The sequence below is a fragment of the Rhizobium moroccans genome, assembly GCF_057559155.1.
Window position 1 is genome coordinate 1 of sequence record NZ_JBHFJG010000005.1, and the last position, 51,538, is coordinate 51,538.

At 63.1% G+C, this 51,538-nt stretch carries 51 protein-coding genes and 1 pseudogene; 29 read left to right on the top strand and 23 right to left on the bottom strand.

The features are described from left to right. Nucleotides 1-46 precede the first annotated feature (46 nt). Nucleotides 47-757 carry an RlmE family RNA methyltransferase gene (locus tag ACE04I_RS03795; protein WP_046797396.1) on the top strand — a complete coding sequence of 237 codons (711 nt, stop codon included), beginning with the start codon at nucleotides 47-49 and terminating at the stop codon, nucleotides 755-757. A 6-nt stretch (nucleotides 758-763) separates the two neighbouring features. Here ACE04I_RS03795 and ACE04I_RS03800 read toward each other — a convergent pair whose 3' ends face one another. Further along, nucleotides 764-2,173 carry an MFS transporter gene (locus tag ACE04I_RS03800; RefSeq protein WP_046797450.1) on the bottom strand — a complete coding sequence of 470 codons (1,410 nt, stop codon included), beginning with the start codon at nucleotides 2,171-2,173 and terminating at the stop codon, nucleotides 764-766. Nucleotides 2,174-2,349: 176 nt separating this feature from the next. On the opposite strand from ACE04I_RS03800, the gene ACE04I_RS03805 reads away from it, so the two are divergent. The 4 genes from ACE04I_RS03805 to ACE04I_RS03820 all read left to right on the top strand — a co-directional run bounded on the left by ACE04I_RS03805 (nucleotide 2,350) and on the right by ACE04I_RS03820 (nucleotide 6,471). Beyond that, complete coding sequence (locus tag ACE04I_RS03805) at nucleotides 2,350-3,342, top strand: MBL fold metallo-hydrolase (RefSeq protein ID WP_046797397.1); 993 nt, start codon at nucleotides 2,350-2,352, stop codon at nucleotides 3,340-3,342. Nucleotides 3,343-3,530: 188 nt separating this feature from the next. Beyond that, complete coding sequence (gene guaB, locus ACE04I_RS03810) at nucleotides 3,531-5,033, top strand: IMP dehydrogenase (RefSeq protein WP_046797398.1); 1,503 nt, start codon at nucleotides 3,531-3,533, stop codon at nucleotides 5,031-5,033. Nucleotides 5,034-5,068: 35 nt separating this feature from the next. After that, nucleotides 5,069-5,479 carry an MAPEG family protein gene (locus ACE04I_RS03815; RefSeq protein ID WP_046797399.1) on the top strand — a complete coding sequence of 137 codons (411 nt, stop codon included), beginning with the start codon at nucleotides 5,069-5,071 and terminating at the stop codon, nucleotides 5,477-5,479. A gap of 107 nt (nucleotides 5,480-5,586) precedes the next feature. Beyond that, the gene (locus ACE04I_RS03820; protein ID WP_046797400.1) at nucleotides 5,587-6,471 is read left to right on the top strand and encodes a dienelactone hydrolase family protein; all 885 of its coding nucleotides are present in this window, start codon (nucleotides 5,587-5,589) and stop codon (nucleotides 6,469-6,471) included. Nucleotides 6,472-6,642: 171 nt separating this feature from the next. On the opposite strand, the gene ACE04I_RS03825 is transcribed toward ACE04I_RS03820, so the two are convergent. Further along, complete coding sequence (locus ACE04I_RS03825) at nucleotides 6,643-7,593, bottom strand: LysR substrate-binding domain-containing protein (RefSeq protein WP_046797451.1); 951 nt, start codon at nucleotides 7,591-7,593, stop codon at nucleotides 6,643-6,645. Between the two features lie 193 nt (nucleotides 7,594-7,786). Here ACE04I_RS03825 and ACE04I_RS03830 point away from each other — a divergent pair, with 193 nt between their 5' ends. Beyond that, on the top strand, nucleotides 7,787-8,086 hold the full coding sequence (locus ACE04I_RS03830) for a hypothetical protein (protein ID WP_046797401.1): 300 nt from the start codon (nucleotides 7,787-7,789) through the stop codon (nucleotides 8,084-8,086). Nucleotides 8,087-8,176: 90 nt separating this feature from the next. Here the strand turns inward: ACE04I_RS03830 and ACE04I_RS03835 are convergent, their stop codons facing one another. The 6 genes from ACE04I_RS03835 to ACE04I_RS03860 all read right to left on the bottom strand — a co-directional run bounded on the left by ACE04I_RS03835 (nucleotide 8,177) and on the right by ACE04I_RS03860 (nucleotide 14,462). Then, nucleotides 8,177-9,037 carry a DUF937 domain-containing protein gene (locus tag ACE04I_RS03835; protein ID WP_046797402.1) on the bottom strand — a complete coding sequence of 287 codons (861 nt, stop codon included), beginning with the start codon at nucleotides 9,035-9,037 and terminating at the stop codon, nucleotides 8,177-8,179. Nucleotides 9,038-9,125: 88 nt separating this feature from the next. After that, complete coding sequence (locus ACE04I_RS03840) at nucleotides 9,126-10,499, bottom strand: glutamate--cysteine ligase (RefSeq protein ID WP_046797403.1); 1,374 nt, start codon at nucleotides 10,497-10,499, stop codon at nucleotides 9,126-9,128. Nucleotides 10,500-10,636: 137 nt separating this feature from the next. Continuing rightward, the gene (locus tag ACE04I_RS03845; protein ID WP_046797404.1) at nucleotides 10,637-11,374 is read right to left on the bottom strand and encodes a 16S rRNA (uracil(1498)-N(3))-methyltransferase; all 738 of its coding nucleotides are present in this window, start codon (nucleotides 11,372-11,374) and stop codon (nucleotides 10,637-10,639) included. A gap of 16 nt (nucleotides 11,375-11,390) precedes the next feature. Continuing rightward, complete coding sequence (locus ACE04I_RS03850) at nucleotides 11,391-12,893, bottom strand: inorganic phosphate transporter (protein WP_487206647.1); 1,503 nt, start codon at nucleotides 12,891-12,893, stop codon at nucleotides 11,391-11,393. A 105-nt stretch (nucleotides 12,894-12,998) separates the two neighbouring features. Continuing rightward, complete coding sequence (locus ACE04I_RS03855; protein ID WP_170986374.1) at nucleotides 12,999-13,505, bottom strand: NUDIX hydrolase; 507 nt, start codon at nucleotides 13,503-13,505, stop codon at nucleotides 12,999-13,001. A gap of 183 nt (nucleotides 13,506-13,688) precedes the next feature. Next, on the bottom strand, nucleotides 13,689-14,462 hold the full coding sequence (locus tag ACE04I_RS03860) for a FadR/GntR family transcriptional regulator (RefSeq protein ID WP_137326882.1): 774 nt from the start codon (nucleotides 14,460-14,462) through the stop codon (nucleotides 13,689-13,691). A gap of 92 nt (nucleotides 14,463-14,554) precedes the next feature. On the opposite strand from ACE04I_RS03860, the gene ACE04I_RS03865 reads away from it, so the two are divergent. From ACE04I_RS03865 to glcF, 3 genes are read left to right on the top strand one after another with little or no spacing between them, the layout of a single operon-like run. Next, nucleotides 14,555-15,994, top strand: a complete 1,440-nt coding sequence (locus ACE04I_RS03865; RefSeq protein ID WP_046797407.1) for an FAD-linked oxidase C-terminal domain-containing protein — start codon at nucleotides 14,555-14,557, stop codon at nucleotides 15,992-15,994. Then, nucleotides 15,991-17,196 carry an FAD-binding protein gene (locus ACE04I_RS03870; RefSeq protein WP_046797408.1) on the top strand — a complete coding sequence of 402 codons (1,206 nt, stop codon included), beginning with the start codon at nucleotides 15,991-15,993 and terminating at the stop codon, nucleotides 17,194-17,196. The genes ACE04I_RS03865 and ACE04I_RS03870 overlap by 4 nt, the downstream gene beginning before the upstream one ends. Further along, nucleotides 17,196-18,494 carry a glycolate oxidase subunit GlcF gene (gene glcF, locus ACE04I_RS03875; RefSeq protein ID WP_046797409.1) on the top strand — a complete coding sequence of 433 codons (1,299 nt, stop codon included), beginning with the start codon at nucleotides 17,196-17,198 and terminating at the stop codon, nucleotides 18,492-18,494. Before ACE04I_RS03870 ends, glcF begins: the two co-directional genes overlap by 1 nt. 143 nt (nucleotides 18,495-18,637) lie before the next feature. Here the strand turns inward: glcF and ACE04I_RS03880 are convergent, their stop codons facing one another. Further along, a complete protein-coding gene (locus ACE04I_RS03880) occupies nucleotides 18,638-19,324 on the bottom strand; it encodes a L,D-transpeptidase (RefSeq protein WP_046797410.1) in 687 nt (228 codons plus the stop codon). A gap of 195 nt (nucleotides 19,325-19,519) precedes the next feature. After that, a complete protein-coding gene (locus tag ACE04I_RS03885) occupies nucleotides 19,520-20,296 on the bottom strand; it encodes a L,D-transpeptidase (protein ID WP_137326880.1) in 777 nt (258 codons plus the stop codon). A gap of 210 nt (nucleotides 20,297-20,506) precedes the next feature. Between ACE04I_RS03885 and ACE04I_RS03890 the strand changes: the two genes are divergently transcribed. After that, nucleotides 20,507-21,130: a DNA-3-methyladenine glycosylase I gene (locus ACE04I_RS03890; protein ID WP_046797412.1), complete on the top strand. Its 624-nt coding sequence runs from the start codon at nucleotides 20,507-20,509 to the stop codon at nucleotides 21,128-21,130. On the opposite strand, the gene ACE04I_RS03895 is transcribed toward ACE04I_RS03890, so the two are convergent. Both ACE04I_RS03895 and copM read right to left on the bottom strand, forming a co-directional pair. Continuing rightward, complete coding sequence (locus ACE04I_RS03895; protein ID WP_046797413.1) at nucleotides 21,117-21,821, bottom strand: HAD family hydrolase; 705 nt, start codon at nucleotides 21,819-21,821, stop codon at nucleotides 21,117-21,119. The genes ACE04I_RS03890 and ACE04I_RS03895 overlap by 14 nt on opposite strands. Nucleotides 21,822-21,902: 81 nt before the next feature. After that, nucleotides 21,903-22,283, bottom strand: coding sequence for a CopM family metallochaperone (copM, locus tag ACE04I_RS03900; protein ID WP_046797414.1), 381 nt, complete (start codon nucleotides 22,281-22,283; stop codon nucleotides 21,903-21,905). Between the two features lie 142 nt (nucleotides 22,284-22,425). Between copM and ACE04I_RS03905 the strand changes: the two genes are divergently transcribed. Next, on the top strand, nucleotides 22,426-22,779 hold the full coding sequence (locus ACE04I_RS03905) for a hypothetical protein (RefSeq protein WP_137326879.1): 354 nt from the start codon (nucleotides 22,426-22,428) through the stop codon (nucleotides 22,777-22,779). A gap of 10 nt (nucleotides 22,780-22,789) precedes the next feature. On the opposite strand, the gene ACE04I_RS03910 is transcribed toward ACE04I_RS03905, so the two are convergent. Continuing rightward, nucleotides 22,790-23,020 (bottom strand): type II toxin-antitoxin system RelE family toxin, encoded by a 231-nt coding sequence (locus ACE04I_RS03910; RefSeq protein WP_487206659.1) that lies wholly within the window; start codon nucleotides 23,018-23,020, stop codon nucleotides 22,790-22,792. Between the two features lie 21 nt (nucleotides 23,021-23,041). Further along, entirely contained in the window at nucleotides 23,042-23,269 is a 228-nt protein-coding gene (relB, locus tag ACE04I_RS03915) for a type II toxin-antitoxin system RelB family antitoxin (protein WP_046797416.1), read from the bottom strand. Between the two features lie 148 nt (nucleotides 23,270-23,417). Between relB and hisS the strand changes: the two genes are divergently transcribed. From hisS to hisG, 3 genes are all read left to right on the top strand, one after another. Next, nucleotides 23,418-24,938: a histidine--tRNA ligase gene (gene hisS, locus ACE04I_RS03920; protein WP_046797417.1), complete on the top strand. Its 1,521-nt coding sequence runs from the start codon at nucleotides 23,418-23,420 to the stop codon at nucleotides 24,936-24,938. Nucleotides 24,939-25,106: 168 nt separating this feature from the next. Then, nucleotides 25,107-26,228 carry an ATP phosphoribosyltransferase regulatory subunit gene (locus ACE04I_RS03925; RefSeq protein ID WP_046797418.1) on the top strand — a complete coding sequence of 374 codons (1,122 nt, stop codon included), beginning with the start codon at nucleotides 25,107-25,109 and terminating at the stop codon, nucleotides 26,226-26,228. After that, nucleotides 26,225-26,923 (top strand): ATP phosphoribosyltransferase, encoded by a 699-nt coding sequence (gene hisG, locus ACE04I_RS03930; RefSeq protein ID WP_046797419.1) that lies wholly within the window; start codon nucleotides 26,225-26,227, stop codon nucleotides 26,921-26,923. The genes ACE04I_RS03925 and hisG overlap by 4 nt, the downstream gene beginning before the upstream one ends. Nucleotides 26,924-26,988: 65 nt before the next feature. Here hisG and ACE04I_RS03935 read toward each other — a convergent pair whose 3' ends face one another. Next, nucleotides 26,989-27,438, bottom strand: a complete 450-nt coding sequence (locus tag ACE04I_RS03935; protein WP_046797420.1) for a DoxX family protein — start codon at nucleotides 27,436-27,438, stop codon at nucleotides 26,989-26,991. 300 nt (nucleotides 27,439-27,738) lie between these two features. Here ACE04I_RS03935 and ACE04I_RS03940 point away from each other — a divergent pair, with 300 nt between their 5' ends. Beyond that, complete coding sequence (locus ACE04I_RS03940) at nucleotides 27,739-28,434, top strand: hypothetical protein (protein ID WP_487206648.1); 696 nt, start codon at nucleotides 27,739-27,741, stop codon at nucleotides 28,432-28,434. A 25-nt stretch (nucleotides 28,435-28,459) separates the two neighbouring features. Here ACE04I_RS03940 and ACE04I_RS03945 read toward each other — a convergent pair whose 3' ends face one another. After that, nucleotides 28,460-29,353, bottom strand: a complete 894-nt coding sequence (locus ACE04I_RS03945; protein WP_046797421.1) for a LysR family transcriptional regulator — start codon at nucleotides 29,351-29,353, stop codon at nucleotides 28,460-28,462. A 102-nt stretch (nucleotides 29,354-29,455) separates the two neighbouring features. On the opposite strand from ACE04I_RS03945, the gene ACE04I_RS03950 reads away from it, so the two are divergent. Together ACE04I_RS03950 and ACE04I_RS03955 are read left to right on the top strand one after the other, a co-directional pair. Further along, nucleotides 29,456-30,043: a GNAT family N-acetyltransferase gene (locus ACE04I_RS03950; protein ID WP_046797455.1), complete on the top strand. Its 588-nt coding sequence runs from the start codon at nucleotides 29,456-29,458 to the stop codon at nucleotides 30,041-30,043. Nucleotides 30,044-30,126: 83 nt separating this feature from the next. Next, nucleotides 30,127-31,227, top strand: a complete 1,101-nt coding sequence (locus ACE04I_RS03955) for an MFS transporter (protein WP_487206649.1) — start codon at nucleotides 30,127-30,129, stop codon at nucleotides 31,225-31,227. Nucleotides 31,228-31,375: 148 nt separating this feature from the next. On the opposite strand, the gene groL is transcribed toward ACE04I_RS03955, so the two are convergent. Together groL and groES are read right to left on the bottom strand one after the other, a co-directional pair. Further along, nucleotides 31,376-33,010 carry a chaperonin GroEL gene (gene groL, locus ACE04I_RS03960; RefSeq protein ID WP_046797422.1) on the bottom strand — a complete coding sequence of 545 codons (1,635 nt, stop codon included), beginning with the start codon at nucleotides 33,008-33,010 and terminating at the stop codon, nucleotides 31,376-31,378. A 53-nt stretch (nucleotides 33,011-33,063) separates the two neighbouring features. After that, entirely contained in the window at nucleotides 33,064-33,360 is a 297-nt protein-coding gene (groES, locus tag ACE04I_RS03965; RefSeq protein WP_046797423.1) for a co-chaperone GroES, read from the bottom strand. Between the two features lie 271 nt (nucleotides 33,361-33,631). Here groES and ACE04I_RS03970 point away from each other — a divergent pair, with 271 nt between their 5' ends. The 4 genes from ACE04I_RS03970 to ACE04I_RS03985 all read left to right on the top strand — a co-directional run bounded on the left by ACE04I_RS03970 (nucleotide 33,632) and on the right by ACE04I_RS03985 (nucleotide 37,750). After that, entirely contained in the window at nucleotides 33,632-34,450 is an 819-nt protein-coding gene (locus ACE04I_RS03970; protein ID WP_487206650.1) for a chromate resistance protein ChrB domain-containing protein, read from the top strand. Between the two features lie 7 nt (nucleotides 34,451-34,457). After that, the gene (gene chrA, locus ACE04I_RS03975) at nucleotides 34,458-35,810 is read left to right on the top strand and encodes a chromate efflux transporter (RefSeq protein WP_137326905.1); all 1,353 of its coding nucleotides are present in this window, start codon (nucleotides 34,458-34,460) and stop codon (nucleotides 35,808-35,810) included. A 91-nt stretch (nucleotides 35,811-35,901) separates the two neighbouring features. After that, entirely contained in the window at nucleotides 35,902-36,753 is an 852-nt protein-coding gene (locus ACE04I_RS03980; protein WP_046797426.1) for a TIGR01459 family HAD-type hydrolase, read from the top strand. A gap of 16 nt (nucleotides 36,754-36,769) precedes the next feature. Continuing rightward, nucleotides 36,770-37,750 carry a bifunctional riboflavin kinase/FAD synthetase gene (locus ACE04I_RS03985; protein ID WP_046797427.1) on the top strand — a complete coding sequence of 327 codons (981 nt, stop codon included), beginning with the start codon at nucleotides 36,770-36,772 and terminating at the stop codon, nucleotides 37,748-37,750. 5 nt (nucleotides 37,751-37,755) lie between these two features. Here the strand turns inward: ACE04I_RS03985 and ACE04I_RS03990 are convergent, their stop codons facing one another. Together ACE04I_RS03990 and ACE04I_RS03995 are read right to left on the bottom strand one after the other, a co-directional pair. Beyond that, nucleotides 37,756-38,040, bottom strand: a complete 285-nt coding sequence (locus tag ACE04I_RS03990; RefSeq protein ID WP_046797428.1) for a type II toxin-antitoxin system RelE/ParE family toxin — start codon at nucleotides 38,038-38,040, stop codon at nucleotides 37,756-37,758. 5 nt (nucleotides 38,041-38,045) lie between these two features. Beyond that, the gene (locus tag ACE04I_RS03995) at nucleotides 38,046-38,321 is read right to left on the bottom strand and encodes an antitoxin (RefSeq protein ID WP_046797456.1); all 276 of its coding nucleotides are present in this window, start codon (nucleotides 38,319-38,321) and stop codon (nucleotides 38,046-38,048) included. A gap of 281 nt (nucleotides 38,322-38,602) precedes the next feature. Between ACE04I_RS03995 and ileS the strand changes: the two genes are divergently transcribed. Both ileS and ACE04I_RS04005 read left to right on the top strand, forming a co-directional pair. Next, nucleotides 38,603-41,515: an isoleucine--tRNA ligase gene (ileS, locus tag ACE04I_RS04000; protein WP_046797429.1), complete on the top strand. Its 2,913-nt coding sequence runs from the start codon at nucleotides 38,603-38,605 to the stop codon at nucleotides 41,513-41,515. Between the two features lie 143 nt (nucleotides 41,516-41,658). Then, a complete protein-coding gene (locus ACE04I_RS04005; RefSeq protein WP_046797430.1) occupies nucleotides 41,659-42,294 on the top strand; it encodes a hypothetical protein in 636 nt (211 codons plus the stop codon). A gap of 13 nt (nucleotides 42,295-42,307) precedes the next feature. Here ACE04I_RS04005 and ACE04I_RS04010 read toward each other — a convergent pair whose 3' ends face one another. Next, nucleotides 42,308-42,757, bottom strand: coding sequence for a nucleoside deaminase (locus ACE04I_RS04010; protein WP_046797431.1), 450 nt, complete (start codon nucleotides 42,755-42,757; stop codon nucleotides 42,308-42,310). A gap of 185 nt (nucleotides 42,758-42,942) precedes the next feature. Here ACE04I_RS04010 and ACE04I_RS04015 point away from each other — a divergent pair. From ACE04I_RS04015 to ACE04I_RS04025, 3 genes and pseudogenes are all read left to right on the top strand, one after another. Next, nucleotides 42,943-44,840 (top strand): annotated as a pseudogene (locus tag ACE04I_RS04015) (pseudouridine synthase). After that, the gene (rsmD, locus tag ACE04I_RS04020; RefSeq protein ID WP_046797433.1) at nucleotides 44,821-45,381 is read left to right on the top strand and encodes a 16S rRNA (guanine(966)-N(2))-methyltransferase RsmD; all 561 of its coding nucleotides are present in this window, start codon (nucleotides 44,821-44,823) and stop codon (nucleotides 45,379-45,381) included. Before ACE04I_RS04015 ends, rsmD begins: the two are co-directional and overlap by 20 nt. 12 nt (nucleotides 45,382-45,393) lie before the next feature. After that, nucleotides 45,394-46,272: a patatin-like phospholipase family protein gene (locus ACE04I_RS04025; RefSeq protein ID WP_046797434.1), complete on the top strand. Its 879-nt coding sequence runs from the start codon at nucleotides 45,394-45,396 to the stop codon at nucleotides 46,270-46,272. Nucleotides 46,273-46,284: 12 nt separating this feature from the next. On the opposite strand, the gene ACE04I_RS04030 is transcribed toward ACE04I_RS04025, so the two are convergent. Next, nucleotides 46,285-46,884 carry an NAD(P)H-dependent oxidoreductase gene (locus ACE04I_RS04030; RefSeq protein WP_046797435.1) on the bottom strand — a complete coding sequence of 200 codons (600 nt, stop codon included), beginning with the start codon at nucleotides 46,882-46,884 and terminating at the stop codon, nucleotides 46,285-46,287. A 78-nt stretch (nucleotides 46,885-46,962) separates the two neighbouring features. Between ACE04I_RS04030 and ACE04I_RS04035 the strand changes: the two genes are divergently transcribed. Then, entirely contained in the window at nucleotides 46,963-47,592 is a 630-nt protein-coding gene (locus tag ACE04I_RS04035) for a TetR/AcrR family transcriptional regulator (protein ID WP_046797436.1), read from the top strand. On the opposite strand, the gene ACE04I_RS04040 is transcribed toward ACE04I_RS04035, so the two are convergent. Then, a complete protein-coding gene (locus ACE04I_RS04040; protein ID WP_046797437.1) occupies nucleotides 47,589-49,397 on the bottom strand; it encodes a monovalent cation:proton antiporter-2 (CPA2) family protein in 1,809 nt (602 codons plus the stop codon). The genes ACE04I_RS04035 and ACE04I_RS04040 overlap by 4 nt on opposite strands. A 113-nt stretch (nucleotides 49,398-49,510) precedes the next feature. Here ACE04I_RS04040 and ACE04I_RS04045 point away from each other — a divergent pair, with 113 nt between their 5' ends. Beyond that, a complete protein-coding gene (locus ACE04I_RS04045; protein WP_046797457.1) occupies nucleotides 49,511-50,857 on the top strand; it encodes a TldD/PmbA family protein in 1,347 nt (448 codons plus the stop codon). Beyond that, nucleotides 50,854-51,538, top strand: a 685-nt coding sequence (locus tag ACE04I_RS04050; RefSeq protein ID WP_487206660.1) for a 3'(2'),5'-bisphosphate nucleotidase CysQ, incomplete at its 3' end; no start/stop codon positions are given. The genes ACE04I_RS04045 and ACE04I_RS04050, both read left to right, overlap by 4 nt.

Here is a 51,538-nt window from a genome sequence, read left to right on the forward strand (position 1 = left end):
GGGCGCGGCCGCGCCGCGCCTCGAACGAGGAGGCGCAGGTAAGGGGATGACGAAACCGCCGGTCGGCCGCAAACTCGGCCAGAAAGTCAAGAAGGGGAAGCTCAAGGCCTCCTCCCGCCGCTGGATCGAGCGGCATATCAACGATCCCTATGTGCAGCGGGCGAAGCTCGAGGGCTATCGCGCCCGTGCCGCCTTCAAGCTGCTGGAGATCGACGAGAAGCATCATATCCTGAAGGGCGCCCGCCGCATCATCGACCTTGGGGCGGCACCGGGAAGCTGGTCGCAGATCGCTGCGAAGGTCACGGGCTCGACGGAGGAGGATATCCGCGTCGCGGCCATCGATTTCCTCGAAATGGCGCCAATCCCGGGGGTGAAGATCCTCCATCTCGATTTTCTCGATCCGGATGCTCCCCGCCAGTTGGTGGAAGCGATCGGCGGCGCGCCGGACCTCGTCGTTTCCGACATGGCGGCGCCCACGACCGGCCACCAGAAGACCGACCATCTGCGCACGATGCATCTGTGCGAGGTCGCCGCGCACTTCGCTGTCGAGGTGCTGGCGGAGGGCGGCCATTTCCTGGCGAAGACCTTCCAGGGCGGCACGGAGCGCGAGCTCCTGAACATGCTGAAGCAGAATTTCAAGCAGGTCATCCACGTCAAGCCGGGCGCTTCACGTGCGGAGTCGGTGGAGATGTTCCTGCTCGCCAAGCACTTCAAGGGCCGCAAGCCGCAGGCCTCCGAAGAAGATACCGCCGCTTAAGCTCAGCTACTCCCCCGCCTCCGGTGTCATTTCGGTCTGCCTGCGCCCGTGGCCGGAAACGGCGGCGCCCGCATTGCGGTCGAGGCCAAGAAGCGGGCCGATCGCCAGCAGAGAGAAACCGGCCACGATGAAGAAGGCCAGGTGGAAATCGGCAAGCTGCAGGTGCGAACCGGAAAGCACCGAGGCCGCTTCGAGGATGAAGGCCGCGAACGCGACGCCGAGCGCGAGGCTCACCTGTTGCAGCACCGAGGCGATCGAGGTCGCCTGGCTCGCCTGCGCATCGTCGATCTCCGAATAGCTCAGCGCATTGCCACCGGTGAAGAAGAAGGAACGGCAAAGCCCGGAGAACATGAGGAAGACGATAATCAGCACATGCGGTGTCTCGGGCGTGAAGAAGCCGTTGACAGCGGTTGTGGCAGCGCCGGCGACACAGGCGAAAAGCAGGGTCGTGCGGAAGCCGAGCGCTGCATAGACCCGCCGGGCGATGAATTTGACCATGAGCGCGCCGATCGCGCCGGCAAAGGTGATCATGCCGGACTGGAAGGCGTTGAGACCGAAGCCGAGCTGCAGCATCAGCGGCATCAGGAAGGGAATGGCGCCGGTCGAGATGCGGAAGATCGTGCCGCTCGTGGTCGCCGCCCGGAAGGCATCGTTGCTGAATATCGACAGGTTGAGGATCGGCGCCGGATGGCGCTTTGCATGCCGCACGTAGAGAATGCCGCAGGCGATGCCGAGCGCGGTCGTGCCTATCCCGACGGCGGGCGGAAGTGCCGGCAGGCTCACCACCGACAGGCCGAAGACGACGCCGGCCGCGGCCATCGAGGTGAGAAAGAAGCCGATCCAGTCGATCCGCGGCGGTCGCACGGCTTCGAGATCGGGTAGATGGATGCCGGAGAGCCAGATGCCGAGGAGCCCGATCGGCACGTTGATGATGAAGATCCAGTGCCAGGTGAAATAGGTGGTGATGAAGCCACCGATCGGCGGGCCGGTGAGCGGGCCGATCAGGGCGGGGATGGTGAGCAGCGCCATGGCCGAGACCAGTTCGCTGCGCTTGGTGGTCCGGAGCAGAACCAGGCGCCCGACCGGCGTCATCATCGCCCCGCCCATGCCCTGCAGGAAGCGTGAAAGCACGAATTCGAGAAGCGTGGAGGAGACTGCGCAGAAGATCGAGCCGATCACGAAGACCAGGATCGCCAGCCGGAAGATCTTCTTGGCCCCGAACCTGTCCGCCATCCAGCCGCTGATCGGAATGAAGACGGCAAGCGCGACCATGTAGGAGGTCAGTGCCAGCTTGAGCGTGATCGGGCCGACGCCGAGATCCAGGGCGATGGCCGGCAGGGCCGTGGAGATGACGGTGGAGTCCATCTGCTCCATGAAGAGAGCGACGGCGAGAATCAGCGGGACGATGCGATTCATGTAAAAGGCTGCCTGTATGCAGAGGTGAGCCGTCTCTACGCCTCGGCGGGCCGTCTGCCAATCGTAGATTTTCACCTTTTCGCGCTTTGGCTCACGTCTGCGTGAGAGCAGATTTCCGCAGGATACGGCTTGGTTATGTTGCGTCATCATCGCTGCAAACCGGAGGGAGTTCCATTATGACTGTGACATCGGGAATAGAACGGCGAGCCTTGCTGGGATCCGTCGGTCTCGGAGTTCTCGCGGCGCCCGCGGTTCTGGGCGGCGTCGCCCGCGCGCAGGAGAGCAACAAGTTGGAAATCGAGCGAGTCGTGCCGCCAGACAATCATCGTTTCAAGGTCGGCGATTTCGAAGTGCTGGTGGTCAAGGATGGCTCCCGGCCGTCGCCCAATCCCGCAGAGACCTTCGGCACCAACCAGACCCCGGAAGCGGTCGGAGCATTGCTTGAGCAGAACTTCCTGCCTGCTGACCAACTCGTCACCAGCTTTGCGCCGACGCTGGTCAGTACCGGCAGCGACGTCATCCTGTTCGATACCGGGCTTGGGCCTTCGGCGCGGGCGGAAGGTGGCGGCAGGCTGATCGAGGGGCTGGCCGCGGGCGGCTACATGCCGGAAGACATCACCATCGTTGTCCTCACCCATATGCACGGCGATCATATCGGCGGGCTGATGGAAGAGGGCAAGCCGGCCTTCCCGAATGCCCGCTATGTGACGGGACAGGCGGAATACGACTTCTGGACCGATACCGCGCGCGCCGGCACGCCTGCCGAAGGCGGCCACAAGGGCGTGCTCGCCAATGTGAAGCCGCTTGCCGAAAAGATGACTTTCATCGGCGAAGGCGGCGAGGTGGTTTCCGGCATCACCGGCATGATGGCCGCCGGTCACACGCCGGGCCACATGGTCTTCCATATCGAGTCCCAGGGGCGTCGGCTGCTTCTGACCGCGGATACCGCGAATCATTTCGTGCTTTCGCTGCAGAAGCCGGATTGGGAAGTCCGCTTCGATATGGACAAGGCGGCCGCCGCCGCGACCCGCAAAAAGATCTTCGACATGGTGGCGACCGATCGGATCGCCTTCCTCGGCTACCATATGCCGTTCCCGGCGGTCGGCTTCGTGGAAAAGCTCGATCAGGGCTATCGCTTCGTGCCGAAGAGCTATCAGTTCGACATCTGACCGGTTCGGGAGGTGGGCTTCGTGAGCTATGCAAACCCGGAGGGGCTCACCTCCGGGTTTTTCCTATTCCCTTCCTGTCATGAACGTGTTACCAGCCCTCGCCAACTTCCAAGTAACTCTTGCGAGACCGCCCGGGCGGACGATTCGTTCCGGCGCGTTATCCGCATTCCGGATCGAAGGAATTGGCCATGGCACGCATCATAGAAACCGCAACCGGCGCGGATGCGCTTACTTTCGACGATGTGCTGCTGCAGCCCGGCCATTCCGAGGTCATGCCGGGCCAGACGAACATCTCCACCACCATTGCCCGGGATATCGATCTCAACCTGCCGATCCTTTCCTCTGCGATGGATACGGTGACCGAAAGCCGGCTCGCCATCGCCATGGCTCAGGCCGGTGGCATCGGCGTCATCCACCGCAATCTTACGCCCATCGAGCAGGCCGAGGAGGTCCGCCAGGTCAAGAAGTTCGAAAGCGGCATGGTCGTCAATCCGGTCACGATCGGGCCGGATGCGACGCTTGCCGAAGCCCTGTCGCTCATGAAGGCGCATGGCATTTCGGGAATCCCTGTCGTGGAAAACGGTTCCGGCGGCCATAAGGCCGGCCGCCTCGTCGGCATTCTCACCAATCGCGACGTGCGCTTCGCCTCCGATCCGGCCCAGAAGATCCACGAACTGATGACGCATGAGAACCTGATCACGGTCAAAGAAAGCGTCGACCAGACCGAGGCCAAGCGGCTGCTGCACAAGCACCGCATCGAGAAGCTGCTGGTCGTGGATGGCGAGGGCCGCTGCGTCGGTCTCATTACCGTCAAGGATATCGAGAAGTCGCAGCTCAACCCGAATGCCTCGAAGGATATGCAGGGCCGCCTGCGCGCCGCTGCCGCCATCAGCGTCGGGGACGATGGTTACGAGCGCGCCGAAAGGCTGATCGAAGCGGGTGTTGACCTGCTGGTCGTCGATACCGCGCATGGCCATTCCCAGCGCGTTCTGGATGCGGTCACGCGGGTGAAGAGGCTTTCCAATTCGGTTCGCATCATGGCCGGCAATGTCGCGACCGCCGATGGCACCAGGGCGCTGATCGATGCCGGTGCGGATGCGGTCAAGGTCGGCATTGGTCCCGGCTCGATCTGCACCACGCGCATCGTCGCCGGCGTCGGCGTGCCGCAGCTTGCCGCGATCATGGCGGCCGTCGAGGCGGCGCGCGACCAGAATATCCCGGTGATCGCGGACGGCGGTATCAAGTTCTCCGGCGACCTCGCCAAGGCGATCGCCGCCGGTGCCTCGGCCGCCATGGTCGGCTCGCTGCTGGCCGGCACGGATGAAAGCCCGGGCGAGGTCTATCTCTACCAGGGCCGCTCCTTCAAGGCCTATCGCGGCATGGGTTCGGTCGGCGCCATGGCGCGCGGCTCGGCCGACCGCTACTTCCAGGCGGAAGTGCGCGACACGCTGAAGCTGGTTCCGGAAGGCATCGAGGGGCAGGTGCCTTACAAGGGGCCGGTCTCCGGCGTTCTGCATCAGCTCGGCGGCGGCCTGAAGGCGGCGATGGGCTATGTCGGCGGCGCGACCATCAAGGACTTCCAGGAGCGGGCCACCTTCGTGCGCATCTCCGGCGCGGGCCTGCGCGAAAGCCACGCCCATGACGTGACGATCACCCGCGAAAGCCCGAACTATCCGGGTGCCGGCGCCTGAGTCCACGCATAGGGGAGGGGGCGCAGTTGACTTATATGAACGCCATGCTCTGGCCGATGATCGCGCATGCCGCGCTGGTCTTCGGCCTCTATTATCTCCTGTCGAAACGGCGGTTCGCCGCCGTTCGTTCGGGTTCCGCAAAGGCCGAGCAGTTCAAGGAAAACCGGGAGGAGCCGCCGGAAAGCCTTCTGGTTCGCAACAATATCGCCAACCAGTTCGAGCTTCCGGTCCTCTTCCACGCCGGCTGCCTGGCGCTCTACGTGACGACGGCCGACAACATCGTCACCGTGGCCCTGGCATGGGTATTCGTCGCAAGCCGCTATGCGCATTCCTATGTGCACGTCACTTCCAATCGGCTTCGTTATCGCCGCCCGATCTGGATCGTGGGCTTCTTCTCGCTGATGGCCATGTGGATCTGGCTCGCCGTATGGCTGGCGCTGGAATAAGGCTTTCACGCAGAAGTGTTTCTTCGGCCCCTCGATCACCGGAACTTGCGTGGGCCGACCGCAAGCCTTGGGTTTAGTCTTTCCTTCCAGTGAAGGAGGACCATCCCATGGATACGGAAAAGCCGAAAATCACCCAGGCGATGATCAACGCCTATGATGAATACACTCATCTGACGCTCGATCGCCGCGCCTTCATGGAAAAGCTCACCCTGCTCGCCGGCTCCGGCGCGGCGGCGGCCGCGATCGCGCCGCTGCTGGCCGCCAACGGCGCGAAGGCGGAAATCGTGCCTGCCGACGACGACCGGCTGACGGCGGAGGATGTGACCTATCCGGGCGCCAGCGGCACGGAGATGAAGGGCTATCTGGTTCGACCGAAAAATGCTTCCGGTCCGCTCGGCGGCGTCATCGTCATCCACGAGAATCGCGGTCTCAACGCACATATCCGCGATGTCGCCCGCCGTATGGCTCTGGAAGGCTTCATTGCGCTGGCTCCGGATTTCCTTTCGCCGGAGGGCGGCACTCCGGCCGACGAGGATCAGGCCCGCCAGATGTTCTCGTCTCTCGACATGGATGCGACCGCGGCGAACGGCGAAGCGAGCCGTGTCTATCTCGCGGGCCTCGACGGCGCGAACGGCAAGGTCGGCGCGGTCGGCTTCTGCTGGGGCGGCGGCACGGTGAACCAATTGGCGACGAGGTCCCCCGAACTGAATGCCGGCGTCGCTTATTACGGCCAGCAGCCGCCGATCGCCGACGTTCCTGCGATCCGTGCGCCGTTGATGCTGCACTATGCGGGGCTGGACGAGCGCGTCAATGCCGGCATCGAGGCCTATAGGAAGGCGCTGGAGGAGAACGGCAAGACCTTCGAGATATTCGTCTACGAAGGCGCCAACCACGCCTTCAACAACGATACCTCCGCTGCCCGCTACGACAAGGCGGCGGCCGATCTTGCCTGGAGCCGAACGGTCGAGTTCTTCAAGAAGAATCTCGCCTGAGATATGCCGGCGTTAGCCAACCGACTGTTTCGGCGCGCTGACGATCACCGCGTCGCCGAGCGCCGCCATGTAAGGTCGATACGATCAGCGCCAGCCGACCGCCGCGGAATAATCCGTCAGGTCACCAAACGAGAAAAGCCGGGCAATGCCCGGCTTTTTTGTGGATCTGTTTTACCAGCTGAGCGCCTGGCCGCCGCGGGCACGCATCGCCGGCCGTTGATAGGCCTTCATGTCGCCCTCGAGCGTGTCGGAGACCGCGGTCGGCGAGATGTTGTCGAGGCAGGCGGCGATGTGGTCCGTGATGGCGTTCATCAGCGACGGCGAAAGGCCGGGCCGCTTCATGAGGCCGATCTGCACCGGCGGCAGCGGCGGAAAACCATCCGACGAGGACAGCACCTTCATGCCGGTTCGCAGAGCCGATTCCGGCAGTACCGATACCGCCATGCCCGCAAGCACCGCCGCAGCGACGACGGTCGACGACCAGCTCGTGAACAGCACCTGGTATTCGCGCCCGTCGGCGTCGAGCGCTGAACAGGCGAGCTGCCGCCACAGGCAGTCCCGCCGACCGACCGCGAGCGGCACCGGCGCGTCTTCCCGCAGCGGATGGTTGGCCGAGGCGACCCAGCAGAGCGGTTCGGTGCGCACCACGTCGGATATGCGCTGGCGTGGATTGTGGGTGACGAGTGCGATATCGAGTTCGCCGCGCGCCATTTTCTCCGCGAGGCTCACCGAAGGTTCGCAGACGATGTAGAGTTCGACATTCGGATGCGTCTTGGCGAAACGGCCGATGATCTCCGGCATGTAGCGGTCGGCATAATCGTCCGGCGTGCCGATCCTGAGCGTTCCTTCGAGCCGGTTGTCGTCGAAGGCGGCGATCGCTTCGTTGTTCAGCCGGATGATACGGCGGGCATAGTTCAGGAGTTTCTCACCCTCTGCCGTCAGCCGATTGCCGCGGCCGTCCTTTGCAAAGAGCTGCTTACCGATGCGTTCCTCGAGCCGCCGCATCTGCATGGAAACGGCCGATTGCGTCTTGAACACCCGATCGGCCGCCTTGGTGAAGCTGCCGGTATCCACGATCGAGATGAAAGTGTGGAGCTGGTCGATATCGAGAGGAGCGGACATGATGACCATCCATCAGTGAGTTTGATGCTAATCATTAGAAACATTCGTTGGACTGATCAATAGAATTTCCGCATACAGGTATCGTAATTCTCCACCGACCGGCGCTCCGTTGCGAGACGCCCCTTCAGGCAACCTTTTCGCATGTTCTGGCGAGAGGGCGGCCCTACTCGTGCCTAATGAAAGGGACAAACCGATGAGCACGACCGAATGCGGAATCGAACTCGACCTCGCTCATGAACGGCGTGGGGCAGAGAGCCGCCTTGCCGTCGTGCTGAAGCGAACGCAATCCCTCTGGCGCGCCTTTCGTAACCGTGTGGCTACCAATCGCATCTACGAACTCGATGACAATCAGCTCGACGATATCGGCCTGTCGCGTCACGATGTCGCCGAGGCGCTGAGAGACACCAGGCTTCTGGACGATCCACTCCTCCTGCTGACGCACTCCGCCAGACAGCGCGCCCGCACCCGGTTCCAGCGACCTCCCCGCCGCTGAACCGGACCTTTTCCCCGCAGGGTGATAGCCAATAGCCCTGCCTACTGCCCGGCCGGTCGATCCGTGCCGGGCTTTTTTTTATTAGAAGGCCTATTTTTCGGATGGCTTGTCCGGAGCGACCGATGCGCTTCGGAGGTAACCGTCGAAGATCGCTTCCATGTTCTTCTGATAGCTCTTCTGCACTTCCAACCCGCTGTCGAACATGCTGTTCAGCGTGTCGCGATAGAAATCCGCCGCCGCGGGCTTTTCCTTGCGTCCATCGGCAGCAGGCGATTGCGGGGAGGGGCCAGCCCACATTTCCTGGAAAACCTTGGCGAATGGATTGTCGGCGAATGGATTGCCGCTATCCGCTTCCGGCTGCCGCTCCTGCTCGATACCCCAGAATTTCTGGGCGGCCTGGATGAACGGATTGTCCAGGGGATCGGCCGCTTGCGGTTTTGCCTTCGGCTGCAGCCCCATGCTTTCCAGCCAGGGTTTCATCATTTGCCCCATAGGGCCTGCCGCGAAGACTGTGTCGCTGTCCGGCATCTGGCCGGCCATCTGCTTGAAGAGCCCGCCCATGATCGTGTCGGCCATGGCGGGCATCATCTTCTTGAGGATATCCCGGCCGATCCCGCTGAGCTGCTCGGCCTGTGCCGCGATCGCCCGCGAAACCTCCTTCGAGCCGAAGAGCTTTTCGAGCACGGCATTACCGTCGGCGATCCCCTCCGGAGTGAAGGCCTTGCTCATGTCCTCGAAATACTTGGCATAGCCGCCGGAAAACATGTCTCGCGCCAGCGCGGCGAAATTATAAGGATTGGCGCTGCTGCGCGTCAGGGCGAAGGAGAAGGCCGGCATCAGCGCCGCCAGCGCCTGCACCGCCTGTTCCTGGGCCAGGTTGAACTGCTTGGCCATGGCTTGTATGGCCGAACCGTCCTGCGCCCGAAGCATCATGTCGAACAGTGGCAGCATGGCGCACCCTTCCGGCTCCTTGTGGTGAGGAGACTATAAACGGAAAAGTGCTGGCGAAAACCGGTTTTTGAGACGCGCCGAGGACGGCTCAGTATTGGTATTCTTCGAAAACCGGCTCGACCGAGCCGTTCCAGCGACCGTTGTAGAGTGCCAGCATGTCCTCGGCGAGCGTCGTCTTCTTGGCCAGGATCTCGTCGAGTGGGTTGAGGAAGACGCTTTCGTCCACGCCCTCGTCGTTCACGTAGTTGCGGCTCTTGAGGCCCGTCTTCGATATGCCGACCACCTCGCGGGAGATGTCGATGAGGGAAGCGCCCTTGATCTCCGCCCGGAGACCCTGCGCCGGAACGGCATCGCGAAGTGCGCTCACGTCGGCAACGGTCCAGTCGGCGGTGAACCTTTCGGCCGCGTCGAGCGCCGCATCGTCATAGAGCAGTCCCACCCAGAAGGCCGGAAGCGCGCAGATGCGCCGCCAGGGACCGCCATCGGCCCCGCGCATTTCCAGGAAGCGCTTCAGCCGTACATCCGGAAAGAGAGTGGAGAGGTGGTTCGTCCAGTCGCCCATCGTGGGCTCCCAGGCCGTGATTTCGCCCTTCAACGCGCCTGCCATGAACTGGCGGAAGGTGATGTGGGTGCAATCGTGATACCTGCCGTCGCGCACCACGAAATACATCGGCACGTCGAGCGCCCATTCCACGTAATCGGCAAAGCCGAAATCCGCGTCGAACACGAAGGGCAGCAGGCCCGAGCGCCGGTTGTCCGTGTCGCGCCAGATCTCGCCGCGCCAGGAAAGCAGACCGTTCGGCTTGCCTTCGGTAAACGGCGAGGAAGCGAAAAGCGCGGTGGCGAGAGGCTGCAGCTTCATGGAGACGCGTATCTTGCGCGCCATGTCGGCCTCGGAGGAGAAGTCGAGGTTCACCTGGATCGTGCAGGTGCGGTACATCATGTCGAGACCGTGCGAGCCGACCTTTGGCATGTAGCGCGTCATGATCTCGTAGCGCGATTTCGGCATGCGCGGCGTTTCGGCGAGCGACCATTTCGGGCTGCCGCCGATGCCGAGGAAACGGATGCCCATTGGTTCGGCGATCTCACGCAGGACCGCGAGATGCTGGTTGGACTCGTGACAGGTCTGGTGGATGTTTTCGAGCGGCGCGCCGGAAAGCTCGAACTGGCCCCCGGGCTCGATCGAGATCGCGCCCATGCCTGAATGTTCCGCAAGGCCGATGATGTTCCCGCCGTCCATGATCGGCTCCCAGCCGAGCCTGGCTTCCATGCCCTTGAGCAGGGCCGAGATGCTGGCTTCCCCGAAATAGGGAACAGGGCTGTTGTCCTGACGGAAGAAGGCGAACTTCTCATGCTCGGTGCCGATGCGGAACTGCTCTTTCGGCCGCGGGCCCTTTTCCAGGTAGGCGGAAAGCTCGGACACCGAGGAAAGTGGTGTCTGGTCTGTGGTGTCGCGGGCCATGGGAACTACCTTGTTCGGCTGCCTGTCTTGCGGGACGGGTCCGGCTGATTGGACCGGATTGACGTGCCGCACAAGTGAATTTTCTTCAAGATGCTTTCAGAATTTCGCGGGCGCCCTGTCAAGTGTATCGAAGGGCTTTAGCGCCAGTCTCCGATCGCTGCCTGGATCACGGCGAGCGCCGCCACCGCGGCCGTGTCGGCGCGCAGGATGCGTGGCCCGAGCGGGATGGCGGTGACGAAGGGAAGTTCGCGCAAAAGCTTGCGCTCCTCCTCTGAAAAGCCGCCCTCCGGCCCGACCAGCAGCGCCAGATGGCGCTCCTTGATCGCCGAGAGGATCGGCAGCGGGTTTTGGCCTTCATCTCCCTCGTCGCAAAAGATGATGCGGCGTTCGGCCGGCCAGCCTTCGAGCAGATCCTTGAGCTTGACCGGCGCGGCAACCGTCGGGATCGACAGGATGCCGCATTGTTCTGCTGCCTCGATCACATTGGCTTGAAGCCGCTCCAGGCTGGTGATCTTGCCTTGCACATGCTGGGTCGAAACCGGCTGCAGCAGGCCGGCGCCCATTTCCACCGCCTTCTGCACCAGATAATCGAGCCGGCCGACCTTGAGCGGCGCAAAAAGGTAATGAAGGTCCGGCGCTTGCGGCTGCGCGCGAACCTGTTCGGTGATCTCCAGCATTAGCTTCTTGCGGCTTGGAAAGACGAGCCGCGCCTTCCACTCGCCGTCCCGTCCGTTGAACACCAGGACCTCGGCACCTTCCCCCATGCGCAGCACGTTGGCGAGATAGTTGAACTGCTCGGGCGAGGCCTCATGCCTGGCATCTGCCGAAAGGGTCGAATCGACGAACAGCCTTTGCATACGGAAATTGGCGCGCATCTGGATTTCCCGAGTTTCAGAGGAACAGGGCAAACATGAGCATGGCGATACCGGCCCCAAGGGCCGTGGAGGCGGGCAGGGTGATGATCCAGGCGCCCATGATGCTCAGGAAGTGCGAACGCCGCACGAGATAGCGCCTTCGCATTTCGTCCTCGTTCCGCTCCATGGGCGGTGCCACGTCGTACTTGGCTGCTCGCGCCCGTATATATTCGAGCCGACGGCGGGAATTGCGGGTATACCACTCGCGGAAGAAACCCACGCCGAAGACCGCTCCGACGGCGATATGGGTGGAGGAGACCGGCAGGCCGATCCACGAGGCGACGAGAACCGTCAGCGCCGTCGAAAGCGAGACGCAATAGGCCCGCATCGGATTGAGCCTGGTGATCTCCGCGCCGACCAGCTTCACCAATCTCGGGCCGAACAGCAGGAGGCCGAGTGAGATGCCGAGACCGCCGATCGCCAGTTCCCATGTCGGAATGCTGACGGCTCCGGAAATGCCCTGCTGCGCGGTGGAAACGATCGCGGCAAGCGGGCCGATGGCGTTCGATACGTCGTTCGCTCCATGCGCGAAGGAAAGCAGGGCGGCGGAAAACACCAACGGGATGCGGAAGAGTTTTCTGAGCGACTGATTGCGGTTTTCCAGCCCCTCCGCCTGACGGCGGATCACCGGGGTCAGTCCCGCCCAGGCCGCAAGCCCGCAGACGGCGGCGATCGCGGTCGCGACGGGCGCGGAAACCCCGGACGTTTCTCCGAAGCCGAGAATAGCGAGATAGCCCGCGAAGGCACCGGTCATGATGCCGAGCAGTACCGGCACCCATTTCGTGGCAGCCGCGATCTTGTCCTCGCGGTAGATGATGGTTTCCTTGACGAAATAGAGGCAGCCGGCTGCGATTATGGCCCCAAGCAGCGGGGAAAAGACCCAGCTTGCCGTGATGCCGAGGACGGTGCTCCAGTTCACCGCGGAAAGGCCGGCCGCCGCAATGCCGGCCCCCATCACGCCGCCCACGATCGAATGGGTTGTGGAGATCGGCGCGCCGAACCAGGTCGCGACATTGATGAGCAGGGCGGAAGAAAGCAGTGCCGCCATCATCGCCCAGATCAGCATGTCGGGGCTGGTGATCATGCCCCCATGCATGACGTCGTTGGCGATGGTGTTGGCGACGCTCCGGCCGGCGATCACCGCGCCCGCCACCTCGAAGACAGCGGCAAGGCCGAGGCCGAAGGCCATGGACATGGCCCGCGCGCCGACTGCCGCGCCGATATTGTTGGTCACGTCGTTGGCGCCGATGTTCATGGCCATGTAAGCCGCGATGGCGGACGCGGCGACCACCAGGACGACGTCCGGCTTGCCGGTCACCGAATAGGCTGCGATTATCGCGGCGAGGATCAGGAAGAGAAGTGCCGTGCCGGGAGCCGCAAGCCGGCGCGACATCTGCCGTGCAGCCTCCTCGAGGGAGGAAATCTTCTCAAGATCCTTGTCGAGCGTCGGCTTAACCAGACGCGGCCGGGGTTGGCCCATTTATTCTTTCAACTCCTAGAAATCAGTGTTGGGCCGCCCCAGGGGCCGCATAGCCGGTTTGGGTAATCGCATCCGCGCTCGAAGGCAATGACGGCGCAGCGAAAGTCAGCCGGCCTTCACCTCCAGAGGTCCGGGGCCCGGCGGTCGCATCCGCTCCTTGAATTGCAGAAGAAGATCCTTGAGTTCCGGTTCGTTGACCCTCTGGGCGGCCTCCTCGGAAGAGACCCATTCCAGGCGCCGTGCTTCCCGTTCCGGAAAGTTCTTCAACAGCTCTTCGACTTCGAGCAGGTGCACCTGCACCCTGACGGGTATCTTGAAGCCGTTCGATAGGGTTTTCCGGTAGTGATAGAAGCCGAAAGGCTCCTTTTCCGCCTTGCCCTTCACGCCGGCCTCCTCATAGGCCTCGCGCTCTGCGACCTGGTGGGCCTTCTTGCCCGACATAGGCCAGCCCTTGGGAATGACCCAGCGGCCCGTATCCCGGCTGGTGGCGAGCAGAACCTCGATCTGCCCCTGTTTCTTCCTGATCCGATAGCATAGCGCTGCATATTGCTGCCGCGGAGGCCGCTGCAGCATCAGACGAACATTGCCCGCCAGTCGTTTCAGGAAGTCCAATTGAGGGTCACCTCCGGGTTTTCTGTTGTAGCCATATCGAATATAAGAACGAATTGACGGCAAAACGAGCGCATACAAGGGCAGCCCGACGAGAATCACCGCAACAAATTCGGCTTGCTGAAAACAATTGTGAGGCAGCTTGGTTTCACGTCAACTAATTTTGCACAGGTGTGCAAAATCTGCTCAGCTTATCCGCTGCTGAAGCCTCAATCGGGCGATCCGGTCCCACTCGCCGGCGCGCTCCGCTTCCGCGGTCATCCTGGCGATGAAGTCGATATGCTCCTCGGCCGCCCGCCGGGCCGCCGCCGGATTGCCTTCCAGGATCGCCGCGCCGATTGCGGCGTGTTGCGCCATGACCGCATCATGCGCATCTGCAATCTTGAATATCATCTTACGATTGTAGAATATATCATCGCTCAACAGACGATAGCAAGCCCTGAGTGTGTGCATCAGGACGATGTTGTGGGCGGCATCGCCGATTGCATTGTGAAATTCGACGTCGGAGACGAGCTCGTCCTCGAAGCGTCCGTCGCTATGCGCCCGGCGCATTTCGTCCAGGATGTGCCGGATAAGCTGCCTGTCCGTATCGGTAGCCCGCTCGGCGGCGAGCTCGGCCGTCAGGGCTTCGAGCTGTCGGCGGTATTCCAGATAGTCGCGGGTCGCTTGGGCGTGCCGCCGGATGAGATCGACAAGCGGGCGGGAAAAGACCTCGCCTATGATATCCGCCACATAGGTGCCGCCGCCATGCTGGCTCACCAGCAGGCCGCGTCCTTCGAGTTCCTTCAGGGCCCCCCTTAGGATCGGGCGGGAAATGTCGAACTTCTGGGCGAGTTCCCGCTCGCCGGGAAGTCGCTCGCCGTCGCGCAGCACACCGTTGAGGATCAGAAGTTCGATCCGATGGACGACCTCGCCGGCGGTCCTGCCATGCGAGACGGGAGCGAAGAGTTCGTGGGTCAAGTCCGGCATTTCCTGCAATTCTCCACCGACGGAAGGCCTCCTTGTATCACTGGTAAAAAAAGTATACCAGTCGTGCGAAGAAGGAGGCTCTCGTGTCTGAGACCATTCAATTCCTGCCACCGCGTCAGGCGGTGCTGTCGCGCCGGACGGCGATCATTGCCGATCTCGCGGACCTTCTGCCGCCCGACTGTCTTGTGCATGAGCCGCGCGAGCTGGTGCCGTTCGAAACGGACGCCTTCGTTGCCTATCGCCGTGTGCCGCTCGCGGTCGTCCTCCCGCGCACGACGGCCGAGGTCGCGGCGGTGATGAAATATTGCCACCGCTATGGCGTTCCGGTGGTGCCGCGCGGAGCCGGCACCTCGCTTTCCGGCGGGGCGATCCCCCAGGAGGATGCAGTCGTGCTCGGCCTTTCCAAGATGTCGCGCATCCTGGAAGTGGATTACGCCAACCGCACCGCCACGGTTCAGGCGGGCGTCACGAACCTGAGCATTTCCGAGACCGTCGGCGCAGACGGCTTCTTCTACGCACCCGATCCCAGCTCGCAGCTCGCCTGCACGATCGGCGGCAATATCGGTATGAATTCCGGGGGCGCGCACTGTCTGAAATACGGCGTCACCACCAACAACCTGCTCGGCGTGAAGATGGTGCTGGTGGACGGCACCGTGATCGAGCTCGGCGGCAAGCATCTGGATGCGGCGGGCTACGACCTTCTCGGCCTCGTCTGCGGTTCGGAAGGCCAGCTCGGCATCGTGACGGAGGCGACCGTGCGGCTGATCGCGAAGCCCGAGGGCGCGCGTCCCGTTCTCTTCGGTTTCGATACATCGGAAGAGGCTGGCTCCTGCGTGGCGGATGTCATCGGCTCCGGTATCATTCCGGTCGCCATCGAATTCATGGATAAGCCGGCGATCGAGATCTGCGAGGCTTTCGCCCATGCCGGCTATCCGCTTGATGTCGGTGCGCTTCTCATCGTCGAGGTCGAGGGTTCCGAGGCCGAGATGGACGCCATGCTGAAGGAGATCGTCGAGATCGCCGGCCGCCATGGGGTAAAGACCGTGCGCGAAAGCCAGTCCGCCATGGAAGCGGCGCTGATCTGGAAGGGCCGCAAATCCGCTTTCGGCGCCACCGGCCGGATCGCCGATTACATCTGCATGGATGGCACGGTGCCGCTCGGCAAGCTTTCCTACGTGCTGAAGAAGACATCCGAGATTACCGACAGTTTCGGGCTGCGTGTCGCGAATGTCTTCCACGCCGGAGACGGAAACATGCACCCGTTGATCCTGTTCAATGCCAACGACCCGGAAGATGCGGCCAAGGCGGAAGCCGCCGGCAACGAGATATTGAAGCTCTGCGTCGATGCGGGCGGTTGCCTCACCGGCGAGCACGGCGTCGGCATCGAGAAGCGCGACCTGATGCGCCACCAGTATTCGGAGGCGGACCTTGCTCAGCAGATGGCCGTGCGCGCCGCCTTCGATGAGGGCTGGATATTGAACCCCTCGAAGGTGTTCCCGCTGGAGGGACGGCCCACCACATGACGCTGATACCCACTTCCGAAGTCGATGCCGCCTATATCATTCGAACCGCCGCGAGCGGAGGCAAAAAGCTTGCGCCTTGCGGGGGCAGCACGCGCGCCGGCTTCGGCAACTCCACCGAACCGGCCGAGAAGATGAGTTCCCGGGGACTTTCCGGCATCGTCGATTATGAGCCGGCCGAAATGGTGATGACCGTGAAGGCCGGTACGCCGCTCTTGGAAGTCGAAGCGGCGCTTGCCGCCAATCGGCAGATGATGTCCTTCGAGCCGATGGATCATCGCGGCATCATGGGCACGACCGGCGAGCCAACGATCGGTGGTGTGTTTGCGGGCAATATCTCCGGGCCGCGCCGTTTCGTGGGCGGCGCCGCGCGCGACAGCCTGCTCGGCATTCGCTTCGTCAACGGCAAGGGCGAACTGATCCGCGCCGGGGGACGGGTGATGAAGAACGTCACCGGCCTCGACCTGGTGAAGCTGCTGGCGGGCTCGCATGGCACGCTCGGCTTTTTGACCGAGGTGACCTTCCGCGTTCTGCCCATGCCGCAGACCGTCGAGACGGTCGTGATCTCGGGCCTCGACGACGCGGAAGCGGCGCGTGCCATGGCAGCGGCGATGGCTCTGCCGGTCGAGGTATCCGGCGCGGCGCATCTGCCCGCGAGCGTCAAGGGTCGGTTTATCGGCGGCGGTCTGCCGGAAGGCGAGGCGACCGTGCTGCGGCTGGAAGGCCTTTCGGCCTCGGTGGCCGTGCGGGCGGATAAACTCGCCGATGCCATGGCAGCCTTCGGGCCGGTATCGAGAATCGCAATGGATGAGAGCCAGGCGCTCTGGCGGGAAATTCGCGATGTCCATCCCTATGCGGATGGCACGCGGAAACCGCTTTGGCGTGTCTCGGTCGCGCCGTCCGTCGGTCACCAGCTTGTCGCCGCGCTGCGGCTGGAGGCCGGCATCGACGCGTTTTACGATTGGCAGGGTGGCCTCGTCTGGATGCGCATGGAGGCTGATCCGGAAGCCGAACTGCTTCGCCGCTACATCAAGGCGCTGGGCGGCGGCCATGCCACGCTCATGCGCGCGCCCGATGCGGTGCAGGCCTCCACCCCGGCCTTCGAGCCGCAGCCGGATGCGGTGGCGCTGCTCTCAGTGCGCGTGAAACAGGCGCTTGATCCGGCAGGCATCTTCAGCCCCGGCAAGATGGGAGGAAATTTCTGATGCAGACCTCCTTCACCGCCGAACAGCTTCTCGATCCGCATGTGGCGGAATCCGAAAAGATCCTGCGCCGTTGCGTGCATTGCGGTTTCTGCACGGCGACCTGTCCCACCTATGTGACGCTCGGCAACGAACTCGATAGCCCGCGCGGGCGTATCTACCTCATCAAGGATATGCTGGAAAATGGCCGTCCTGCGGATGCCGAGGTGGTCACCCATATCGACCGCTGCCTCTCCTGCCTCGCCTGCACCACGACTTGCCCATCCGGCGTCGATTACATGCATCTGGTGGATCACGCACGGGTGCATATCGAAAAGACCTATCGCCGGCCGCTCGCGGACAGGTTGATCCGCAACCTGCTCGCGGCGGTTCTGCCCTATCCGGCGCGCTTCCGCGCGGCACTTGGCCTTGCGAAGCTCGGCCGTCCCTTCGCACCGCTTTTGAAACGGGTCCCGGCGCTGAAACCTCTCGGTGCGATGCTGGAGCTGGCTCCGAAATCCGCCGCGAAAGCTTCGGCAGGCCCGGCCACTCACCCGCCTCAGGCCGAAAGGCGGGGACGCGTGGCGATCCTGACCGGCTGTGCCCAGCCGGTTCTCGATCCGCGCATCAACGAAGCGACCATTCGCCTCCTCACCCGCCTCGGCATCGAGGTCGTGGCGCCATCGGGCGAGGGCTGCTGCGGAGCGCTGGTGCATCACATGGGTCGCGAGGAGCAGGCGCTCGATCACGCCCGCCACAATGTCGATGTCTGGCTCCGCGAGGTCGAAAGAGGCGGGCTCGATGCGATCATCATCACCGCCTCCGGCTGTGGCACGACCATCAAGGATTACGGCCATATGCTGCGGCTCGATCCGGCCTATGCAGAAAAGGCGGCAAAGGTCTCGACGCTCGCGAAGGACATCACCGAGTATCTTTCGACGCTCGACCTGCCGCGCCTCGAGCCGCAGGGTTTGACGGTCGCCTATCACTCGGCCTGTTCAATGCAGCACGGCCAGAAGATCACCATGCAGCCGAAGAACCTGTTGAAGGCGGCGGGCTTTGGTGTGCGCGATCCGGCGGAAGGCCATCTCTGCTGCGGCTCGGCCGGCACCTACAACATTCTTCAATCGGAGATTTCCGAGCAGTTGAAGGCCCGCAAGGTGAAGAACATCGAGGCGACGAAGGCGGATGTCATCGCCACCGGCAATATCGGCTGTATCACGCAGATATCCACCGGAACAGCGATGCCGATCCTGCACACGGTGGAACTGCTCGATTGGGCCTATGGCGGGCCGAAGCCGGGGAAATTGAAGGACAGGTAAGTGGCCTGCGACATCGGTGGTCGTCATGCTCGGGCTTGTCCCGAGCATCTGCCAAGGTCCAACTGGATCTTGAGGTGGTTAGATCCTCGGGACAAGCCCGAGGATGACGATTGGAGAGGCAAGGCTTCCCCTGCTTACAACGATCAGCCGCCGAAGATCGTTCGGAAGATATCGATGCCGCGGTCCTGGAAGGCCACGTCTCCGTGCTTGCTGCCGGGGCCGATAACGATGACCTTGGTGCCGACGGCCGCACGCGCATAGAGGTGCTCGACATCCTTGTTCATCATCCGGATGCAGCCGGACGACAGATTGAGCCCGATGGTCCAGGGCTGGTTCGTGCCGTGGATGCGGAAGATCGTGTCCCGTCCGCCCTTGTAGAGATACATGGCGCGGGCGCCGAGCGGATTGTCCGGTCCTCCCTTCTGCACGACAGGCAGCTTGATGCCGCGGCGGGCTTCACGGGCGCGCATCTCGGCGGGCGGCGTCCAGGACGGCCACTCGGCCTTGCGGCCGACCGACACCACGCCCGACCAGCCGAAGCCTTCACGGCCGACTCCGATGCCGTAGCGAGTCGCGCGGTTCCTGCCTTCCACGTAGTAGAGGAATTTGTTGTCGGTATCGACGATGATCGTGCCGGGAGCTTCGTTCGTCGAGAAGCGCACCATGCGCCGCTTGTATTTTTCCGGTACCTGCCGGTTGCGAACCTTGGGCGCGACGTCGCTTGCCGTCGTCTGCGGGCGTGCCGAAGCCGAGGTCTGCGCGAAAGCCTCGCCCGCGACCATGCCCATCATCATGCTGGCAATGGCCACCAGCGTTGTCCACCTTCTCATCCTTACCCCTCGTGCAAATAGATCCTAAGTCGAGGCAAGATGTCTCGTCTTAGGATTTGGGGCAAGATGAGGCATGGCGAATATAGATGGGTAGCCTGTGTGAAACCGGCCGGATCGTGGCGATCCGGCCACATAAATGCATGTCGCGCACAAGTGTGCGGCGGTTTTGCCATGACGATATGCGGAAAAGAAAGCTCAGATTACTATCACTTTGGTGCCGAGCTTGACCCGTTCGTAGAGATCCACGACGTCCTCGTTGCGCATGCGGATGCAGCCGGAGGAAACCGCGCTGCCGATCGTCCAGGGCGCATTCGTGCCGTGGATGCGGTAGAGCGTGGAGCCGAGATACATGGCGCGCGAGCCGAGCGGGTTTTGAGGGCCGCCTTCCATGAAGGCCGGCAGGTAGTGGCCCTTGGCGGCTTCGCGGGCGATCATCTCCTTCGGCGGCGTCCAGGTCGGCCATTCCTTCTTGGCGGTGACCTTGTGGGTGCCGGCCCATTCGAAGCCCGGCTTGCCGACACCGACGCCGTAGCGCCGCGCCTTGCCATTGCCTGTTACCAGGTAGAGGAAGCGGTTGTTGGTGTCGATGACGATCGTGCCGGTCGGATGCTTGGTTTCATAGGCGACCACCTGCGGCAGGAATTGCGGCTCGACCTGGCTTTTGACGACCTTGTTCGGCCGGACCGCGACCTGCTGGGCACGCTTGCGAGGTTGCTGCCGGATGGCGTCGCGGCGGGTGATCTCACGCGTCGCACGCTGCTGGTAGACACGCGGCTTGGCCGGGCGTTGAGCATAGCCGACCGGCCGCACTCTCGATCCCCCGAGCTGCATGACCCAGGGGGCGGTCAGATCGGGGCTCACGACCACCGGCGGGCGCTCCCGATAACGGTCGTTTGCCGAGGCGGTGTTGGAAAGGGCGGTGCTGAAAAGGGCCGTCGTGAGGCCAAGGACCATAAACAGGGTTTTCTTCATCGGATCTACTCGCTACTCGACAACCGATACGGGGGCTGCGGGTTCACAGCATCTTTGCTGTTGAGAAACTGCCAAGAGAGTGGCGAGCGAATGGTAAACGGGTGGACGCCGCAGCTTGCTGCGCCCGATAAACCTTTTGGCAGGGTTACCGCCTGGTTTTGAAATATGGTTGACGGATGCTGAAACCCGTCAAAACGGGGTTTGAAACGAATGGACGGCATTATCATTGGTGACGACGGCAAGCCGCGCTGCGCCTGGCACCAGGGGCTGGATGATTACCGCCGCTATCATGACGAGGAATGGGGCAGGCCCGTGACGGACGATTTCCGCCTGTTCGAGAAGATCTGCCTGGAAGGTTTCCAGTCTGGCCTTTCCTGGCTCACCATCTTGCGCAAGCGGGAGAATTTCCGTGCCGCCTTCGCGAGGTTCGACTACGGGAAGGTCGCGCAATTCGGCGAGGAGGATATCGCCCGCTGCCTTGCTGATGCTGGCATCATCCGCCATCGCGGCAAGATCGTCTCGACCATCAACAATGCCCGTCGGGCGCTGGAACTGCGCGACGAATTCGGCTCGCTGGCGAAATACTTCTGGAGCTTCGAGCCGAAGGCCACCGAACGGCCGGAGGTGATGGACCTCGAAACGCTGCGCGCCAACCCGACCACGCCGGTCTCGGTAAAACTCTCGAAGGAGTTGAAGAAGCGAGGCTGGACCTTCGTCGGCCCGACCACTGTCTATGCCTTCATGCAGGCCATGGGTCTCGTCAACGACCACCTCGACGGCTGCTTCTGCCAGAAGGAAGTGGAGGCGCAGCGCCTCGCCTTCACGCGGCCCTGATCGTTTCGAGCACGGAACCCAACTGGCCGAGATGCTCGATCTGGCGGAAGCGCGGGGCATCGGTCGGCGGCTCCACATGCTCCACCACCCAGGTCAGCGCATGGGGGATGAAGACGCCATAGCTGCCGGCGGCGATTGCCGGCACAATATCGGATTTCAGCGAATTCCCCACCATCATCGCCCGTTCCGGCCCGTCGGCGAGCTTTGAAAAAATCCGCCGATAGGTGGTGGCGTTCTTGTCGCTGACGATCTCCACCGCATCGAAGAAATCCCCGAGCCCGGATTGGGCGAGCTTGCGCTCCTGGTCGAAGAGGTCGCCCTTGGTGATCAGCACCAGGAGGTATTCGCCGTTGAGCGCCTCAAGCGTTTCCTCCACATGAGGCAGCTTCTCCACCGGGTGTCGCAGCAGGTTTCGGCCGATCTCCAGAATTTCGGCGATCGTATCGGTGGAGACCTGGCCGCCGGTGATCTCGATCGCCGTCTCGATCATCGAAAGCGTGAAGCCTTTGATACCGAAGCCGTAATAGGCGAGATTGCGCTTCTCGGCTTCCAGCAGCCGCTCGGAAATATGCGCGCCCTCGGCGAATTCGCCGAGAAGGTCCACGAAAGACTGTTCCGTCAGGCGGTAATATTGCTCGTTCTGCCAGAGCGTATCGTCGGCATCGAAGCCGATCGCAGTAATCGGGCGCATGGATCACTTCGCCTCCAGACCGTTGATATGGAGGATAAAAAGGTGCCGGGCAAGAAGCCAGCCCTGCCCGGCACCAACTTGTTATTGCCCGCGTGCCTTCAGCCAGGCCTCCATTTCGGCGATTTCAGCCGTCTGCGCCTTGATCACCTCTTCGGCGAGCTTGCGCAGTTCGGGGTCCTTGCCGTGTTCGAGCTCGACCTTGGCCATGTCGATCGCGCCCTGATGGTGCGGGATCATGCTGCGGACGAAATCGACATCGGCATCGCCGGAATATTCGATCGTCATATCCTTGTGCATCTTGTCGTTGGCTTGCGTGAAGCCCTTGGTGGAAGGGCTGGCTTCCGCCGTCGTGGCGGAATGGTCGTGTCCCTTCGTTTCCTGTGCCGCCAGAGGACTGACGACCAGAGGGCCGGCGAGCAGAATGGCCAGAGTTGCAGTCGCAATAATGGTCTTCGAAGACATGGTTTTTCCTTATCCTGTGTCAGATCTGTTGAACTGTGGTGAGAAAACAGTCTCGTCAGGATCGGGGAGGCGGGTCGATCGGCGCCGCCTCGGCGGAGATCAATGCCCGGACCAGGTCAGGCGCCGGATAGGAAAAAGTAAAATGTTTGCCGCCGGCCTGCAGCGGCTCCGGCAGGAGCGTCACACAGGCCGCACAGAACGGCATGACGCAGTTCTTGGCGCCGTGCGGGCAGGGTTTTTGGCTGTTTTTGTGATGTTCGGCCACATCGGCTTTCGCTTTGACCACATGGTCGCCATGGCCCGAATGCTGCTGCGCGGAGGCTGCGGCGTGGTCGAGCGCCGTTACCGCCAATGGCTGGGCAGCCATGGCCGGCATGGCGCCGTAGAAAAGCCAGGCAAGAAACATCAGCAATGGTGCAAGGCGCGACATGCGCAGGAATTTAGTCACTCGGGAACAGAAAGCAAAGGGAAGATCGGCGGAATGCCGAAGACGTGACACCCATGGCTCAGCGGTAGATTTCCCGCCGATGGCCGATCTCGATGACGAGCACTACAAGGCGGTGATCCTGGATATCGCAGATGATGCGGTAATCGCCGACGCGATAGCGCCAATATTCCCCGAACTCGGAGCCTTTCAGCGGCTGTCCGATCTGTCTGGGATCAGGAAGAGAAGCTATTCTCTGTTCCAGGAAGTCCCGGATGCGCTTTCGCGTTCCGGGATCGATTTCTTGGCTAATTTTTGAGCTGCCTGGTCATACTCAATCGTCCAGGCCACGCCAGAATTCCTCCGAATTGATGACTTTGCTCTCACCTCGACGGATCCGTTCCATCGCCGCCTCGGCAGCAGCGATATCGTGCAGGTCCTCGAGATGTTGCTCGAGGATGTCTTTCACATAGGCATCCGGCTCGGCGCCGACTTTGGCCGCATATTCCGCGACAAGCCTGTGCATTTCGTCCGGCATTTCGATCGTAACGCGCTTGTTCATGGCTTTTTGCCTTTCCCTGGCTGGATTATATAGCATCGCATGGCCGCCTTCACCAGCCGCCGCCCTTGCCGCTCCGGCCGTCATCCTCTAAGAAACCGCACACAAATCCGGCCTCCTGCCGAGGTCCGAAGGCAATGGAAATCCGATCATGAGCGACAAGAAACAAAAAACGCAGAAACTCAAGGCCCGCCTGCCGCGCGGCTTCGTCGATCGTTCCGCCGCCGATATCCATGCCACCAACGAGATGATCGAAAAGATCCGCGAGGTCTACGAGCGTTACGGCTTCGATCCGATGGAAACGCCGCTCTTCGAATATACCGATGCACTCGGCAAATTCCTGCCTGACAGCGACCGCCCGAACGAAGGCGTCTTCTCGCTCACGGATGACGACGACCAGTGGATGAGCCTGCGCTACGACCTGACTGCGCCGCTCGCCCGCCATGTCGCGGAAAACTTCAACGAGATCCAGCTGCCGTTCCGCACCTATCGCGCCGGCTATGTCTTCCGCAACGAGAAGCCGGGTCCGGGCCGCTTCCGTCAATTCATGCAGTTCGATGCCGATACCGTGGGCGCGGCGGGCGTCCAGGCCGATGCCGAAATGTGCATGATGATGGCCGACACGATGGAAGCACTCGGCGTCAAGCGCGGCGATTACGTCATTCGCGTCAACAACCGCAAGGTCTTGGACGGCGTCATGGAGGCGATCGGGCTTGGTGGCGAGGACAAGGCCGGCCAACGGCTGAACGTGCTGCGCGCTATCGACAAGCTCGACAAGTTCGGTCCCGAAGGCGTGCGCCTTCTGCTCGGTGAAGGCCGCAAGGATGAGAGCGGCGACTTTACCAAGGGTGCGGGATTGAATGGAGAGCAGATCGAAAAGGTTCTCTTCTTTGTCGGTATCAGGGATTACGCGGAAAGTGCTGTTCAGCTCGCCGAACTCGTAGCCGGTACGGCGCAGGGCGGCGAGGGTGTCGACGAATTGAACACGATCGGTGCGCTTGCAACGAGCGCCGGCTACGGTCCGGACCGCATCAAGATCGATCCCTCCGTCGTGCGGGGCCTCGAATATTACACCGGTCCGGTCTTCGAAGCAGAACTCACCTTCGACGTCACCAACGAGAAGGGCGAGAAGGTCGTCTTCGGCTCGGTCGGCGGCGGCGGGCGGTACGATGGTCTCGTATCGCGCTTCATGGGCCAGCCGGTGCCGGCCACGGGCATTTCCATCGGCGTTTCGCGCCTGATGACGGCGCTGAAGAATTTGGGCAAGCTCGGCCAGGACGAGGTGGTTGCGCCGGTCCTCGTCACCGTCATGGACGGCGATGTGGAGAGCATGGGGCGCTACCAGCGGTTCACCCAGGCTTTGCGCGCCGAAGGTATCCGCGCCGAAATGTACCAGGGCAACTGGAAGAAATTCGGCAACCAGCTCAAATATGCCGACCGCCGCGGCTGCCCGATCGCCATCATCCAGGGCGGCGACGAGCGCGGCCAGGGCGTCGTTCAGATCAAGGACCTCATCGAGGGCAAGCGTCTTTCCGGCGAGATCGAGGACAATGCCGCCTGGCGCGAGGCGCGTGTCGCACAGGAGACGGTTGCCGAGGCCGATCTGATCGCCAAGGTGAAGGAGATTCTGGCGGCACAGGCGGAAGATCGCAGGCGGGCGAGTGATGCTTGATTGGCCCCTCCCCAACCCTCCCCACAAGGGGGAGGGAGCCGGTCGGCGCAAGCCGCCATCCTGGTGTGAAACCGCTGAGTTTTATGTTCCTGCGCTGAACGGTGCGGCGAACCTTACCCTCCCCCTTGTGGGGAGGGTCGGAGCGAAGCGACGGGGAGGGGAAATTCCATGCCCCTGAGCGACATGCCGGAATTTTCCGACGACCTGTTGAAGGAATTCGAGACCCGGCGGACCGAGCGGGTCAATACGCCGGTCATCCAGCCTGCCGAACCTTTTCTCGATATAGCGGGCGAGGATCTGCGCCGCCGCATTTTTCTCACCGAGAGCGAAACGGGCGCCAGCCTGTGCCTGCGGCCGGAATTCACCATTCCCGTCTGCCTGCGGCATATCGAGACCGCGACGGGCACGCCGCGGCGCTATTCCTATCTGGGAGAGGTTTTCCGGCAGCGGCGCGAGGGCGCCCATGAATTCTATCAGGCGGGCATCGAGGATCTCGGCGATAAGGATATCGCAAGCGCCGATGCGCGGGCGATCGGGGACGCCACGGGCGTCCTGAAGGCGCTGCTCCCCGGCCGGAAACTCGCCTTGACGCTCGGAGACCAGGCGGTTTTCGAAGCGGTGGTGCAGGCGCTCGGCCTGCCGCTCGGCTGGCAGAAGCGGCTGATCCATGCCTTCGGCGATATGGAGCATCTGGAAGCCCTGCTGGAACGGCTGGCGCGCCCTCAGCCGGTCGCCGGCCTCGATCCGGAGATCGCCGGGCTGATCGCCTCCGGCAAGGAGGCTGAGCTGGTGGCCCGCATCGACCGGACCATGCAGGAAACCGGCTATTCCACCAATGCCAGCCGCTCGCCGGCGGAGATCGCCCGCAGGCTGAAGGAGAAGCTCGAGCTTGCCGAAACCCGGCTTGATGGCTCTGCTCTTCTTCTGCTGCGCGAATTCCTGACGCTGCAACTGCCGCTCGATGAGGCGCCGGCGGCTCTGGCCGGTTTTGCCGATGCCGCCGGGCTGAAGCTCGGCGCCGCGCTGGCGCTCTTCGATGCCCGGCTTGCCGCGCTCGCCAATGCGGGTGCCGATATCGGCGGCATGACCTATCGCGCCGCCTTCGGCCGTCCGCTCGACTATTATACCGGCCTCGTCTTCGAGATCACGGAAGCGGGAAGCTCCGCGGTGCTCGCCGGCGGCGGTCGCTTCGACCGTCTGCTGACGCTCCTCGGAGCGAGCGACCATGTCCCGGCGGTCGGCTTCTCTCTGTGGCTCGATCGCATCGAGGCGGGGAGGGCGGACCAATGAACACGATCACCATCGCCTTGCCCTCCAAGGGCCGCATCAAGGAAGAGGCTGCCACCATCTTCGAGCGCGCCGGCCTGGCGATTTCAGCCGTCGGCAACGACCGCTCCTATCGTGGCCGGATCGAGGGTATCGAAGGCGTCGAGATAGCCTATCTCTCGGCCTCGGAGATCGCCCGCGAACTCGCAAACGGCGCCGTCGATTTCGGGGTTACCGGCGAGGACCTGGTCCGCGAAGGCATGCCCGAGGTGGATCAGAAGGTTGAATTCTGCGCGCGCCTTGGCTTCGGCGGGGCGGATGTCGTGGTCGCGGTTCCGGAAATCTGGCTCGATGTCGAGACCATGGCCGATCTCGGCGATGTGGCTGCGGATTTCCGCGCCCGGCATGGCCGGCGGCTGGCGATCGCCACGAAATACTGGCGGCTGACCCAGCAATTCTTCTCCCGCCAGCACGGCATCCAGCTCTACCGGATCGTCGAAAGCCTCGGCGCGACGGAAGGTGCGCCGGCGGCGGGCCAGGCGGATATCATCGTCGATATCACCTCGACGGGCTCCACGCTTCGCGCCAACCACCTCAAGGTCCTGGCGGACGGAGTTATCCTCAAAAGCGAGGCCTGCCTGGTGCGCGCTCGCAAGACCGTGCATGACGGCGATCCGCGCATAGCGAAGATCGTGAAAGCCGTCCGCACCGCCCTCTAGCGCCAAAATAAAAAGACCGCCGGATTTGCATCCGGCGGCCGTATCGGGCAGGGAAAGCTCGATAGTTATGCGTTGAGGGCGACCGAGCCGCGGCGGGCATCGATCGAGTAGGCGCCGGCGCCTGCGGCAGCGAGCACCAGGAAGCCGCCTGCGATCGTCAGGTTCTTCATCATGTTGAGCTGATTGAACATGGTCAGCATGCCGTTCGCGGCTTCCGGAAAGTCGGGAATGTTGATCGCGCTCGAATGGAAGGCGAACGCCGTGAAGGCGGAAAAGGCCGCAAGCAGAAGCGCGGCGATCCGGGTCTTGAAACCGACGAGAACGGCGATGCCCGCCAATAGTTCGAAGATGCCGGCGACATAGGCCAGCAGCGTTGCGGCCGGAAGGCCGGCGCCCGCGATCATGCCGGCGGTGCCGGCGGGATCGATAAGCTTTGGATAGCCGGACAGGATGAACATGGCCGAAAGCAGCACGCGGCCGGCAAGCAGAAGCAGGTTTGTGGAAGTGGCGGACATTTTTCTCAGGTCTCCGATGATTGTCCTTGGCCGGACTAAGCGTTGATGACTGGGAACATTCTGCATCGTTTATTCTGCCTCAGGAAGATGAACAATGCGAGACGGTTTGTCTACTATAAGTGAACAACCGCTCTCCTGATGGGCGCCGCATGCAGTTGACGTATGAGGCAATCCGCAGTCGCGAGAATGTGAGCCGCTGTTTGCTTGCCCTATATTCTTCATATGATACGGTACGTTTCGTATCGAAAAGCGAGCAGCGTTCCGATTGGGATACTGCCTTGCTCATCAAGGAGAACGGGCATGAAACGGAGAGTGCTTTATTCACGCTGCGGTCCGGCGCTGGCGCTGAGTGCAGTCGCAACGATGGCTGCGTTGGCTGGTCTGGAGGGAAGGGCGATGGCTCAAGCGAATAGTCCCGCAGCACAGCAGGATATGTCCGGCCGGGCTGCCGGGCTCGAAGCTCTTCCATTTCCGCCGGGTTACCGAGAGGTCGGCGCGGGCGAGGTCGCGATAGACGGCGGGAAGGCGCGGCTCGTCCGCTACGAACGGGCGGACGGGCGCAATTCCGGTCTTGGCGGCGAGCATTTCAGTACGGTCACCGATCCTTCGGGCAAGCTCAAGGGATTCACGCGAATGGACCTTTCTCTTCGGGAAGGCGAGCTTCCGGGTGAGGAAGAGGCGCGGAGCATAGCCATGCGCTTTCTTGGCACCCACGCGCCGGATCTTTTGCCCGGTTTGAGGATCAGCTTCATCGCGCCTCACGAGGAAACGGTCGAGAGCGGCGGTCGTCCGGTGACGCTGACAGGCATGAAGGTGAAGATGCGCAATACGGCCGATGGCCGCTGGTTCTGGGTCATCGTCGGCTCGGACCGCGAGGTCATGGTGTTTGAGCGCGACATCGTCTGGGCCAATCTCCAGGGACGCCGACAGACGGAAATGTGGCTCCATGACCGCTGGCTCGAAGAGCGTGGCGCGGATTTTCTGCGCGATGCGTAGGCTCCAAGGATCAGGCGGCCGTTGATCAAGGTGGCGGGCTTGCGGCAAGGCCGAGAAGCCCGTCACGCAGGGCCTTGAGCCCCCGGTGAAGCCGCTTGTCGCGGCGGATCACCACCGCCAGCTCGCGATGAAGCCGCGGGGAGAGAGACCTTGTGACGAGGTCCGGCCGCTCGCCGGGCGGCACCGCCATGCCGGGCAGGATGGCGCAGCCCAGCCCGGCGCCGACCATCGCCTTGATGGCCTCGACGCTTCCGAGCGACATCGTCGGGTTGAGGGCCACATCGTTGCCGGCAAACCATCTGTCGACGATGCGGCGGGTATTGCCGCCGGGTTCGAAGAGCAGCAGGGGCAGTTTGGAAAGGCTGTCAGCCGTCACCACGTCCGGCAGGGTCATGTCGCGAGGCGCGACGGCAACGAATTCGTCGTCCATGACCGGGGTGATTTCGAGCATTCGCCCGGAGGCCGGCAGGGTGACGAGCGCGATATCGATAAGGTTTTCCTCCACGGCCTTGACGATCTCGGACGTGTTCCCGGTGGTGACGGTGATCTCGAGGCCCGGATATCTGCGGCGAAGCTCTCCGAGAAGCGGCGGCAGCAGGAAGATGCAGGCGGTAGCCCCGGTGCCGAGGCGCACCCGGCCGATCGCGCCGCTCGCATGGCGCGCGACCGCCTCGACGGCGGATGAGACCTCGGCATCGATACGTTCCGCATGGGCGAGGAGTTCGGCGCCCGCCGTCGTCGGTCGGGCCTTTCGTCCGACCCGCTCGACAAGCACGGTTCCGAGCCGCTTTTCCAACTGGCGGATCTGCATGCTGACCGCCGGCTGAGTGAGGCCCAGCCGCTCGGCGGCAGCGGAAAAGCTGCCGTGCTCGATCACGGTCACGAAGGTCTTGAGATAATCGAGATTGAGGCTCTGCATTCAAAAAATCTCTCATGCTTTGCATAATTATCCAAAGCTTCTTTTATGTATTTGCATCCGCCATGATGCGGCTTCAAGATTGGCGCAGAGGAAATTGCAATGATGGAAAGCGAGGATTTTGTGAAGGAAGCATTGGTGACGCCCGCCGGGGGCAGTGTCCTGATCCGCGACGCCGAAGAAGCGGATATGGGAGCGGTGCAGGCGATCTATGCCCGCCATGTGCTTCATGGGCTTGCCACCTTCGAGGAGACGCCGCCTTCCGTAGAGGAGCTTCTTTCCCGTCGGGCCTCGGTTCTTGCGAGCGGTTTGCCCTATCTCGTCGCCGAACTGGAGGGGAAGATCGCGGGCTACGCCTACGCGACGGCTTACCGGCCGCGTCCGGCCTATCGTTTCACGATCGAGGATTCGGTCTATGTGGCGGAAGGCCTCGGTGGACGAGGCATCGGCAGCGCCTTGCTCGGGGCACTCATCGCCCGGTGCGAAAAAGGGCCGTGGCGGCAGATGCTGGCCGTCGTCGGCAACAGCGGCAACGAGGGCTCGATCGCGCTCCATAAGCGGATGGGCTTCCGCGAGGTCGGTATCCTGCGCTCGGTCGGCTTCAAGCTTGGCCAGTGGGTCGATACGGTTCTGATGCAGAGGCCGCTCGGCGAAGGCGACGAAAGCGCGCCGGACCGAGGCCTTGCGGGATGACCGCAGCGATTTCGCGTGGGACCGTTCTGTGCCTGGCACTTGGCTAGCTCGTCGCCTGGGGCATTTCCTACTATCTGATCGGCGTGTTCGGTGATCTGATCGCAGCCGATCTCGGTTGGAGCGCCGAAATCGTGTATGGCGGCTTCGCGGCCGCGTTGCTGGTGATGGGGTTTGTCTCGCCGCTCGTCGGCCGCGTCATCGATCGCCAAGGGGGGCGTTCGGTGATGATCGCCGGCGCGCTGCTCAATGCGGCGGGCTGTCTTCTCCTTGCCGTCAGCCATGGTGTGGCGACCTATTATGCCGCCTGGGTCTGTATCGGGCTTGCCATGCGGCTCACTCTTTATGACGCCGCGTTTGCGGCGCTCGTGCGGATAGGCGGGGCCGAGGCGCGTCGTCCGATCTCTCAGATCACCCTTCTGGGTGGGCTTGCCTCCACCACCTTCTGGCCCGTCGGCCATTTCCTGGCCGAACATTTCGACTGGCGTGGCGCGGTCGTCGCCTATGCCGGCTTCGCGCTCTTGACGATCCCGCTCTACCTCTCGATTCCAGACGTGCCGGCGCGGTCGTCGGAAAGTCCCGGGGCCATCACGCATGCGCCGGCGCCTGCCGCCGGCCGCGGGAACGCAGTCGTTCTGGGCGGGCTTTACGCGCTGATCATGAGCCTTGCCAATTTTCTGAATGCCGGCATGTCGGCGCATATGATCGGCGTGCTGGCGGGGCTCGGGCTCGCCGCCTCGGTATCCGTCTGGATTGCCACCCTGCGCGGCATCGGCCAATCTCTGGCGCGCTTCTGCGAGGTGCTTTTCGGCGGACGGATCGACCCGCTGACGCTCAATCTGGCGGCAACGCTCGTCCTGCCGCTTGCCTTTGCCGCAGGGCTGTTTTCGGGAACATCCGTCGTCGCGGCGGGCGTGTTCTCCTTCGCCTACGGCGCCGGCAACGGGCTTCTGACGATCACGCGCGGCACCCTGCCGCTCGTCCTCTTCGATCACCGGACATACGGCACGGTGGCCGGACGCCTGATAGCGCCGAGCTTCTTCTTCTCGGCCGCCGCGCCGGTTGCCTATGCCTATGTCATGCAGCGATTTGGGGAGGCGGGCGCCCTCTATCTCTCGGCTGTCGCCGCCACCGTCATCGTCTTCGCCGCCACGCTCCTTCTCCTGCTTGGCAGAGCAAAGCCTTAAATGAAAAAGGGCGGCCCGAAGACCGCCCTTTCTGAATTTCGGTGACAGAATTTCTTAGAAATCCATGCCGCCACCTCAAGCCTGCTTTGCAGGCTTGAGCACTTTTAGTGATGGGCGGTCATTCTGGACTTCCCGAACCTTGCGGTTCTTAGAAATCCATGCCGCCCATGCCGCCGCCCGGCATTGCCGGCATCGGGGCTTCCTTCTTCGGCAGCTCGGCGATCATGGCTTCCGTCGTGATCAGCAGAGAAGCAACCGAAGCGGCGTTCTGCAGAGCGGTGCGGACAACCTTGACCGGATCGACGATGCCGAGCTGGATCAGGTCGCCGTATTCGCCGGTCTGGGCGTTGTAGCCGTAGTTGTCTTCGTTCTTCTCGAGGATCTTGCCCACGACGATCGAAGCTTCGTCACCTGCGTTGTCCGCGATCTGGCGAACCAGCGACTGCAGCGCCTTGCGGACGATGTTGATGCCGGCTTCCTGGTCGTCGTTTGCGCCCTTGGCGGTGATCTTCGTGGAAGAACGCAGCAGAGCCACGCCGCCGCCCGGTACGATGCCTTCCTGAACGGCAGCACGCGTCGCGTTGAGGGCGTCGTCGATGCGGTCCTTCTTTTCCTTCACTTCGACTTCCGTTGAGCCGCCGACGCGGATCACGGCAACGCCGCCAGCGAGCTTGGCAAGACGCTCCTGCAGCTTTTCGCGGTCGTAGTCCGAAGTGGTTTCCTCGATCTGGGCCTTGATCTGGTTGACGCGGCCCTCAATGTCGGTCTTGGCGCCGGCGCCGTCGACGATCGTGGTGTTTTCCTTGGAGATCGAGACCTTCTTGGTGCGGCCGAGCATGTCGAGGGTAACATTCTCGAGCTTGATGCCGAGGTCCTCGGAAATCACCGTGCCGCCCGTCAGGATGGCGATGTCTTCGAGCATGGCCTTGCGGCGGTCGCCGAAGCCCGGAGCCTTGACGGCAGCGATCTTGAGGCCGCCGCGCAGCTTGTTGACGACGAGCGTGGCGAGAGCTTCGCCTTCGACGTCTTCAGCGATGATGAGGAGCGGCTTGCCGGTCTGAACGACGGCTTCGAGAACCGGAAGCATGGCCTGGAGGTTGGAGAGCTTCTTCTCGTGCAGGAGAATGAAGGCGTCTTCCAGGTCAGCAACCATCTTTTCCGGGTTGGTGACGAAGTAGGGCGAGAGATAGCCGCGGTCGAACTGCATGCCTTCGACGACTTCGAGTTCGGTCTCGGCGGTCTTGGCTTCTTCGACGGTGATGACGCCTTCGTTGCCGACCTTCTGCATCGCTTCAGCGATGTCGAGGCCGACCTGACGGTCGCCGTTTGCCGAAATCGTGCCGACCTGTGCGACTTCTTCCGAAGTGTTGATCTTCTTGGCCTTGGCCTGGAGATCCTTGACGACTTCGGCAACGGCGAGATCGATGCCGCGCTTCAGGTCCATCGGGTTCATGCCGGCTGCAACAGCCTTCTGGCCTTCGCGGACGATGGCCTGGGCGAGAACCGTTGCGGTCGTGGTGCCGTCACCGGCGACGTCGTTGGTCTTCGAAGCGACTTCGCGGACCATCTGGGCGCCCATGTTTTCGAACTTGTCTTCCAGTTCGATTTCCTTGGCGACGGAAACGCCGTCCTTGGTGATGCGCGGAGCGCCGAAGGACTTGTCGATAACGACGTTACGACCCTTCGGGCCGAGCGTTACCTTGACTGCGTCAGCGAGAATATCGACGCCACGCAGCATCTTTTCGCGCGCGCTGCGGCCGAATTTGACTTCTTTAGCTGCCATTTTGAGAACTCCTGAAAAGAGGTGTCAGCGAATTACGAGTGAGCGACCGGCAATCAGCCGATAACGCCCATGATGTCGGATTCCTTCATGATCAGAAGGTCTTCGCCGTTGAGCTTGACTTCCGTGCCGGACCACTTGCCGAACAGAACGCGGTCCCCAACCTTGACGTCGAGCGCGATGAGAGCGCCCTTGTCGTCACGAGCGCCGGTGCCGACGGCGACGATTTCGCCTTCCTGCGGCTTTTCCTTTGCGGTGTCCGGAATGATGATGCCGCCCTTGGTCTTTTCTTCAGACTCGACGCGGCGAACAACGACGCGATCGTGCAGGGGGCGGAAATTGGTGCTTGCCATTGTCTTATCCCTCGATCAAATGACATTGACGGATATCGAAATCCGTATCTCTTTCGTTAGCACTCGTCTCCAGGGAGTGCTAACGCGACCCGAGATAAGGAGGGCCGCAGAGGGAGTCAAGAACGTCGATCAAATTTCTCGTTCGACTTGACCAGCGGGATGTAATCTCGTCTAATCAAGGTATGGGGTCTGCGAGTACCCCACGAGGCGCCATGCCGAAATTCGCGTCCTTCATATGGCTATAACATATGTTTCCTAGAGGACACGGATCATGGCAACCTACAACGCTATATCACCCGAAAAACTTGTCCGTTTGATCGGTACGCCGAAGGCGCCGATCCTCATTGATGTGCGCGACGAGGACGACTTCCCCGCCGATCCGCATCTTGTCCCCGGATCGATCCACCGCGACGACCACGATGTTGCCGACTGGGCCGCAACCTATGCCGGCCGCTGGGTGGTCGTCATCTGCCAAAAGGGCCTGAAGATCAGCGAGGGCGTGGCCGCCTTCCTGCGGCTGGCAGGAGTACAGGCGGAAACCCTGGAAGGCGGGTTCCTTGCCTGGCGGGCGGCGGGCCTGCCCGTCGTGCCGGTGGCTCGTCTACCGGGACAGAATTCCTCCGGCGGCACGCTCTGGGTCACCCGCGCTCGACCGAAGATCGATCGCATCGCCTGTCCATGGCTGGTCCGCCGTTTCGTGGATGTTCAAGCCCGCTTTCTTTTCGTATCGGCTTCCGAGGTCGAAGCTGTTGCCGAGCGTTTCGGCGCGACGCCCTTCGATATCGAGGGCGTGTTCTGGAGCCATCGCGGCGAGCTCTGCAGCTTCGACGTCATGGTGGAGGAATTCGGCCTTGCCTTCCCGGCATTGCAGAGAATGGCCCGCATCGTGCGGGGAGCCGATACCGATCGGCCGGACCTCGAGCCGCAGGCGGCGGGGCTGCTCGCCATATCGCTTGGCCTGTCGCGCATGTATTCCGAAGATCTGGAGCAACTGGAGCAAGGCATGCTGGTTTACGATGCCCTCTATCGCTGGGCACGGGATGCCACGGATGAAAAGCACGACTGGGTATCCCATGGCGGGCGGAAGTGAGGCGGCCATGCACGGAACAATAAAGGAAGAAGCCGCCGAGCGCCCCACGTTCGGCGAGCTCGTCTCCGTCTTCGCGCGCATCGGCATCTTAAGCTTCGGCGGGCCGGCGGCGCAGATCGGCATGCTGCACAAGGCCGTGGTGGAGGAGAAGCGCTGGCTTTCCGAGGAGCGCTTCTTGCATGCGCTGAACTATTGCATGTTGCTGCCGGGCCCGGAGGCCCAGCAGCTCGCCACCTACGCCGGCTGGCTGATGTTCGGCGTGCGCGGCGGCATCGTCGCGGGCCTTCTCTTCGTGCTGCCGGGGCTTGCCGTCATCATGGCGCTTTCGGCAGCCTATGCGCTCTTCCAGGAAACCACCTGGCTGACCGGCCTCTTCTTCGGATTGAAGGCCGCGGTGCTGGCGATCGTCGTGGAAGCGGTGATCCGCCTGGGACGCAAGACGCTGAGAAACCGCTTTCTCGTCGTGATCGCCGCGCTAGCCTTCCTCGCGCTGTTCGTGTTCGGCCTGCCGTTTCCGCTGGTGGTGCTTGCCGCCGGCCTCGCGGGTTTCCTGGCCTCCCGGATCTATCCGGCACGGCTCGCGGCGCAGCCGGCAACCGACCTCATGGAAACCAGGCGACCGCCGCTGCTGGGGTCGCTCCTGACGCTCGCCTTCTGGGTTTTTCTCTGGCAACTGCCGCTGCTCGTTCTTTGGCTCTTTGCCGGCACCGAAAGCCTGGCGGCCATGTTTTCCTTCTTCTCGCGGATGGCGCTCGTCACTTTCGGCGGGGCTTATGCGGTGCTCGCCTATGTGGCGCAGGTAGCGGTGGAAGGTTACGGCTGGCTGATGCCGGGCGAGATGGTCGATGGGCTGGCGCTTGCCGAAACCACGCCGGGGCCGCTGGTGCTGGTGCTCTCCTTCGTGGGTTTCATGGTCGGCTTCCGGTTCTCTCCGGGGCTCGATGCCGTCTTCGCGGGCCTCATCGGCGCCTCGCTCGCCGCCTGGGCGACCTTCGTGCCGAGCTTCATCTGGATTTTCGCCGGCGCGCCCTACATCGAACGGCTGAGAGGCAATGCCGCCCTTTCGGCGGCGCTGGCAGCGATCACCGCCGCGGTCGTCGGCGTCATCCTCAATCTGGCGATCTGGTTCGGTCTGCATGTGCTGTTTTCCGAGGTGGCTCGCATTCCGCTCTGGCCGTCCGCGGCGCCCGGCGGAGAGCCGGTCGCCGGCCTTTGGTGGCCCGTCTGGCAATCGCTCGATCCCGCGGCGCTGGCACTGTTCCTCGTCTCCGCCTTCCTCCTGTTCCGGCTGAAGCTCGGCATGGTGGCGGTGCTGACGGTCTGCGCGGCGGCGGGCCTGGCGCTGAGGCTGTTGTTCTAGATCGGAATTTCCGGTCGCCTCCGAAATTTCCTTGCCATCGCGGAAAAGCTTTGCGATGTCAGCGCCAGTCGAATTCAAGGAATGAGCGCGCATGGCCAGACGAATCGGCAATCTCAGCGAGGTCGCAAAAGACTACGACGTGGTGCTTTCGGATGTCTGGGGCGTGCTGCATAACGGCGTCGATCCGTTCATGCACTCCGCAGACGCGCTCGAAGAGGCGAGGTCGGGCGGCGCGACCGTCGTTCTCATCACCAATTCACCGCGGCTTGCTCATCAGGTCGCCGCCCAGCTTCACCATATCGGGGTTCCCGATACCGCCTATGACCGCGTCGTCACATCCGGCGACGTGACGCGCCGCCTGATCGCCGAGGGGCCGAAAAAGGTCTTCCTGCTCGGGCCGGAGCGCGACACCGCCCTCATAGAGGATCTCGGGGTCGAGCGGGTATCCGATCCGAAGGAGGCCAATTCGCTCGTCTGCAGCGGCTTCTTCGATGACGAGACGGAGACCCCGGAAGACTATACCGACATGCTGCGGGACTTCCTGGCGCGTGACGTGACGATGATCTGCGCCAACCCCGATCTGGTGGTGGAGCGCGGCCATCGCATCATCCCCTGCGCCGGCGCCATGGCGGCCTATTACGAACAGCTCGGCGGCAGGAGCCGTATTGCCGGCAAGCCGCACCGGCCGATCTATGAGGCGAGCTTTGCCGCCGCCCGCGAGGTGCGCGGCGAATTCTCTCTCGACAAGGTGCTTGCGATCGGCGACGGCATGCCGACCGATGTACGTGGCGCGCTCGCCGCCGGCCTGGACCTCCTCTATATCAGCGGCGGTATCCATGCGGCAGAATATACGGTGAAGGGAGAGCCGGACGAGGCGATCCTGAATGCCTGGCTGAAGCGCGAAGGCGCGACGCCGAAATGGTGGATGCCGCGGCTCGCCTGAGGACGGAATTCTCCCGATGACCGTATTCCACCGCAACGAAAAGAAGGAGCCGCTGCCCGAAGCCCTGAAGGGCGGAGTGGTGGCGATCGGCAATTTCGACGGCGTGCATCGCGGCCACCGCAGCGTACTCGAACGGGCGCTTGCGCTTGCCGAGGAGCGCGGTGTCCCTGCTTTGGTGCTGACCTTCGAGCCGCATCCGCGCACCGTCTTCCGGCCCGATGCACCGGTCTTCCGGCTGACCCCGGCGCCGATGAAGGCGCGGCTTCTGGAGGCTATGGGCTTCCGGTCGGTGATCGAATATCCCTTCGATCGCGATTTTTCGACCCGTTCCGCGGAGGAGTTCGTCGAGACGATCCTGGTCGATTGGCTTGGCGCAAGCGGCGTGGTGACCGGCTTTGACTTTCATTTCGGCAAGGACAGGGAAGGCGGACCGGCTTTCCTGATGGCGGCCGGCAAGCGGCGCGGGTTTGCCGTGACGCTGGTGGATGCTTTCCGTGACGAGAATGCCGAAGTGATCTCGTCCAGCCGCATCCGGGCTCTGCTTTGCGAAGGCGACGTTGCCGGCGCCGCCGGCCTGCTCGGTTATCGCTATACGGTGGAGGCGGAGGTGATCGGCGGCGAGAAGCTCGGACGCCAGCTCGGTTTTCCGACCGCCAACATGCGGCTTCCGCCCGAAACGGAGCTGAAGGCCGGCATCTACGCGGTGCGTTTCCGCAGGCCCGACGGCACGCTCCATGACGGCGTGGCGAGCTATGGCCGCCGTCCGACGGTAACGGAAAACGGCGCGCCCTTGCTGGAAACCTTTCTCTTCGATTTCTCGGGTGATCTCTATGGAGAGGTCTGTTCCGTCTCCTTCTTCGGCCATCTGCGCGACGAGCTGAAGTTCGACGGTCTCGACCCCCTCGTGGAGCAGATCAGGCGCGATGAGGAGGAGGCGAGGGCGCTGCTTTCCGGCGTGCGCCCGCTCGGCGACTTGGACGCGAAGATCGCGTTTTAGGGGAATTATTCGCCAGCCGGCGGCCATTGTCGGGACGTGTGGACGATCGCCAGAATCCAGATCGTTTTGTCATCGACTTCGTATACGATCCGGTAGCTTTCATGAGGCACAAGCTCACGGGTTCCGGCAATTGCACCGATTTTCCCATGCTGAGGAAAGTTCTTGAGGCGCGAAACCGCGGCAGCAAGCATATCGTCCATCCGCAAGGCGGCGCTTGGATTTTGGACTGCGATATAGTCGAATATTTCCACGCGGTCTTGTCTCGCAGCCAAAGTCCAGCGGATGATCATGGCGATTAGTTGCCCCGCGCGGCAGCGCGTCGAGCGGCGAATTCCTGTTCGACCTCATCATTCGATAGGGTTTGGCCAGCGGTAATCTGCGCTCGCGCCAAATCGACCTTCTTTTGCAGAAATGCCGCGTAATCCGCTTCCGATTGCTGCTGCTTGATGAAGTCGCGCATCATCTCGCGTACGATTTGTGAGGCTGGCCTGTGAGAGGCTTCCGCGGCTGCCATGAATTCATCCCGGAGTTCCTTCTCCAATTTCATGGTGAAAACAGCTTCCTTGCCCATCGCTTCGTCTCCATGTGATGAAAAGATATATAACTCGTATATACGCCAATTGCGACCGCGCTCTGATGTTTTCCCTTCCTTTCCGGCGCAAAAACCCTTAAAGACGCGCCTCATGAGAATATTCCGGCTGGCCCAGATCATACGAATTATCGGCCCGGCCTTCTCAGCGGCTTGAGAGCGAGCGGCGGGAAGGTCCGGGTTCTCGGCGTTTGTGAAACGCCTTCCGCCACCGAACTTCCATCAGGTAAGCGCCCGTCGCGGCGCCAGAGAAGATTGCCCTCATGACCGAGACAGCCGAAAAACTCGACTATTCGAAGACCCTCTATCTGCCCGAGACCGAATTTCCGATGCGCGCCGGCCTGCCGCAGAAGGAGCCGGAACTGGTCGCCCGCTGGCAGCAGATGGACCTCTACAAAAAGCTGCGCACGTCCGCCGCCGGACGCGAGAAGTTCGTGCTTCACGACGGCCCGCCCTATGCCAACGGCAACATCCATATCGGCCACGCGCTGAACAAGATCCTGAAGGACGTCATCACACGCTCGTTCCAGATGCGCGGCTATGACTCCAATTACGTGCCCGGCTGGGATTGCCACGGCCTTCCGATCGAATGGAAGATCGAGGAGGAAAACTACCGCGCCAAGGGTAAGGCGAAGCCGGATCTGACCGAACCTGCGGCGATGATCGAGTTCCGTCGCGAATGCCGCGCCTATGCGGAAAAGTGGATCAAGGTCCAGACCGAGGAGTTCAAGCGCCTCGGCATCGTCGGCGATTTCGAGAACCCCTATCTGACGATGAACTTCCATGCGGAAGCGCGCATCGCCGGCGAGCTGTTGAAGATCGCCAATAGCGGTCAGCTCTATCGCGGCTCGAAGCCGATCATGTGGTCGGTCGTCGAGCGTACCGCGCTGGCGGAAGCCGAAGTCGAGTATCACGACTACGAAAGCGACACGATCTGGGTGAAGTTCCCGGTGGCAGTCGGGCCGCAGGCACTTGCTGGCGCCCATGTCGTCATCTGGACGACCACGCCCTGGACCATCCCCGGCAACCGTGCGATCGCCTATTCGCCGAAGGTCGCCTACGGCCTTTACGAAATCACGGCGGCTGAAAACGACTTCGGTCCCCGTCCGGGCGAGAAGCTGATCTTCGCGGATAACCTGGCGGAGGAAAGCTTTGCCAAGGCCAAGCTCCAGTACAAGCGCCTGCGCGACGTTTCGGCTGACGAGATGGCGGCCATCACCTGCGCCCATCCGCTGAAAGGCCTCGGCGGCGGTTATGAATTTGCCGTGCCGCTGCTTGCCGGCGAGCATGTGACCGACGATGCCGGCACCGGCTTCGTGCACACCGCGCCGAGCCATGGCCGCGAGGACTTCGAGACCTGGATGGATCACATCCGCGAGCTGGAAGCCAAGGGCATCGAGACGAAGATCCCGTTCCCGGTCGATGACGGCGGCTTCTACACCGCCGATGCTCCCGGCCTCGAGGGCGGCCGGGTGATGGACGACAACGGCAAGAAGGGCAATGCCAACGATCTCGTCATCAAGGCGCTGATCGAGCATGACGCGCTCTTCGCCCGCGGCCGTCTGAAGCATCAATATCCGCATTCCTGGCGATCGAAGAAGCCGATCATCTTCCGCAACACGCCGCAATGGTTCGTCTATATGGACAAGGACCTTGCCGACGGAACGACGCTGCGCACCCGCGCCCTCAAAGCGATCGATGACACGCGTTTTGTGCCCGCCGCCGGCCAGAACCGCCTGCGCGCCATGATCGAGAGCCGACCGGATTGGGTGCTTTCGCGCCAGCGCGCCTGGGGCGTGCCGATCTGCGTCTTCGTGGACGAGCACGGCGAGGTTTTGGCTGACGATGCCGTCAACAAGCGCATCCTCGAAGCCTTCGAGAAGGAAGGCGCGGATGCCTGGTTCGCGGCCGGCGCCAAGGAGCGCTTCCTGGGCAACGAGCATGATCCGGTCAGATGGACACAAGTCATGGACATCCTCGATGTCTGGTTCGACTCGGGCTCCACGCACACCTTCACGCTGGAGGATCGCCCCGATCTGAAATGGCCGGCGGACGTCTATCTGGAGGGCTCGGACCAGCACCGCGGCTGGTTCCATTCCTCGCTGCTCGAATCCGCCGCCACCCGCGGCCGCGCGCCCTATGACACGGTCGTCACCCATGGCTTCACCATGGATGAGAAGGGCGAGAAGATGTCGAAGTCCAAGGGCAATGTCGTGGCGCCCCAAGACGTGATGAAGGATGCCGGCGCCGATATCCTGCGGCTCTGGGTCATGACCACCGACTATTGGGAGGACCAGCGCCTCGGCAAGGCGATCATCCAGACCAATGTCGATGCCTACCGCAAGCTCCGCAACACCATCCGCTGGATGCTCGGAACGCTCGCCCATGATGAGGGCGAGGAGATCGCCTATGACGATCTGCCCGAGCTGGAAAAGCTGATGCTGCACCGGCTATCCGAGCTGGATAAGCTGGTTCGCGAAGGCTACGACACGTTCGACTTCAAGCGCATCGCCCGGTCGCTCATCGATTTCTCGAACGTCGAGCTCTCGGCCTTCTATTTCGATATCCGCAAGGATGCGCTCTATTGCGATGCGCCGTCTTCGCTCCGCCGTCGGGCGGCGCTCGCCGTGATCCGTAAGATCTTCGATTGCACGGTGATCTGGCTTGCGCCCATGCTGCCGTTCACCACCGAGGAAGCCTGGCTCTCGCGCAATCCTTCCGCGGTTTCGGTGCACCTGGAACAGTTCCCGGCCGTGCCGGCGGAATGGCAGAACGAGGCAATTGCCGAGAAATGGGCAAATGTCCGCCGCGTCCGCTCGGTCGTCACCGGTGCACTGGAAATCGAGCGCAAGGACAAGCGGATCGGCTCCTCGCTGGAGGCCGCGCCCGTCGTGCATATCGCCGATCCGGAACTGCTGGCAGCGCTGAAGGGGCAGGACTTCGCGGAGATCTGCATCACCTCCGGCATTTCCGTATTGGCTGGCGAAGGCCCGGCCGATGCCTTCCGTTTGCGCGAGGTGCCGGGCGTGGCCGTCGAGCCGAAGCTGGCGGAGGGCGTGAAATGCGCCCGCTCCTGGCGGGTGACGAAGGATGTCGGCGTCGACCCCGAATATCCGGATGTTTCCGCGCGCGATGCGGCGGCGCTGCGGGAGCTCGCCGCTCTCGGGCGTCTCTGATCGATTGCAAAGTGCCGGATCATTGCGCTTCGGCGCGTGATCCGGTAAATCTGCCCGAAATTGGCCGGATTTTTCCGGCAGTCGGGCTATTGGAGTAATCTCGCAGGCGTCATGGACGGGTGCCTGTTGGTGGAAGGGTTTTCATGAAGACGACACATGCGTTTCGTGCCGGCATGGGCGTGGCTGGCATTCTTGCCGCGACGTTGACCCTTTCGGGTTGCATGGGCAGCCCCACCTATGGAACGGACAAGACGGCCATGGAGCAATTGGCCGACGACCTGGGTTCGGCGGTCTCCGTGGGCGGTAACGACGACAAGCGCCGCAGCGTGAAGTACAATCCGCGCCCCTCGCTGGTGGTCGCCACCAAGGAACAGCAGAACCAGACCTTGCCGTCGCCGCAGCAGTCGCTCGCCGGCCGCGAGAACAATCCCAACTGGGTCGAATCGCCGGAGGAGACGCGCGAGCGCCTGCGCCAGGAAGCGACCGAGAACGAGAACAATCCCCGTTACCGCTCGCCGCTGCTCGCCGGCAGGGGGCAGGCCGGGCAGATGACGGAATCGCAAAAGTGGGAAGCCTTCCGGCAGGCGAGGCAGAATGCCGAGACGGTGAACCTCAGCGCCCCGCGCCGCAGCCTCAGCGATCCGCCGACGGAATACCGTGCCGCCGATGCGGCCAACCTTCAGGACGTGGGCGAGCCTGAGCTGCAGAAGGAGCGCCGCCGCAAGAAGGAGGCCGAGGAAACGGCCAAGACCTCGAGCTGGTGGAAGCCTTTCCAGTAATCCGCGCGGCTTTTCAGCGTTTCGCCTTGAAGAAGCCGGTCAGGAGGCCGGCTGCTTCCGTTTCGCCCAGACCTGAATAGACCTCCGGCACGTGGTGGCAGGTGGGTTGGGCATAGAACCGCACCCCGTTGTCGACCGCGCCGCCCTTCGGGTCTTCGGCGCCGTAATAGAGACGGCGGATGCGGGCGAACGAGATTGCCGCCGCGCACATGGTGCAGGGCTCCAATGTCACGTAGAGGTCGGCGCCGGCAAGCCGCTCCTGCCCGAGTGTTTCGCAGGCATGCCGGATCGCCACCATTTCCGCATGGGCGGTAATGTCGTTTTCGGCGCGGGTGCGGTTTCCGGCGCGGGCGACGACCTTGCCGTCGAGCACGATGACCGCGCCGACCGGCACCTCGCCGCGCTCCGCGGCAAGCCGCGCCTCGGCCAGAGCCTCGTCCATGAACCCGTTCGTTTTGCCCATTCGGCAATTTCCTCTTAACCCGGATGACGCGAACTGGTAGGAAGCAATCCAATTCGAGCCGGTCGCAGGCATGCATCCAGTGGGTTCCAGCCCGATGGATGAAGCAGGCCCCGCCCGTTAAATCAACACGAACATGAATGTCCGGAAATGATTCCGTCCGACATCTCGCTTCAGGCAAACAACAAATGACGTTCAAAGACAAGCCGAAGCGCGGCGCAGGCAAGCCCTTCGATCGCGAAAGCAAACCCCGCTCGGGAGCGAAACCCGGTGCCGCCGGAAAGAAGCGGCCCGATTTCAAGGCCGCCAAGACCGCGCCCGAGAAGACCGCGCCCGAAAAGCCCGCCCGCAGGCCGGCGGTCGTCGCATCCGCTGCCGTGGAGGAAGGGAAGCCCGAGCGGATTTCCAAGATTCTCGCCCGGGCCGGCATCGCTTCCCGCCGCGATGTCGAGCGGATGATCATGGAAGGCCGCGTGAAGCTCAACGGCAAGCTGCTCGAGACGCCGGTCGTCAATGTCACGCTCGAAGACAAGATCGAGGTGGACGATCAGCCGATCCGGGGCATCGAGCGCACGCGGCTCTGGCTCTATCACAAGCCGGCCGGCCTCGTGACCACCAATTCCGATCCGGAAGGCCGTCCCACGGTCTTCGACAATCTGCCGGAAGACCTGCCGCGCGTACTGTCGATCGGCCGGCTCGACATCAACACCGAAGGCCTGCTCCTGCTCACCAATGACGGCGGGCTGTCGCGGGTGCTCGAATTGCCGACCACCGGCTGGCTGCGGCGCTATCGCGTCCGCGCCCATGGTGAGGTCGACCAGGAGGCGCTGGACAAGCTGAAGGAAGGCATCGCCGTCGAAGGCGTTCTCTACGGATCGATCGAGGCGACGCTCGACCGCCAGCAGGGCCGCAATGTCTGGATGACCATGGGGCTTCGCGAAGGCAAGAACCGCGAGATCAAGAACGTCCTGGGCGCGCTCGGGCTGGAAGTGAACCGCCTGATCCGCATCTCCTACGGCCCCTTCCAGCTCGGTGACTTGCCGGAAGGCGAGGTCCTGGAGGTGCGCGGACGCACGCTGCGCGAACAGCTCGGTCCCCGCCTGATCGAAGAGGCCAAGGCTAATTTCGAGGCGCCGATCTACAATCAGAAGGGTCCGGAGGACGAAAAACCGGCCCGCGAGACCCGGCCGGAGAGGGCCGAAAGGCCGGAACGCTCCGAGCGCCCGCGTGGTGAGCGCCCCCGCGGTGAGGGATCGGCAGATCGGCGCGAAAAGGCTTTGGGCCGCCTGGATACCAAGCGCGGGGATCGCAAATTCGCCGACAAGCCGCGCGGCAAGGGCGGCGCCAGGGGTAATGACCGCGACTTCGGCGACGACCGCCCGAAGAAGCGCCCGCCGATGGGAACGAGCCGCACCACCAATGTGTGGATGGCGCCGGGCGCGCGCCCGACTGCCGACGGCAAGGCTCAGAAAACCTCCGCCCGCGCCGAGGCAGAACGGCTGTTTGACAAGCCGAAGCCCCAAAGCGAACGTCGCGTGGTGGTCAACCGCGCCGAGGACGACAGCGATTGGATTCGCGCGGAAGCACCGGTGCGCCGTCCGCGCGAGGAGGAAGGCCGCGATTTCGACCGCAAGCGTTCCTTCGGTGACCGCCCGGATCGCGGTGACCGCCCGCCGCGTGGCGAGCGCTCCTTCGGCGACAAGCCCCGTTTTGATCGCAAGCCTCGTGAAGAGGGTGACCGCACGCGCGGTGAGAAATCCTTCCGAAGCGAGGGTCGCTCCGAGCGCCCGCGCGGCGAAAAGCCGTTCGGTGATAAGCCGCGTGGAGACAAGCCTTTCGGGGATAGACCTTTTGGGGACAAGCCGCGCGGCAAGCCCGCCGGCGGCAAGAGCTCCGGAGACAAGCCTTCGGGCGGACGTGGCAAGCCGAGCGGGGGTAAGTCGTTCGGGGGCAAGCCCGGCGGGGGCAAATCCTTCGGCGGAAAGCCGGGCGGCAGGCCTTCCGGTGGAGCGCGCCCCGGTGGCAGAACAGGCGGCAAACCCAAGGGACCGAGGGGGTAGCGGAAAGTGCGGATCGTCGGCGGTGAGTTTCGTGGCCGGGCTCTGGCTACTCCCAAATCCAACGCCATCCGGCCAACCATCGACCGGACGCGCGAAAGCCTTTTTAATATCATCAGCCATGTCTATCCGGAGGCGCTGGAAGGCACGCGGGCGCTCGACCTCTTCGCGGGCACCGGCGCGGTCGGCCTGGAAGCGCTGTCGCGCGGCTGTCGGCTTGCGCTCTTCGTCGAAAACGGCGTCGAGGGCAGGGGACTTCTGTGGGAGAACATCGACAGCTTCGGCCTGCATGGCCGCACCCGCATCCTGAGGCGGGATGCAACCAAGCTCGGGCCGATCGGCACGATGGAGCCCTTCCATTTCCTCTTCGCCGATCCGCCCTATGGTCAGGGATTGGGTGAAGGCGCTCTGCTTGCGGCCCATGCGGGCGGCTGGCTGGTGCCGGGCGCGCTTGTAATCCTGGAGGAGCGCGCCGATGCGGAGCTTTCGGTCGATCCGGTGTTCAAGCCGCTGGAAAGCCGCATCTTCGGCGATACCCGCGTCGAATTCTACCGCTACCAGCCGGGCTGACGGAGCTTCGGGATGACGACAAGGCTTGCTCTTCCCGATCTCGAAAAAGATACGCGCCATGGCGGACTGACCTTCGCCGTGGCACTCGGCGGCGGCGGAGCGCGAGGCATCTCGCATATCCAGGTCATCGAGGCGCTGGACGAACTCGGCATCCGCCCGGTCGCGATTTCCGGCTCTTCCATCGGTGCGATCATGGGCGCGGGCATGGCGGCCGGCATGACCGGACGGGATATCCGCGATTACACGCTGCAGACGGTGGGGGAGCGCGGCATGCTCCTCAACCGGCTCTGGAGCCTCGGTCCGGCCTCCATGCGCGACAAACTCGGCGGCTTCCGCTTCGGCCAGTTCAACCTCGAACTCATCCTGGATGCCTTTCTGCCGCCGCAAGTGCCGAGGGATTTCCGCGATCTCGTGATCCCGATGAAGATATCTGCCACCGATTATTACGGGCAGGCGGAAGTGGTGCTGGAGCAGGGCGATCTGCGCACGGCGATCTCGGCCTCGGCGGCCATTCCGGGGCTGTTCATGCCGGTCAGGGTCAATGGCCGCATCATGATCGATGGCGGCGTCTTCAATCCGGTTCCCTACGAGCACCTGATGGAACTCGCCGATGTGGTGATCGCCGTCGATGTCGTCGGCGCGCCGGAAGGCGACGGCACGCATCCTCCGAACCGCATAGACAGCCTCTTCGGCGCAAGCCAGCTCACCATGCAGGCAAGCATCGCGCTGAAGCTGAAGCTGCGCCCGCCGCAGATATTCCTTCGCCCCGCCGTGAACCGCTTCCGCGTCCTCGATTTCTTCAGGGCGCGGGAAATTCTCGATGAATCGGAAGATGTGAAGGACGAGCTGAAGCGCGCCGTCGACGCGCTTCACACGATGGCGGACGGGTAGCCCAGGTCCGCATCATGCGGCTGCGGACTGCCGGGATGTGCTGAAGAGCTTGCCGCCTATGGCGCGGGCGGTTTCCAGATTGAAGTCAGGCTCGCCGACGAGCAGTTCGGAGGTGAGGACGGGCGCACCGCAATAGCCGAATATGCCGTGATCGATCTGTGTTCTCATCGCCCCGAAATAGCCATGGCGGGCATAGGTCCGCATGTCGGCGCCGCCGATCGCCACGAGATGAACGGGAAGATGGCTGAGCTTCCTCACCGTCGGCAGGTCCGGACCTTCGTCATAGGCCCAGCCATTGGAGAACACGCGGTCGATCCATCCCTTCAGCAGTCCCGGCATGGACCACCAGTATACGGGATAGACGAGTACCAGCGCATCGGCGCGATCGATCCTCGCCTGTTCGGCGAGAACATCGGTCGCCTGCTGTGCCTGTCTTAAGTGTACGGCATGATCGTTGGCGGTGAATCTCGGATCGAAGCCTTCGCCGGCAAGATCGGCGATCTCCACCGTATGCGCAGGGTCGGAGGCGAGAACACCATTGGCGATGTGGGTGGCGACGTTGTGGGTGAGCGATTTGGGGTCGGGATGGGCGACGACGACGAGAGCGTGCATTTCAAGGCTCCGGTAAGTGGTTGCGGTTAACGGGATAACGTTATATACTTTTAGTAAGTTACTTTTGGTATATAGCCGATGTCAAGCATGGAAATGAAACCCGCCACCCATCCGCGCCAGCGCCTGTCGCGCGAGGCCAGACGCCGCCAATTGATCGAAACCGCCTGGCGGATCATCCGGGAGGAGGGGACGGAGGCGTTGACGCTGGGACGACTGGCGGAACAGGCGGGGGTCGCAAAGCCGGTCGTCTACGATCACTTCGATACGCGGCCCCGGCTTCTGGTGGAGCTCTACAAGGAGTTCGACCGGCGTCAGACGGCGATCATCGACGAGGCGCTTCGAGCGAGCAAGCCGACGCTTGCCGACCGCGCGGGGGTGATCGCTTCGTCCTATGTGGAATGCGTGCTTGAACAGGGGCGCGAGATACCGGGCATCGTTGCGGCCCTGGCGAGCTCTCCGGAGCTCGAAAGGATCAAGCGCGAATACCAATTGGTTTTCATGGAAAAGTGCCGCGCCCAGCTTGCGCCGTTCGCCAGGAACGGGCTCGTTTCCTCCGCAGGGCTGTGGGCGATGCTCGGCGCGGCCGATGCTCTCTCCAATGCTGCGGCAACCGGAGAAATCACCGCCGAGCAGGCGAAGGAGGAGCTTTCCGGAACGATCGTCGCGATGGTCGAGCGCAGCGGCCCGGCGCAGGAAGGCGTGGGTTAGACGCTCGCCGCCGGCTCCGGCTCGGCTTCGGGTTCGTCGAGGGCGACCGTGCGCTTCGGCTTGATGAGCGGCTCGGGGCGTACGGGCCTGTTCAGCAGCATTTCCTGCCCGGCGCCGAGCCCCTGGACCGCCTGGATCTGCAGCCGCTCCTCGTCGCGCCGGCGAATATCCTCACCGATTTCATAGGCTTCGTTCTCGCTCATGCCGAGCCCTTCCAGCGTGCGGCGGCCGAAAAGGAGACCCGATTCCAGCGTCTCGCGCAGTTCGTATTCGACATTGCGGTCGCGTAGCGAAAGCGAGTGAATGCGGTCGTAGGAGCGGATGAAGAGCCGGACATCGGGGAATTCCGAGCGGATGAGATCGACGATTTGGTCGGTGGTCTCCCGTTTTTGGGTGCAGACCGCCACGATCTTCGCCCGTTCGATGCCGGAGGCGATCAGGACATCCCGTCGCGTCCCGTCACCGAAATAGATGCGGAAGCCGAAACTCGCCGCCTGACGGATGCGGTCGGCCGAATCGTCGATGACGGTCACCTCGCTGCCGCCGGCAAGCAGAATCTGCGCGGCGATCTGGCCGAAACGCGAGAAGCCGATCATCAGCACGTCGGCGCCTGCGCCGTCGAAATCCTCTTCCAGCTCCTCGCGGTTCTCGCCAGAGAGAAGGCGTCGGGAAAGTGCAGCCCCGAGCGGCGTCAGCGCCATGGAAAGCGTGACGCTGGCGATCAGCAGGGAGGCGGTTGCGGAGGAGAACAGGCCGGCGGCGGTCGCCGTGGTGAACAGCACGAAGCCGAATTCGCCGCCCTGCGGCAGCAGGAAGGCGATGCGGATGGCATCGTTGTGCGGCGAGCCCCACAGTCGGCTGAGCGCATAGACGACGGCCGCCTTGACGATCATGAATGCCGGGACGGCCGGCAGAATGAAGAAGAGGTTGTCGAGAATGACCTCAAGTTCCAGCGAAAGGCCGACCGCCATGAAGAAGAGCGCCAGCAAAAGGCCGCGGAACGGCTCGATATCCGCCTCCAGCTCGTGCCGGTAGGAGGATTCGGCCAGCATCACGCCGGAAAGGAACGCGCCCATCGCCATGGAAAGCCCGACCGCCTGCATGGCCGCGGCCGATCCGAGCACCACGAGCAGGGCCGCGGCGATCATGACCTCGCGCGCGCCGGTGCGGGCGATGATCTGGAACATCGGCGTCAGTATGTAGCGGCCGGCGAAGACCATGGCGCCGACGGCCGCCACGGCGATCGTGAAATCCTTGAGCGGCGAGGCAGCCGCTCCCTCCGAACCGGGGGTGAGGATGGTGATCAGCGCCAGCAGCGGCACGATGGCGAGGTCCTGGAAAAGCAGCACGGAAAAGGCGCGCTGCCCGTAGCGGCTGTTCATCTCCCCATCGTCGTTGAGGATCTGCAGCGCAAACGCTGTGGAGGAAAGCGCCAGGCCGAAGCCGATGATGAGGCTGCCGCGCCAATCCGCAAGGTTTAAGAAATAGCCGAGAGCGCTGAGCGCAACCCCGGTGATCACGACCTGCGCCGGTCCGAGCCCGAAGACGTCGCCGCGCATCTGCCAGAGCCGCGAGGGCTTCAGTTCCAGCCCGATGATGAAGAGCAGGAAGACGACGCCGAACTCGGCGAAATGCAGCACTTCCTCGGCTTCCGTGATCTGCTGCATGATCGGCCCGATGATGACGCCGGTGGCGAGATAGCCAAGCACGGTGCCGAGCCCCAGCTTTCGGAAAATCGGCGCGGCCACAACCGCTCCCGCAAGCAGGAGGAGCATTTGCGAAAACAGAGAGCCGGGCGCGGTCATGCGGGGTTACTTTCGAGATCGTGGGATGGCGTGCGGCTCCGAGAGAATCGGAACGCCGCCCTTGATGCTTCTTGTAGTGCACAATAAATGGAGCGTGAATGAAAGGCACAATCATGACCTCCGAAATCGATTCCGCCTCCCTGCTTTCCCGCGCCGGTGAACTCATAGATCTTGCCAGGGCCGCCGGCGCCGATCAGGCGGATGCGGTCGTGGTGCGCTCGCGCTCGCGCTCGGTCTCCGTGCGGCTCGGCAAGGTGGAGGGCACGGAAGCATCCGAGAGCGACGACTTCGCGCTGAGGGTCTTCGTCGGCGGGAAGGTTGCGAGCGTTTCCGCCAATCCCGGTTTCGACATGAAGACGCTGGCCGAGCGCGCGGTGGCCATGGCCAGAGTTTCGCCGGAAGACCCATTCGCCTGCCTGGCGGACGAGAAGGACCTGGCCCGCACCTATCCCGATCTCGACCTTTTCGACGGCACGGAGGTTCCGACCGATGCCCTGCGGCAGGCCGCGCTCGAGGCCGAACAGGCGGCGCGCGACGTGCCGGGGGTGACGAATTCTTCCGGCGCCGGCGCTTCCGCCGGCATGGGTGGCATGGTCCTCGTCACCTCGCACGGTTTTTCCGGCAGCTACATGGCGACCCGTTTCAGCCGTTCCGTCAGCGTCATTGCCGGCGAGGGCACGAAGATGGAGCGGGATTACGATTTCGATAGCCGCCTTTATGCGGCGGAGTTGGACGATCCGAAGGAGATCGGCCGCCGCGCCGGCGATCGCGCCGTCAAGCGGCTCAACCCGCGCCAGGTGAACACCGGTAGCAATGTCACCGTCGTCTTCGATCCTCGCGTCGCCCGTGGGTTGGTCGGCCATATCGCCGGGGCTATCAATGGCGCCGCCGTCGCCCGCAAGACGAGCTTCCTGCGCGACAGGATGGGCCAGCAGATATTGAAGGCGGGGCTCAATATCACCGATGACCCGCTGGTCGTGCGCGGCGCGTCCTCCCGGCCTTTCGATGGTGAAGGCGTTTCGGGCAAGCGCATGGCGATGATCGAGGACGGCGTCCTCAAGCACTGGTTCCTTTCCACCTCGACCGGCCGCGAACTTGGGCTGCCCACCAACGGGCGCGGGGTGCGCGGCGGCAGCAGCGTTACGCCTGCCTCCACCAATCTGGCGCTGGAGCCCGGCGATATCGGCCCGGAAGACCTGATCCGCTCGGTCGGGACGGGCTTCTACGTGACCGAACTGATCGGCCAGGGCGTCAACATGATCACCGGCGAATACAGCCGCGGCGCCACCGGTTTCTGGATCGAGAACGGCGAGCTCGCCTATCCGGTATCGGGGGTCACCATCGCCTCCAATCTCAAGGACATGTTCATGCGCATCACGCCGGCCGATGATATCGACCGGAAGTTCGGCGTCGCCTCTCCGACGCTTGCGATCGAGGGCATGACGCTGGCTGGCCGCTGATGGACGTTGTGAAAGAGAACTGGCAGGACGATCTCGAGCTGATCTGCGATGCGGCCCGGCAGGCGGGCGAGATTGCGTTCGGTTTTTTCGGCCAGTCTCCGGAAGTCTGGTGGAAGAACGAAGGCCGCTCGCCGGTCAGCGCCGCCGATTTCGCCGCCAACGACCGCCTCCAGAGCGTGCTTCTGAAGGCTCGGCCGAACTACGGCTGGCTTTCGGAAGAGACCGATGACGATGCCGCCAGGCTTTCCTGCGAAACGCTGTTCGTGATCGACCCGATCGACGGAACCCGCGCCTTCATCAACGGCGAGAAGACCTGGTGCGTTTCCGTGGCTGTCGTCCACAAGGGCCGGCCGGTGGCGGGCGTCCTGGTCGCTCCGGCGCTGGAGGAGGAGTTTTCAGCCCTCAAGAACGGGCCGGCGCTGAAGAACGGCGAACCCATCGCCGTTTCCGAGCCGAGGAGCGGGGAACCGCTTTCGATCGCCGCCGCCGAAGAGATGGTGAAGAAGCTGGAAGGGGACGTTCGCCAGCAGATTCACCGTATCCGCCACGTGCCCTCGCTTGCCTATCGCCTGGCCATGGTGGCGGAAGGCCGGATCGACGGTACGATCGTGCGCCGCAACTCTCATGACTGGGACCTCGTCGCAGCCGACCTGATCCTGGAGAGAGCGGGCGGCCGCCGGG

What these genes read in the sequence shown, in the direction of transcription:
- ACE04I_RS03795 (WP_046797396.1), top strand. Translation starts at nt 47, where the DNA reads ATGACGAAACCGCCGGTCGGCCGCAAACTCGGCCAGAAAGTCAAGAAG.
- ACE04I_RS03800 (WP_046797450.1), bottom strand. Translation starts at nt 2,173, where the DNA reads ATGAATCGCATCGTCCCGCTGATTCTCGCCGTCGCTCTCTTCATGGAG.
- ACE04I_RS03805 (WP_046797397.1), top strand. Translation starts at nt 2,350, where the DNA reads ATGACTGTGACATCGGGAATAGAACGGCGAGCCTTGCTGGGATCCGTC.
- guaB (WP_046797398.1), top strand. Translation starts at nt 3,531, where the DNA reads ATGGCACGCATCATAGAAACCGCAACCGGCGCGGATGCGCTTACTTTC.
- ACE04I_RS03815 (WP_046797399.1), top strand. Translation starts at nt 5,069, where the DNA reads ATGAACGCCATGCTCTGGCCGATGATCGCGCATGCCGCGCTGGTCTTC.
- ACE04I_RS03820 (WP_046797400.1), top strand. Translation starts at nt 5,587, where the DNA reads ATGGATACGGAAAAGCCGAAAATCACCCAGGCGATGATCAACGCCTAT.
- ACE04I_RS03825 (WP_046797451.1), bottom strand. Translation starts at nt 7,593, where the DNA reads ATGTCCGCTCCTCTCGATATCGACCAGCTCCACACTTTCATCTCGATC.
- ACE04I_RS03830 (WP_046797401.1), top strand. Translation starts at nt 7,787, where the DNA reads ATGAGCACGACCGAATGCGGAATCGAACTCGACCTCGCTCATGAACGG.
- ACE04I_RS03835 (WP_046797402.1), bottom strand. Translation starts at nt 9,037, where the DNA reads ATGCTGCCACTGTTCGACATGATGCTTCGGGCGCAGGACGGTTCGGCC.
- ACE04I_RS03840 (WP_046797403.1), bottom strand. Translation starts at nt 10,499, where the DNA reads ATGGCCCGCGACACCACAGACCAGACACCACTTTCCTCGGTGTCCGAG.
- ACE04I_RS03845 (WP_046797404.1), bottom strand. Translation starts at nt 11,374, where the DNA reads ATGCGCGCCAATTTCCGTATGCAAAGGCTGTTCGTCGATTCGACCCTT.
- ACE04I_RS03850 (WP_487206647.1), bottom strand. Translation starts at nt 12,893, where the DNA reads ATGGGCCAACCCCGGCCGCGTCTGGTTAAGCCGACGCTCGACAAGGAT.
- ACE04I_RS03870 (WP_046797408.1), top strand. Translation starts at nt 15,991, where the DNA reads ATGACGCTGATACCCACTTCCGAAGTCGATGCCGCCTATATCATTCGA.
- glcF (WP_046797409.1), top strand. Translation starts at nt 17,196, where the DNA reads ATGCAGACCTCCTTCACCGCCGAACAGCTTCTCGATCCGCATGTGGCG.
- ACE04I_RS03880 (WP_046797410.1), bottom strand. Translation starts at nt 19,324, where the DNA reads ATGAGAAGGTGGACAACGCTGGTGGCCATTGCCAGCATGATGATGGGC.
- ACE04I_RS03885 (WP_137326880.1), bottom strand. Translation starts at nt 20,296, where the DNA reads ATGAAGAAAACCCTGTTTATGGTCCTTGGCCTCACGACGGCCCTTTTC.
- ACE04I_RS03890 (WP_046797412.1), top strand. Translation starts at nt 20,507, where the DNA reads ATGGACGGCATTATCATTGGTGACGACGGCAAGCCGCGCTGCGCCTGG.
- ACE04I_RS03895 (WP_046797413.1), bottom strand. Translation starts at nt 21,821, where the DNA reads ATGCGCCCGATTACTGCGATCGGCTTCGATGCCGACGATACGCTCTGG.
- copM (WP_046797414.1), bottom strand. Translation starts at nt 22,283, where the DNA reads ATGTCTTCGAAGACCATTATTGCGACTGCAACTCTGGCCATTCTGCTC.
- ACE04I_RS03905 (WP_137326879.1), top strand. Translation starts at nt 22,426, where the DNA reads ATGTTTGCCGCCGGCCTGCAGCGGCTCCGGCAGGAGCGTCACACAGGC.
- relB (WP_046797416.1), bottom strand. Translation starts at nt 23,269, where the DNA reads ATGAACAAGCGCGTTACGATCGAAATGCCGGACGAAATGCACAGGCTT.
- hisS (WP_046797417.1), top strand. Translation starts at nt 23,418, where the DNA reads ATGAGCGACAAGAAACAAAAAACGCAGAAACTCAAGGCCCGCCTGCCG.
- ACE04I_RS03925 (WP_046797418.1), top strand. Translation starts at nt 25,107, where the DNA reads ATGCCCCTGAGCGACATGCCGGAATTTTCCGACGACCTGTTGAAGGAA.
- hisG (WP_046797419.1), top strand. Translation starts at nt 26,225, where the DNA reads ATGAACACGATCACCATCGCCTTGCCCTCCAAGGGCCGCATCAAGGAA.
- ACE04I_RS03935 (WP_046797420.1), bottom strand. Translation starts at nt 27,438, where the DNA reads ATGTCCGCCACTTCCACAAACCTGCTTCTGCTTGCCGGCCGCGTGCTG.
- ACE04I_RS03940 (WP_487206648.1), top strand. Translation starts at nt 27,739, where the DNA reads ATGAAACGGAGAGTGCTTTATTCACGCTGCGGTCCGGCGCTGGCGCTG.
- ACE04I_RS03945 (WP_046797421.1), bottom strand. Translation starts at nt 29,353, where the DNA reads ATGCAGAGCCTCAATCTCGATTATCTCAAGACCTTCGTGACCGTGATC.
- ACE04I_RS03950 (WP_046797455.1), top strand. Translation starts at nt 29,456, where the DNA reads ATGGAAAGCGAGGATTTTGTGAAGGAAGCATTGGTGACGCCCGCCGGG.
- groL (WP_046797422.1), bottom strand. Translation starts at nt 33,010, where the DNA reads ATGGCAGCTAAAGAAGTCAAATTCGGCCGCAGCGCGCGCGAAAAGATG.
- groES (WP_046797423.1), bottom strand. Translation starts at nt 33,360, where the DNA reads ATGGCAAGCACCAATTTCCGCCCCCTGCACGATCGCGTCGTTGTTCGC.
- ACE04I_RS03970 (WP_487206650.1), top strand. Translation starts at nt 33,632, where the DNA reads ATGGCAACCTACAACGCTATATCACCCGAAAAACTTGTCCGTTTGATC.
- chrA (WP_137326905.1), top strand. Translation starts at nt 34,458, where the DNA reads ATGCACGGAACAATAAAGGAAGAAGCCGCCGAGCGCCCCACGTTCGGC.
- ACE04I_RS03980 (WP_046797426.1), top strand. Translation starts at nt 35,902, where the DNA reads ATGGCCAGACGAATCGGCAATCTCAGCGAGGTCGCAAAAGACTACGAC.
- ACE04I_RS03985 (WP_046797427.1), top strand. Translation starts at nt 36,770, where the DNA reads ATGACCGTATTCCACCGCAACGAAAAGAAGGAGCCGCTGCCCGAAGCC.
- ACE04I_RS03990 (WP_046797428.1), bottom strand. Translation starts at nt 38,040, where the DNA reads ATGATCATCCGCTGGACTTTGGCTGCGAGACAAGACCGCGTGGAAATA.
- ACE04I_RS03995 (WP_046797456.1), bottom strand. Translation starts at nt 38,321, where the DNA reads ATGGGCAAGGAAGCTGTTTTCACCATGAAATTGGAGAAGGAACTCCGG.
- ileS (WP_046797429.1), top strand. Translation starts at nt 38,603, where the DNA reads ATGACCGAGACAGCCGAAAAACTCGACTATTCGAAGACCCTCTATCTG.
- ACE04I_RS04005 (WP_046797430.1), top strand. Translation starts at nt 41,659, where the DNA reads ATGAAGACGACACATGCGTTTCGTGCCGGCATGGGCGTGGCTGGCATT.
- ACE04I_RS04010 (WP_046797431.1), bottom strand. Translation starts at nt 42,757, where the DNA reads ATGGGCAAAACGAACGGGTTCATGGACGAGGCTCTGGCCGAGGCGCGG.
- ACE04I_RS04025 (WP_046797434.1), top strand. Translation starts at nt 45,394, where the DNA reads ATGACGACAAGGCTTGCTCTTCCCGATCTCGAAAAAGATACGCGCCAT.
- ACE04I_RS04030 (WP_046797435.1), bottom strand. Translation starts at nt 46,884, where the DNA reads ATGCACGCTCTCGTCGTCGTCGCCCATCCCGACCCCAAATCGCTCACC.
- ACE04I_RS04035 (WP_046797436.1), top strand. Translation starts at nt 46,963, where the DNA reads ATGTCAAGCATGGAAATGAAACCCGCCACCCATCCGCGCCAGCGCCTG.
- ACE04I_RS04040 (WP_046797437.1), bottom strand. Translation starts at nt 49,397, where the DNA reads ATGACCGCGCCCGGCTCTCTGTTTTCGCAAATGCTCCTCCTGCTTGCG.
- ACE04I_RS04045 (WP_046797457.1), top strand. Translation starts at nt 49,511, where the DNA reads ATGACCTCCGAAATCGATTCCGCCTCCCTGCTTTCCCGCGCCGGTGAA.